Origin of the sequence: Enterocloster sp. HCN-30185, from assembly GCF_037890305.1 — a bacterium.
Classification (GTDB): Bacteria; Bacillota; Clostridia; order Lachnospirales; family Lachnospiraceae; genus Enterocloster.
Genome location: NZ_JBBKBT010000010.1, coordinates 1 through 57,671 on the forward strand (window position 1 = coordinate 1; position 57,671 = coordinate 57,671).

53 protein-coding genes, 6 tRNA genes and 1 pseudogene are annotated in these 57,671 nt (G+C 44.6%); 46 read left to right on the plus strand and 14 right to left on the minus strand.

The window, feature by feature from the left end; translation table 11 throughout:
• Positions 1–20: 20 nt before the first annotated feature.
• The 7 genes from WKT10_RS11005 (at position 21) to WKT10_RS11035 (ending at position 2,591) form a co-directional block, all read left to right on the plus strand.
• Positions 21–94 (plus strand) — tRNA-Asp (locus tag WKT10_RS11005).
• A 38-nt stretch (positions 95–132) separates the two neighbouring features.
• Positions 133–205, plus strand: a tRNA-Val gene (locus WKT10_RS11010).
• Positions 206–247: 42 nt separating this feature from the next.
• A tRNA-Tyr gene (locus WKT10_RS11015) sits at positions 248–329 on the plus strand.
• A gap of 52 nt (positions 330–381) precedes the next feature.
• Positions 382–455: transfer RNA gene (locus tag WKT10_RS11020), tRNA-Met, on the plus strand.
• Between the two features lie 26 nt (positions 456–481).
• Positions 482–554, plus strand: a tRNA-Phe gene (locus WKT10_RS11025).
• A gap of 15 nt (positions 555–569) precedes the next feature.
• A tRNA-Lys gene (locus tag WKT10_RS11030) sits at positions 570–642 on the plus strand.
• 101 nt (positions 643–743) lie between these two features.
• Positions 744–2,591, plus strand: a complete 1,848-nt coding sequence (locus WKT10_RS11035; RefSeq protein WP_340277213.1) for a DUF5050 domain-containing protein — start codon at positions 744–746, stop codon at positions 2,589–2,591.
• Here WKT10_RS11035 and WKT10_RS11040 read toward each other — a convergent pair.
• Positions 2,588–2,821: a hypothetical protein gene (locus WKT10_RS11040; RefSeq protein ID WP_066543164.1), complete on the minus strand. Its 234-nt coding sequence runs from the start codon at positions 2,819–2,821 to the stop codon at positions 2,588–2,590. The genes WKT10_RS11035 and WKT10_RS11040 overlap by 4 nt on opposite strands.
• Positions 2,808–3,230, minus strand: coding sequence for a DUF3842 family protein (locus WKT10_RS11045; RefSeq protein ID WP_066543162.1), 423 nt, complete (start codon positions 3,228–3,230; stop codon positions 2,808–2,810). The genes WKT10_RS11040 and WKT10_RS11045 overlap by 14 nt, the downstream gene beginning before the upstream one ends.
• A gap of 478 nt (positions 3,231–3,708) precedes the next feature.
• On the opposite strand from WKT10_RS11045, the gene thrS reads away from it, so the two are divergent.
• The 7 genes from thrS to WKT10_RS11080 all read left to right on the plus strand — a co-directional run bounded on the left by thrS (position 3,709) and on the right by WKT10_RS11080 (position 13,966).
• Positions 3,709–5,463, plus strand: coding sequence for a threonine--tRNA ligase (gene thrS / locus WKT10_RS11050; RefSeq protein ID WP_340277214.1), 1,755 nt, complete (start codon positions 3,709–3,711; stop codon positions 5,461–5,463).
• Between the two features lie 199 nt (positions 5,464–5,662).
• Complete coding sequence (locus tag WKT10_RS11055) at positions 5,663–7,213, plus strand: response regulator transcription factor (protein ID WP_340277215.1); 1,551 nt, start codon at positions 5,663–5,665, stop codon at positions 7,211–7,213.
• Between the two features lies 1 nt (position 7,214).
• Positions 7,215–8,993, plus strand: coding sequence for a cache domain-containing sensor histidine kinase (locus tag WKT10_RS11060; protein WP_340277216.1), 1,779 nt, complete (start codon positions 7,215–7,217; stop codon positions 8,991–8,993).
• Complete coding sequence (locus WKT10_RS11065) at positions 8,983–10,296, plus strand: ABC transporter substrate-binding protein (protein ID WP_340277217.1); 1,314 nt, start codon at positions 8,983–8,985, stop codon at positions 10,294–10,296. The genes WKT10_RS11060 and WKT10_RS11065 overlap by 11 nt, the downstream gene beginning before the upstream one ends.
• Positions 10,297–10,454: 158 nt before the next feature.
• Entirely contained in the window at positions 10,455–11,372 is a 918-nt protein-coding gene (locus WKT10_RS11070; RefSeq protein ID WP_177275066.1) for an NAD(P)-dependent oxidoreductase, read from the plus strand.
• On the plus strand, positions 11,369–12,616 hold the full coding sequence (gene pepT, locus WKT10_RS11075; RefSeq protein ID WP_340277218.1) for a peptidase T: 1,248 nt from the start codon (positions 11,369–11,371) through the stop codon (positions 12,614–12,616). Before WKT10_RS11070 ends, pepT begins: the two co-directional genes overlap by 4 nt.
• Before the next feature lie 15 nt (positions 12,617–12,631).
• On the plus strand, positions 12,632–13,966 hold the full coding sequence (locus WKT10_RS11080) for an APC family permease (RefSeq protein WP_177275071.1): 1,335 nt from the start codon (positions 12,632–12,634) through the stop codon (positions 13,964–13,966).
• A 299-nt stretch (positions 13,967–14,265) separates the two neighbouring features.
• Here the strand turns inward: WKT10_RS11080 and WKT10_RS11085 are convergent.
• The 4 genes and pseudogenes from WKT10_RS11085 to WKT10_RS11100 all read right to left on the minus strand — a co-directional run.
• Positions 14,266–14,771: pseudogene (locus WKT10_RS11085) on the minus strand (enolase C-terminal domain-like protein); the annotation flags it as partial.
• Positions 14,696–15,394: a nucleotidyl transferase AbiEii/AbiGii toxin family protein gene (locus tag WKT10_RS16055; RefSeq protein ID WP_445293014.1), complete on the minus strand. Its 699-nt coding sequence runs from the start codon at positions 15,392–15,394 to the stop codon at positions 14,696–14,698. The gene WKT10_RS16055 and the pseudogene WKT10_RS11085, both read right to left, overlap by 76 nt.
• Complete coding sequence (locus tag WKT10_RS11095) at positions 15,283–15,681, minus strand: nucleotidyl transferase AbiEii/AbiGii toxin family protein (RefSeq protein ID WP_340277219.1); 399 nt, start codon at positions 15,679–15,681, stop codon at positions 15,283–15,285. Before WKT10_RS11095 ends, WKT10_RS16055 begins: the two co-directional genes overlap by 112 nt.
• On the minus strand, positions 15,665–16,291 hold the full coding sequence (locus WKT10_RS11100; RefSeq protein WP_340277220.1) for a DUF6088 family protein: 627 nt from the start codon (positions 16,289–16,291) through the stop codon (positions 15,665–15,667). The genes WKT10_RS11095 and WKT10_RS11100 overlap by 17 nt, the downstream gene beginning before the upstream one ends.
• A 315-nt stretch (positions 16,292–16,606) precedes the next feature.
• On the opposite strand from WKT10_RS11100, the gene WKT10_RS11105 reads away from it, so the two are divergent.
• The 11 genes from WKT10_RS11105 (at position 16,607) to WKT10_RS11155 (ending at position 27,808) form a co-directional block, all read left to right on the plus strand.
• On the plus strand, positions 16,607–17,986 hold the full coding sequence (locus WKT10_RS11105; protein WP_340277221.1) for an ABC transporter substrate-binding protein: 1,380 nt from the start codon (positions 16,607–16,609) through the stop codon (positions 17,984–17,986).
• A gap of 19 nt (positions 17,987–18,005) precedes the next feature.
• Complete coding sequence (locus WKT10_RS11110) at positions 18,006–19,121, plus strand: glycoside hydrolase family 88/105 protein (RefSeq protein WP_340277222.1); 1,116 nt, start codon at positions 18,006–18,008, stop codon at positions 19,119–19,121.
• Between the two features lie 15 nt (positions 19,122–19,136).
• Positions 19,137–20,042: a carbohydrate ABC transporter permease gene (locus tag WKT10_RS11115; RefSeq protein WP_340277223.1), complete on the plus strand. Its 906-nt coding sequence runs from the start codon at positions 19,137–19,139 to the stop codon at positions 20,040–20,042.
• Positions 20,043–20,050: 8 nt separating this feature from the next.
• Positions 20,051–20,899, plus strand: a complete 849-nt coding sequence (locus tag WKT10_RS11120) for a carbohydrate ABC transporter permease (protein ID WP_340277224.1) — start codon at positions 20,051–20,053, stop codon at positions 20,897–20,899.
• A 28-nt stretch (positions 20,900–20,927) separates the two neighbouring features.
• Positions 20,928–22,493, plus strand: a complete 1,566-nt coding sequence (locus tag WKT10_RS11125; RefSeq protein ID WP_021870778.1) for a glycoside hydrolase family 28 protein — start codon at positions 20,928–20,930, stop codon at positions 22,491–22,493.
• Between the two features lie 3 nt (positions 22,494–22,496).
• The gene (locus tag WKT10_RS11130; RefSeq protein ID WP_340277226.1) at positions 22,497–23,318 is read left to right on the plus strand and encodes a TIM barrel protein; all 822 of its coding nucleotides are present in this window, start codon (positions 22,497–22,499) and stop codon (positions 23,316–23,318) included.
• Between the two features lie 127 nt (positions 23,319–23,445).
• Positions 23,446–24,138: a GntR family transcriptional regulator gene (locus WKT10_RS11135; RefSeq protein ID WP_340277227.1), complete on the plus strand. Its 693-nt coding sequence runs from the start codon at positions 23,446–23,448 to the stop codon at positions 24,136–24,138.
• A 115-nt stretch (positions 24,139–24,253) separates the two neighbouring features.
• Positions 24,254–24,811 (plus strand): DNA topology modulation protein FlaR, encoded by a 558-nt coding sequence (locus WKT10_RS11140; protein ID WP_178276368.1) that lies wholly within the window; start codon positions 24,254–24,256, stop codon positions 24,809–24,811.
• Positions 24,808–26,322, plus strand: coding sequence for an aminotransferase class I/II-fold pyridoxal phosphate-dependent enzyme (locus WKT10_RS11145; protein ID WP_178276367.1), 1,515 nt, complete (start codon positions 24,808–24,810; stop codon positions 26,320–26,322). The genes WKT10_RS11140 and WKT10_RS11145 overlap by 4 nt, the downstream gene beginning before the upstream one ends.
• Before the next feature lie 29 nt (positions 26,323–26,351).
• Positions 26,352–26,942: a guanylate kinase gene (locus WKT10_RS11150; RefSeq protein WP_066543108.1), complete on the plus strand. Its 591-nt coding sequence runs from the start codon at positions 26,352–26,354 to the stop codon at positions 26,940–26,942.
• 2 nt (positions 26,943–26,944) lie between these two features.
• Entirely contained in the window at positions 26,945–27,808 is an 864-nt protein-coding gene (locus WKT10_RS11155) for an NAD(P)-dependent oxidoreductase (protein ID WP_337434591.1), read from the plus strand.
• Positions 27,809–27,961: 153 nt separating this feature from the next.
• Here WKT10_RS11155 and WKT10_RS11160 read toward each other — a convergent pair whose 3' ends face one another.
• Positions 27,962–28,798: a MurR/RpiR family transcriptional regulator gene (locus WKT10_RS11160; RefSeq protein WP_178276365.1), complete on the minus strand. Its 837-nt coding sequence runs from the start codon at positions 28,796–28,798 to the stop codon at positions 27,962–27,964.
• A gap of 216 nt (positions 28,799–29,014) precedes the next feature.
• On the opposite strand from WKT10_RS11160, the gene WKT10_RS11165 reads away from it, so the two are divergent.
• The 5 genes from WKT10_RS11165 to WKT10_RS11185 are packed head-to-tail and all read left to right on the plus strand — an operon-like array spanning position 29,015 to position 34,294.
• Positions 29,015–29,761 carry a sugar phosphate isomerase/epimerase family protein gene (locus WKT10_RS11165; RefSeq protein WP_340277228.1) on the plus strand — a complete coding sequence of 249 codons (747 nt, stop codon included), beginning with the start codon at positions 29,015–29,017 and terminating at the stop codon, positions 29,759–29,761.
• Positions 29,758–30,837, plus strand: a complete 1,080-nt coding sequence (locus WKT10_RS11170; protein ID WP_066543100.1) for an ABC transporter substrate-binding protein — start codon at positions 29,758–29,760, stop codon at positions 30,835–30,837. The genes WKT10_RS11165 and WKT10_RS11170 overlap by 4 nt, the downstream gene beginning before the upstream one ends.
• Positions 30,838–30,853: 16 nt before the next feature.
• Positions 30,854–32,599, plus strand: coding sequence for an ABC transporter permease (locus WKT10_RS11175; RefSeq protein WP_207653707.1), 1,746 nt, complete (start codon positions 30,854–30,856; stop codon positions 32,597–32,599).
• Positions 32,535–33,563: an ABC transporter ATP-binding protein gene (locus WKT10_RS11180; protein WP_066543098.1), complete on the plus strand. Its 1,029-nt coding sequence runs from the start codon at positions 32,535–32,537 to the stop codon at positions 33,561–33,563. The genes WKT10_RS11175 and WKT10_RS11180 overlap by 65 nt, the downstream gene beginning before the upstream one ends.
• A gap of 14 nt (positions 33,564–33,577) precedes the next feature.
• Positions 33,578–34,294, plus strand: a complete 717-nt coding sequence (locus WKT10_RS11185) for a phosphatase (RefSeq protein ID WP_066543096.1) — start codon at positions 33,578–33,580, stop codon at positions 34,292–34,294.
• A 6-nt stretch (positions 34,295–34,300) separates the two neighbouring features.
• On the opposite strand, the gene WKT10_RS11190 is transcribed toward WKT10_RS11185, so the two are convergent.
• On the minus strand, positions 34,301–34,948 hold the full coding sequence (locus WKT10_RS11190; protein ID WP_066543094.1) for a GntR family transcriptional regulator: 648 nt from the start codon (positions 34,946–34,948) through the stop codon (positions 34,301–34,303).
• 287 nt (positions 34,949–35,235) lie between these two features.
• On the opposite strand from WKT10_RS11190, the gene WKT10_RS11195 reads away from it, so the two are divergent.
• Both WKT10_RS11195 and WKT10_RS11200 read left to right on the plus strand, forming a co-directional pair.
• Positions 35,236–35,919, plus strand: coding sequence for a cyclase family protein (locus WKT10_RS11195; RefSeq protein WP_066543092.1), 684 nt, complete (start codon positions 35,236–35,238; stop codon positions 35,917–35,919).
• Positions 35,920–35,974: 55 nt separating this feature from the next.
• Positions 35,975–36,886: a ketopantoate reductase family protein gene (locus tag WKT10_RS11200; protein ID WP_066543090.1), complete on the plus strand. Its 912-nt coding sequence runs from the start codon at positions 35,975–35,977 to the stop codon at positions 36,884–36,886.
• A 71-nt stretch (positions 36,887–36,957) separates the two neighbouring features.
• Here the strand turns inward: WKT10_RS11200 and WKT10_RS11205 are convergent, their stop codons facing one another.
• From WKT10_RS11205 to WKT10_RS11220, 4 genes are all read right to left on the minus strand, one after another.
• Entirely contained in the window at positions 36,958–37,785 is an 828-nt protein-coding gene (locus tag WKT10_RS11205; protein ID WP_340277233.1) for a M28 family peptidase, read from the minus strand.
• 18 nt (positions 37,786–37,803) lie between these two features.
• Complete coding sequence (locus WKT10_RS11210; RefSeq protein ID WP_066543086.1) at positions 37,804–38,304, minus strand: YhcH/YjgK/YiaL family protein; 501 nt, start codon at positions 38,302–38,304, stop codon at positions 37,804–37,806.
• Positions 38,305–38,368: 64 nt separating this feature from the next.
• A complete protein-coding gene (locus WKT10_RS11215) occupies positions 38,369–39,148 on the minus strand; it encodes an SDR family NAD(P)-dependent oxidoreductase (protein ID WP_340277236.1) in 780 nt (259 codons plus the stop codon).
• A gap of 19 nt (positions 39,149–39,167) precedes the next feature.
• Positions 39,168–39,932: a GntR family transcriptional regulator gene (locus tag WKT10_RS11220; protein WP_340277238.1), complete on the minus strand. Its 765-nt coding sequence runs from the start codon at positions 39,930–39,932 to the stop codon at positions 39,168–39,170.
• Between the two features lie 323 nt (positions 39,933–40,255).
• Between WKT10_RS11220 and WKT10_RS11225 the strand changes: the two genes are divergently transcribed.
• The 8 genes from WKT10_RS11225 to WKT10_RS11260 all read left to right on the plus strand — a co-directional run bounded on the left by WKT10_RS11225 (position 40,256) and on the right by WKT10_RS11260 (position 49,214).
• A complete protein-coding gene (locus WKT10_RS11225; RefSeq protein ID WP_066543082.1) occupies positions 40,256–40,966 on the plus strand; it encodes a GntR family transcriptional regulator in 711 nt (236 codons plus the stop codon).
• Between the two features lie 152 nt (positions 40,967–41,118).
• Entirely contained in the window at positions 41,119–42,504 is a 1,386-nt protein-coding gene (locus tag WKT10_RS11230) for a citrate transporter (RefSeq protein WP_066543080.1), read from the plus strand.
• A gap of 126 nt (positions 42,505–42,630) precedes the next feature.
• Positions 42,631–44,769 carry a hydantoinase/oxoprolinase family protein gene (locus tag WKT10_RS11235; RefSeq protein WP_066543078.1) on the plus strand — a complete coding sequence of 713 codons (2,139 nt, stop codon included), beginning with the start codon at positions 42,631–42,633 and terminating at the stop codon, positions 44,767–44,769.
• Between the two features lie 6 nt (positions 44,770–44,775).
• Positions 44,776–45,567 carry a hypothetical protein gene (locus WKT10_RS11240; RefSeq protein WP_066543076.1) on the plus strand — a complete coding sequence of 264 codons (792 nt, stop codon included), beginning with the start codon at positions 44,776–44,778 and terminating at the stop codon, positions 45,565–45,567.
• A gap of 19 nt (positions 45,568–45,586) precedes the next feature.
• A complete protein-coding gene (gene yiaK, locus WKT10_RS11245) occupies positions 45,587–46,636 on the plus strand; it encodes a 3-dehydro-L-gulonate 2-dehydrogenase (protein WP_066543074.1) in 1,050 nt (349 codons plus the stop codon).
• A gap of 14 nt (positions 46,637–46,650) precedes the next feature.
• A complete protein-coding gene (gene yiaK, locus WKT10_RS11250) occupies positions 46,651–47,700 on the plus strand; it encodes a 3-dehydro-L-gulonate 2-dehydrogenase (protein WP_066543072.1) in 1,050 nt (349 codons plus the stop codon).
• Between the two features lie 17 nt (positions 47,701–47,717).
• Positions 47,718–48,170: a YhcH/YjgK/YiaL family protein gene (locus WKT10_RS11255; protein ID WP_066543071.1), complete on the plus strand. Its 453-nt coding sequence runs from the start codon at positions 47,718–47,720 to the stop codon at positions 48,168–48,170.
• 15 nt (positions 48,171–48,185) lie between these two features.
• On the plus strand, positions 48,186–49,214 hold the full coding sequence (locus WKT10_RS11260; protein WP_066543070.1) for a zinc-binding alcohol dehydrogenase family protein: 1,029 nt from the start codon (positions 48,186–48,188) through the stop codon (positions 49,212–49,214).
• Positions 49,215–49,264: 50 nt separating this feature from the next.
• On the opposite strand, the gene WKT10_RS11265 is transcribed toward WKT10_RS11260, so the two are convergent.
• Both WKT10_RS11265 and WKT10_RS11270 read right to left on the minus strand, forming a co-directional pair.
• Complete coding sequence (locus tag WKT10_RS11265) at positions 49,265–49,945, minus strand: GntR family transcriptional regulator (RefSeq protein ID WP_066543067.1); 681 nt, start codon at positions 49,943–49,945, stop codon at positions 49,265–49,267.
• A gap of 27 nt (positions 49,946–49,972) precedes the next feature.
• Complete coding sequence (locus tag WKT10_RS11270; RefSeq protein WP_066543065.1) at positions 49,973–50,995, minus strand: zinc-binding alcohol dehydrogenase family protein; 1,023 nt, start codon at positions 50,993–50,995, stop codon at positions 49,973–49,975.
• 259 nt (positions 50,996–51,254) lie between these two features.
• Here WKT10_RS11270 and uxuA point away from each other — a divergent pair, with 259 nt between their 5' ends.
• From uxuA to rsmI, 6 genes are all read left to right on the plus strand, one after another.
• Positions 51,255–52,328, plus strand: a complete 1,074-nt coding sequence (gene uxuA / locus WKT10_RS11275; protein WP_340277247.1) for a mannonate dehydratase — start codon at positions 51,255–51,257, stop codon at positions 52,326–52,328.
• Between the two features lie 2 nt (positions 52,329–52,330).
• Complete coding sequence (locus tag WKT10_RS11280; protein ID WP_337433468.1) at positions 52,331–53,941, plus strand: mannitol dehydrogenase family protein; 1,611 nt, start codon at positions 52,331–52,333, stop codon at positions 53,939–53,941.
• Positions 53,942–54,092: 151 nt separating this feature from the next.
• A complete protein-coding gene (holB, locus tag WKT10_RS11285) occupies positions 54,093–55,082 on the plus strand; it encodes a DNA polymerase III subunit delta' (RefSeq protein ID WP_066543061.1) in 990 nt (329 codons plus the stop codon).
• 26 nt (positions 55,083–55,108) lie between these two features.
• The gene (locus tag WKT10_RS11290) at positions 55,109–56,044 is read left to right on the plus strand and encodes a PSP1 domain-containing protein (protein WP_066543060.1); all 936 of its coding nucleotides are present in this window, start codon (positions 55,109–55,111) and stop codon (positions 56,042–56,044) included.
• The gene (locus tag WKT10_RS11295) at positions 56,034–56,804 is read left to right on the plus strand and encodes a tRNA1(Val) (adenine(37)-N6)-methyltransferase (protein ID WP_066543054.1); all 771 of its coding nucleotides are present in this window, start codon (positions 56,034–56,036) and stop codon (positions 56,802–56,804) included. The genes WKT10_RS11290 and WKT10_RS11295 overlap by 11 nt, the downstream gene beginning before the upstream one ends.
• A 14-nt stretch (positions 56,805–56,818) precedes the next feature.
• Complete coding sequence (gene rsmI / locus WKT10_RS11300; protein ID WP_296037555.1) at positions 56,819–57,664, plus strand: 16S rRNA (cytidine(1402)-2'-O)-methyltransferase; 846 nt, start codon at positions 56,819–56,821, stop codon at positions 57,662–57,664.
• Positions 57,665–57,671 lie beyond the last annotated feature (7 nt).

Genomic DNA, 57,671 nt, shown 5'->3' on the forward strand with positions numbered 1-57,671 from the left:
GTGTATATGCCTTTAAAAATGGCCCGGTGGCTCAGCTGGTTAGAGCGCCGCCCTGTCACGGCGGAGGTCGACGGTTCGAACCCGTTCCGGGTCGTTTTTCTTCTTAATACATTTGCTGATAATTTTACAGTTGGGGTCTTAGCTCAGCTGGGAGAGCATCTGCCTTACAAGCAGAGGGTCACAGGTTCGAGCCCTGTAGGCCCCATTGAATGTATTATTTATCAAAAAATGTATATAATATTAATATGGGCGAATTCCCGAGTGGCCAAAGGGGACAGACTGTAAATCTGCTGGCACTGCCTTCGGTGGTTCGAATCCACCTTCGCCCATTAAAATGCAGGTTGACAAATTGTCATCAGGCATTTATACTAAATATGTTAGCGCGGGGTGGAGCAGTCTGGAAGCTCGTCGGGCTCATAACCCGAAGGTCGTAGGTTCAAATCCTGCCCCCGCAATTTTTTATGCTCAGGCATAAGAAAAAGCCCAGATAGCTCAGTTGGTAGAGCAGAGGACTGAAAATCCTCGTGTCGTTGGTTCGATTCCGACTTTGGGCATTTTAAATTTAATAAGGGCGTGTAGCTCAGTCGGTAGAGCACTTGACTTTTAATCAAGTTGTCCCGGGTTCGAATCCCGGCACGCTCAGTAGGTCGTTTTTCATTGTATTTGCAAAGAAAAACGGCTTTTTTTGTTTATGCTGAATTTTGTTTATGATGAAAAGTGAATTTCAGAGAAAGGATTAAGATATGGGCAGAAGAAGAAAGTCAGATTCCAGTGGCAAGACGATTCTTTTAGTGCTGCTGGCAGCATTCTTTTTGATTGCGGCAATTTATGTGGTTGTTCAGGTAATTGGTACAATTCATAAGGATTACAGTTTGATTGAGCAGAAAGAGGACAGCAGTACAGAAACAGCACAGACCATTGAAATTGAGCATGAGGAAGAAACACAGGGATGGAATGAGACCGAGAGGGGATGGACATATAAACTGGATGATGAAACCTGGGCAACAGATCAGTGGCTGGAGATTGAAGGTTTTTTATATCATTTTAATGAAGATGGAATCATGAATCAGGGAAAATGGCAGAAGGAAGGACAGATTTATACCTGTCATGATGTGAAGGGCTATCTAAAGAACATAGAAACTGATTTAGATTATATTCCTGATGATATGGGTGAAAATCTGGACAGTCTTGCCAGAACCAATGCTTTCTGGTGTTTTCTGGATGATGAGGACACGGGGATTTTTAAAACGATTCTGTATCGTAAAACGGTTGAAAATAAGGTTAAGCCCTTGGGGGATGAAAATGCTCCTGAGAGAACTACAAAATATTCTCTGAGAGCGGACGGAGATTATGTGTATTATCTTCCTTTGGTTAAGGAAAGTGAAAAAGGCAAGCTGACAGAATCTGAAAAGGCGCTTTGCGGGCGGCTGGTACGGATGATACCGGGACAGGCTGTAAAGGAGATTATTGCAGAGGATGTAGATGGGTATCTGGTTGTAGACGGAACGATTTACTATGCCCAGGGGGGAAAGATCCATTCGGCCACATCAGGAACGGAAACCGCAGTTGGTGAAGAAAGCTATAAGGTTCAGATCCGGGACGGAAGCTGTTATTTGACAGACAGTCTGGGAAATATTGTGACGCCTGAAAATGGAACTGTGGTGGAAATGGGTGACAGAAGCTACCGTCTGGAGGAGAACGGGGCAATTCGCTATGTAAAGCGCAGAGATGTATCTGTTAATGGTGTTACTTTCCGTTTAAAGAGAGAGGGAACCGGCATGATGGTGTTGATGGAATCAGATGGAGCTTCCAGAGCAGGCATTACGGGAGAATATGGTGTACAAAGCTTCTGTATTGTGGATAATTTTATTTTTTACTGTGCTTATGTGGATAAAGGAGCAAATGGAGAATGGTACAGCCGGATTTTCAGGGCAAATCTTAATGGAGAAGGAAAAACGCCGGTCAGCGGAATGTTTCCGGGAACCATAACGAATCTTTATTATTTTGAAAACGAAGGGCAGATGTACGGAGAATATTATCCAGAGATATGGAAGAATGCCTATGGTACGATTGTAAATGTGAGTCAGAGCGGAACCATTTACAGGATCAACGATGCGAATGTGCGTACGGGAATAAAGGTAAGCGGTAATGATATGCTGGAGCTTGTGATGGCTCAGGATGGCAAGCTGATTTGTCTGTGGCATGACTGCAGCTGGAGTCCGAAAGCAGGGATTACCAAGGTGCTTTGGAGCCGTCCGGTGGAATTTTTGGCATCTGAAAAGATTTTGGTGGAAACGGTTTCAAAACTGCCTGAGCAGACTGCAGCTCCTGCTGAGGAAGAGACAACAAAGGCAGCTGTTGAGACGGTTCCGGTGAATCCGCAGCAGGTGTCCGGTTCAAATCAAATATCTCCCGCAGAAACAACAGCTGCACCTGTGAAGAATCCGAACCAGCCGGCAGATACTCCCGGCACTTCGGTTCAGACTCCCAAGCAGGAAACAATTTTAGGAACAGAGGCTCCGGGAAAGAGTATACAGACGAATCCTTCAGAAACAAAGTCAGATGAGGTGAAGATTGTGCCTTTAGGCTAATCTTCATCAAAATCTACTACCACATAGAAGCCCCGGGCATTTTCGCGGACATCCTTTACAATACCGTATTCGGATTTAATGCGGTCCCGGGCTGCAAAACAGCCGGACATGGCGACGGCAGGATCAATAATATAGCTGTAGCTGCTGGTTCCCTCGCGTTCAATGATTTTTACTTTATCGCCGGGACTTACCAGACCGGGGCGTTCCATTTTAAATTCAACGGTTCTCACGTTTTTTGACCTCCTTTTCTGTTTCTTCGCATACCATTTTGATGTATTCTCCAAGGTTGTGATCTCCACAGCCGGGGATATAGTGATTACAGCGGTTGACTGGTATGAGAATTTTATAAGCGGGGCTTTGTCCGATGGCAGTAGCCATAGACGGAGTTATTTCGCCCATCAGGGCATCTGCGATTACAATTCCTATGGGGCCTATGATGATATCGGCTGTACGGGCGCCGACGATTACGGGATTTTCACCGGTTGCTCCGTAATCTGCTCCTGCCTTTAGCATGGCGGAAGTTGCAATACTGTTGGTGCCGATGGCGTAAATTTCAAGGTCAGGGAGATTTTTTTTCAGCTGTTCAATGACGGTTCGGCCCATTTTACCGCCCTGACCATCTATGATGACAAGTTTCATTTGTGAAAATACCTTCTTTCTGCTGTGATTTACTATAGAATATTACCAGAGATGAATGGGAAACTCAAGGAAAAGCAGGTCTTGACAAATAACCTTTAGATGCTATAATCAGAAATGAGCAGAAATGCAGAAAGCTTTGAAGGAACAAGTACTTTGCAGGGAACAGACAGAGAGCAGCCGGGTGGTGGAAAGGCTGTGTGGAGAATGCAGGGGAAAACCAGTCCTGAGCTGTGTCAGGGATACTGTTTTTACAGTCAGATGTTTGGCGCTGGAGTGAAAACAGAGGAAATGATGCCGTACCCCGCGTTAAGGGATCAATGAGTGAAAATCAAGGTGGAACCGTGTATATGCACCCTTGGACATGGAAATGTGTCCAGGGGTTTTTTATTTGGCCGCAGGCCGGAACGAACGGGACCATTTTCAAAGATCATAATAGGGCCCGGAAAATGGGCCTGACGATTAAGAAAGGAGTTTTACCATGAAAATCATTTTACCAGATGGAAATGTACAGGAGGCAAAGGATGAGTTAAGGGCGATCCGCCATACCGCTTCCCATGTGCTGGCACAGGCTGTAAAGAGACTGTATCCGGAGACAAAATTAGCCATCGGACCGGCTATTGATGATGGCTTTTACTATGACTTTGACAGAGAGGGCGGATTTACTCCTGAAGATCTGGAGAAGTTAGAGGCTGAGATGAAGAAGATCATCAAGGAAAATATTCCGTTAAAGCCATTTGTGCTTCCAAGAGATGAAGCAATTAAGTTAATGCAGGAAAAAGGCGAGCCTTATAAGGTAGAGCTGATTGAAGATCTTCCTGAGGAGGAGACGATCAGCTTTTATCAGCAGGGTGATTTTACAGATCTGTGCGCAGGCCCCCATATTATGTATACAAAGGGCGTAAAGGCATTTAAGCTCACAAGCATTGCAGGCGCTTACTGGAGAGGCAGCGAGAAGAACAAGATGCTTACCAGAATCTACGGAACTGCATTTGCAAACAAAGAGGATCTGGAAAATTACCTGACCATGCTGGAGGAGGCAAAGAAGCGCGACCACAGAAAGCTGGGCAAGGAGCTGGGTCTGTTTATGTTTACAGAGGAAGGCCCTGGTTTCCCATTCTTCCTTCCAAAGGGCATGACCTTAAAGAATACCCTGATCGACTACTGGAGAGAGATCCATTTAAGAGAGAATTATCAGGAGGTTTCCACTCCTGTGATCTTAAGCCGCAAGCTGTGGGAGACCTCCGGTCACTGGGATCACTATAAGGATAATATGTATACCACTGTGATCGATGAGGAAGACTACGCAATTAAGCCAATGAACTGCCCCGGCGGTATGCTGGTGTACAAGTCTCAGCCGCGTTCCTACAGAGATCTTCCTCTGAGAGTAGGCGAACTGGGTCTGGTTCACCGTCATGAGAAGAGCGGACAGCTTCATGGTCTGATGCGTGTGCGCTGCTTTACCCAGGACGACGCCCATATCTTTATGACTCAGGAGCAGATTACTGAGGAGATCAAGAACGTTACAAGACTGATCAATGAGGTTTATACCCTTTTTGGCTTTGAATATTTCGTAGAGCTGTCTACCAGACCTGAGGATTCCATGGGATCTGACGAGGATTGGGAGCTGGCTACCAACGGCCTGAGAAACGCTCTGGAGGAAATGGGGCTGGACTATATTGTTAATGAAGGCGACGGTGCATTCTATGGTCCTAAGATTGACTTCCATCTGAGAGATTCCATCGGACGTACATGGCAGTGCGGAACCATTCAGCTGGATTTCCAGCTGCCCCAGCGTTTTGAGGCTGAATATGTGGCTGAGGACGGCACAAAGAAGCGTCCGATTATGATTCACCGTGTATGCTTTGGTTCCATTGAACGCTTCATCGGTATTCTGATCGAGCATTTTGCAGGTAAGTTCCCTGTATGGCTGGCTCCGGTTCAGGTAAAGGTAATTCCTGTATCTGAAAAATCTATGGAGTATGCAACAGGTGTATATGAGAAGCTGAGAGCAGCCGGTATCCGTACAGAGCTGGATCACAAGGATGAGAAGGTGGGCTACAAGATCCGTCAGGCACAGCTTGAAAAGGTACCCTTCATGCTGGTACTGGGCGAGAAGGAGGCCGCTGAGGGCGCAATTACAGTGAGAAGCCGTGACAAGGGTGATCTGGGAAGCGCACAGCTGGATGAGTTTATCGCAGATGTGAAGAAAATGGTAGAAAGCAGAGAGAGATAATTGTATTTTCTGAAGATTATAAAATGATAAAACAGGCGCATTCGTTTACCGGGTGCGCCTGTTTTTTACAGGAGGGGAAGAATACCTGATAAAATCTCATAGATGACACAAAATTCCCCACATGGTAAAATATGTGTATATAAGAGTTATCAGTCTCAGTAACTGGGCGGCAAAGATTTGGCTGTATGGAGGAGGAAACGTGGCATTTAAGGTGGTTTTGGTGGATGATGACCTGCTGGTGCTTCAGGATTTGGAAACACTGGCAGACTGGGGAAAATACGGATTTACTATTGCTCAGACCTTTACGAACGGGGTGGCAGCATTGCGGGGAATCAGAGAAATAAGACCGGATTTTATTGTAACAGATATTCGTATGCCTATTATGGATGGGCTGCAGTTTGTTGAGAAGGTAAGAACATTGCTTCCGGAGACAAGGATTCTGCTTTTGACTGCATATTCTGATTTTGATTATGCCAAAAAGGCAATTGATCTGGGAGTATTTAATTATCTTTTGAAAAATGAACTGAATAAGGAAACTCTGGAGGAACAGCTGGAACGGGTGTTTCTGGATCTGATGCGGAATAAGGATATAAAGGCAGCTATGGTGCAGAAGGCATTTCGCAAATTTTTGTATGCACCGGAGCGCAGAGAGCTTCAGGAGGAGCTTTTTCATGAACTGGCAGAGCATTACGGACAGGCGGTTGGATTTTTTTATGTAATTCCAATGTCCGCTTCAGAGGGGGAACATTTTGCAGGAAGCGTCTGTACGGCTCTTTCAGACTGCCATGTTATGCCGGCAGAGAATGGAAATGAAATATATACGGTTTGCGAAGCATGGGAGCGGAGGTATGTAATTGTTTTGTTATGTATGAAGCGGATGCCTGCAAGCCGGCTGGAAACAGCAGGGATTATTCGGATGGCCGCTGAAAAACTGTCATTATGCCTTCAAAAACGGGTTTCTGCCAGAGTGCTGTACCGCCAGGAGGGAGGAATTGTTTCCGATATGGAGCAGGCAGCGGAGCTTTTAAAATCAATTCAGGCAGCAGTTCCCTATGGAATCTTTGCAGGAGATAAAAGGGAGGTGGAGATTTCAGAGCTTGTGGGAAGGGGGCAAAAGGATGTGTGGGAGAGCAAAACAGAAGAGCGCCTGTACCACTGGTTTGCTTCAAAAGAACCATATGAGATAAAAAACGGACTTTCCGATATTTATAAGGAGGCAGAAAAAAATGGTTCTGTCAAACAGGCATCCATAATTGCAGGCGCGATGGAAAATGCAGTAAAGGAGTATGTGAAGAGGGGAATCTGTTCTACAGAAGATTCAAAGGAAATACGGCAGCTGACGGAAAGCTTTTGTGATCTTCGGGAGCTTTTTGGCGGATATGAACGTTTTTTAGAAAGGATAGAATCAGAAGATAAGGAAAAGAGCTACAGCACACGTGTTATAAAGGTAATCCGGTTTATCCGTCAAAACTACGAAAAAGATATATCAGTTGGTGATGCGGCTCAGCTTTTGGGACTTAATGGAGAATACCTGAATAAGCTTTTTAAGAAAGAAACAGGTGAAAGCTTTTCCCGTTATCTGACTCAGGTCCGTATGGAAAAGGCAAAGGAGCTTTTGGAAAGCGGACAGTTTAATGTAAGTGAAGTTTCTGCCCGTACAGGCTATAAGAGCAGTCAGTATTTCAGCATTACCTTCCGCCGCTATATGGGATATTCTCCATCTGAGGCAGAGGCACACAAAGGAGATTAAATTGAGACAGTCCATATGGAAAAAAATAGTTGCGGCTGCCGCAGCAGCCATTGTGGCAATGACGCTGATTGGTATGGGGATTTCCTGTTCGTATGCTTATATCAATCAGTATCGTCAGCAGAGACACAGGGATGAGGCAGCTATGGCTTTGTGCGCGAATCAGTGTCAGACACTGTTAAATGATGTGCGTATGCTGGCTCACAGTGTTGCCGAAAATGAGCTGGTACAGCGGTTTTATAGTCAGGATACCCATGAATATTTTGAAACGATCGAGGCGATTCAGGAAATTAAGGAAACCATACACTTAAGAGTACATATTAAAAACGCAGTTCTGATCCAGGGGGATCAGGTGTACTGGTCCTACAGTCCCTTTGAGCCCTATTTTAAAGAGCGTCTTTCAGAAGAATGGTATCAGGAGATAAAGGATGAGAGAGAGGCCTTCAGCCGGGTGCATACCTGCGGATATCCGGAAAATTCCCGGTATCTGACCTATCTGTTGAGTATTCCGGATAAAGGTACACCAGATAAGGAGCTGGGAAAGCTTCTGTTAAATATAAATGTGCAGTATTTTTCAGATATTATAGGAGAGACAGCAGGCTTAAGCAGCGGATATTTTGTATCAGACTTAAGAGATGGAACGGTTATTTTAGGGCAGGGAAATCAGGAAACGAATATTCGTCTAGCAGAAAAAATGGCAGCATCTGTTCAAAGTGAAAAAAAGTACAGAGGAGAAATGGAAATCGGTTCAGGAGATAAGGGGTATTGTCTGTGGAGCGCTTTTCCGGATGCGGGTATTGGAGTGGGTATGTATACATCATCCGGGCTTCTGTTTCAGTATTCAGAACAGATGCGGTATTTTTTTGTTGTGTATTCCGTGTCCACTGCAGCGGCGATCCTTCTTTTGACATTTTTGCTTATACGGAAGTTTTTACAGCCTATTTCCCAGATATCGGCGGCAATGTTGGATTTTTCCGGAGGAAAACGTAAAATTCTGGTAATAAAAACAGGGGACGAGCTGGAGATGCTCAGCTGTCAGTTTAATGAGATGGCAGAGCGGATCGAAGAGTTTATCAAACGAAGGATACAGGACGAACGGATTAATAAAAAGCTGAAATTTGATATGCTTATGTCGAAAATCCATCCGCATTTTCTTTATAATACCTTAAATTCAGTTATTTACCTTGCCAGAAGAGACCATAATCAGGATATTGAGAAAATGGTACAGTCTCTGATTCTGATACTTCAGGATGGAATGGCTGCGTATTCGGGAAAAAGCTGCGCTATGCTGAAGGAGGAGCTGGAGGTGGTGTCGGCTTACTGCGTAATTCAGAATTACCGTTATAAGGATAAGGTTTCTGTAAGTATAGAGGTTCCGGATGAACTTACAACAGCTTATGTACCGAAAAATATCCTTCAGCCTCTGGTGGAAAATTCCATTTACCATGGAATTGCGCCCATGGAAGAAAATGGTTCTATTGAGATTCTGGCAGAGCAGAGGGAGGATATGCTGGATCTTTGGGTAATTGATACGGGTATTGGTATGGATGAAGAAGAGTTGAAAAGGCTGGAACAAAATGGAAAAGGTCACTCAGGAGTGCATTCCATTGGAATTAAAAGTATCAGGGAACGTCTGGAATACCTGTATCCGGAGCATTACAGCTTTGAAATTTACAGTGAAAAAGGGAAGGGGACAACGATTTTAATATCGGTTCCTTACCAGAAGGATCTGTCACTGCTGAGGGAAGCAGAGGAAGATGAAGGGGAGATTCATGAAGAATGATAACACAGGCGTAAAAAAGCAGGCGGCGGCAGTATTTATCATCACTGCTCTGTGCTATGCGGGAATTTTATTATATATGGTTCAGGCCCAGAAAACTCAGTTTGAGACAAAGGGGCAGGAGGTTATTACCATCTGGTACTGGGATGATTCCATAGAGGAGCTGTTTGAACAGTATAAGAAGGATACGGGGAGCACCTACCGGCTTAATTATGTAAATGTATCTATTTCCGATTATGCCAGACAGATTGAAAGCGCCATTGATTTGTCGGGAGAGCTTCCGGATATCTGTTTTCTTCAGGATTACTATGCGGGTAATTTCCTTCCCCTTCCAATCTGGGAAAATCTGGGGAATGAGCCTTATGGTGTAAAATATGAGGATTACCCGGAAGGGTGCAGAAGCTATATGACCTCGGCTGACGGAGCTATCGTGGCTCTTCCCTATAATCAGGACGCTGCGGGGCTGGCGTATCGGGCTGAAATGGCAAAACGGGTTTTTGGAATTGATTCGCCGGGGGAAGCCATGGAGCTGTTTGCAGACTGGGAGAGCCTTCTTAATAAGAGCCTGGAGCAAAAGGAAAAGGGGCATCAGTTTATGCTGTTCAATTGTCTGGGAGATGTGGGGTCTATGCTGTTTAATCAGACAGACGAACCCTATACGAAGGAGAATAAGATGATAAAGCCGGAGCGTTTCCTGGACTACTTCCGCTATTTGGACAGGCTCTATGATACAGGTCTGGTGGGAAATACGGCTCAGGTATCCATGGAATGGTCTCAGGATTATTGGGAAGAAACCTATATGATGGCTCCGTGGACATTCTGGGTTTCCCAGTATGATACATTTTCTGTTAATGAAAAGGAGGACTGGACGCTGATCAGCCCTCCAAATGGAAGTTTTAAGTGGGGAGGAATGGTGCTGTCAATTCCGTCCTCCAGCAGGGAAAAGGAGGCTGCATGGGATTTTGCCAGTTATCTGGCTGGAAGTATGGAGGGGGCAGAGGCGAATAAGCGGGTAAAATGCCGCCAGCTGACGTATTTTGGCTGTGAGCACGGAACAGAGGAATACAGAACTCTGGAGATTGAAGGCTTTGGAAATCAGGATATAGGAAATTATGTGAGCAGTGAGCTTATGAGTCACAGAAAGGAGCGCCCGCTTTCGTCCTATGATCTGGAGCTGGATGAGATATTTCATTTGACTATTGATGCGATTATCCATGAGCCGGAGCTGACGCCGGAGGAGCTGTACGCTTATTTTCTCCGTATGCTGAAAAAGGCAGTGCCAAAATTACAGGTGCCGCCGATATAAAAATATCCTGTTTTTGAACAAAAAATCCACTTTTTCATGTATATGGATCAGTGGATTTTTTTTATAATTATTTTATAAAAACAAAGAGGATAAACATTAAATAAAAAACAAATTGCATAAATAAATGCCAGAAATCAGACGGGAGGGAAGCAGAAGGGATGTTTCAAAAAACAGTGGTAGTAGACAACACGGGAATGAACGAATGGGCGAAGAAACGCCTTGGAGAGCTGTCAGAGGAAGTGGTATTTTACGATGATTTCCCCACGGATTCGGATGAAATTACAGAGAGGGTGAAGGATGCAGACTGTCTGATGGTATCCTATTGTACCCTGATTACAAGACAGATTCTGGAAAAATGCCCTAAGCTGAAATATATTGGGATGTGCTGTACCCTTTATAATGAGAAGAGCGCAAATGTAGATGTAGCCTATGCCAGAGAAAGGGGCATCGTTGTCCGGGGAATTACAGATTACGGCGACGGAGGCGTCATTGAGTTTGCAGTAAGTGCACTGGCAGACCTGCTCCATGGATTTAAGGGACATCAGTGGAAGGAGCGGCCCAATGAATTTTATAATCAGAAGATAGGAATTGTGGGAATGGGAAATACAGGCTTTAAGCTGGCAAGAGTTTTGAAGCTGATGGAAGCAGATGTGTCCTATTCTGATTTAAGGTGCTGTGAGGAGGCAGAAAAGCTGGGAATTTGCCGCCGGACCTTAGAAGAACTGTTAAAGGAAAATGACATTATCTGTACCCTCCTCCCTAAAAATACCTGTCTTTTAAGGGAAAAAGAGTTTGAATTATTTGGAAATGGAAAGATCATTGTCAATACGTCCATAGGACCTACATTTGATGTGGAAGCAATGAAGAAGTGGCTGTCCCGGGAAAATAATTATTATATTTGCGACGGCGTTGGAATCGGGGATACATGGGAACAGCTTCATGAATGTCCCAACATGATTTATACAGAACGCTGTGCAGGAAGCTCTGAGCAGTGTACCCTGCGTCTGTCTGAAAAGAGCATTGAAAATGTAGAACATTTTCTGGAAGAAATACTAAAAAAGGAGGAAACACGATGAAGGAGTTAGTAGAACGGCTGCTCAGGTATATAAGCATCGATACCCAGTCGCAGCATGGAAGCCAGACCATTCCCAGTACAGAAAAACAGAAGGATCTTGGAAGGCTTCTGGTAAAGGAGCTTCTGGAAATGGGTGTGGAAAATGCGGAAATGGATGAATTTGGAGCAGTTTATGCATGCATTCCCTCCAACAGCGGAGAGGGAATACCGGCCATTGGCTTTACGGCCCATATGGATACTGCGCCGGATCTTCCGGGCTGCAATATTCATCCAAGAATCATAGAAAACTATGACGGAGAGGATATTGTTCTGAATGAGAAAAAAAATATTATTTTTTCAACAGAAAAATTTCCAAGATTGAAGGTTTATAAGGGGAAGGATCTGATCGTCGGCGACGGAACCACCCTTTTAGGAGCAGATGATAAGAGCGGTGTAGCCGTAATCATGCAGATGGCAAAGACGCTGATGACACATCCGGAAATCGGCCATGGACAGGTAAATATCTGCTTTACCTGCGATGAAGAGATTGGAAAAAGCACGCTGAATTTTAACCTGGAAAAATTCAACTGCGATTTTGCCTATTCTATGGACGGAGGAGAGCTGGGAGAGTTCTACTATGATAACTTCAACTGCGGAATTGCCTATGTAGAGGTAAAAGGAGAGGTAGCCCATACGGGATATGCGAAAAACAGAATGGTAAATTCCATGCATATTGCCATGGAGCTGCACAGCCTGCTGAATCCATTGGAGATACCGGCCAATACAGAAGGAAGAGAAGGCTTTACTCATCTGGCAGAGATTCACGGAGATGTGGGAACTACCTCCATGCGGTATCTGGTCCGGGATCATGAGATGAGTAAATTTACGGAAAAGAAAAATGCCCTGCTGACAATTGCAGAGTTCCTTAATAAGAAATACGGTGAAAATACGGTCAGCATCCGCTTTGAGGACGTTATGTACAATATGAGGGATAAGATCCTGAATTTCCCGTTTATTATTGACAATGCGGTGAAGGCAATGGAGGAGCTGGGAATTGAGCCGGTAATCATCCCTGTGCGCGGCGGAGTTGACGGAGCAGAAATTACATTTAAAGGGCTTCCATGCCCCAACCTGTTTACAGGAGGAGATAACTGCCACACTATTTATGAATATACCTGTATTCAGTCCATGGAGAAATCCTATGAGCTGCTGGTGAAGCTGTGTGAGAGTTGTCTGGATGTAAGAAAAGATGCAGATTGTTCATAAGGAGGAAAAGGCAACATGAGTGAAGATGTAGGATATAAGCAGGTCTTAACCCGAAAAGACTTATTTGGAATTGCAGTAGGCATGATTATCGGAGCCGGCGTTATGACATTAACCGGTATCGGGATTGATAGAACGGGACGCTCCGTATTTATCTCTTATCTGATCGCTACCTTTTTTGCGCTGTTTTTCGCGGTTCCCAGTATTTTAAGTTCCAGTATCGCCCGTTTTAAAGGCGGAAATTATACGGTATGGTCCATGTTTGTAGGAGAAAAATGGGCTGGCGCATGGATTATCATCTACTTCCTGGGCGAGATGGGAATCTGTATGTATGCTCTGTCCTTTGCAGAGTATTTCCAGGCACTGTTCCCCTCATCTAATCCCAGAATCGTCGCCATGGCGATTGCGACACTGTTTTTTGTTGTAAACTTTTTTGGAATCAACATTATGGCAAAGGTGGAAAATTTCCTGACCGTTGCCCTGGTAGGAGCAATCCTTTTATTTATCGTCTGCGGTATGCCTCATGTGGATTTTGCAAATTACTTTAAAAATCCGGGCTTTACAACTCACGGAGTAGTAGGAATCTTTGCAGGCGGAGCATTTTTAAACTATGCAGTTCTTGGTGCTTCTGAATTAATTTCATTCTCCGGTGAATGTAAGAATCCCAAGAAGGATATTCCTACAACCATTATCATTTCTACCGCATTTGTAGCTATGATGTTTTCACTGCTTTCCATTGTAGCTTCCGGCGTACTTCCCATTGAGGAGGTAGCAGGTCAGCCTCTTACTCTGGTAGCAAAAGAGATCTTTAACAAACCACTGTTCCTGTTCTTTATTGTGGCAGGCGCGCTGGGAGCTACCGCTACTACGTTAAACGTTACGGTTGCATATATCACAAAGCCTCTGGTACAGGCTTCAAGAGACGGATGGTTCCCAAGGTCTATGGGCGAGCTGCATCCAAAGTACCGTACTCCCCATAAATGGCTGTTTGTATGGTATCTGCTGACAATCGTGCCGCTGGCTCTGGATCTGAGTGTAAACCAGATTGCTGACCTGGTAATGTTTATTACATATCTGCGTTCTATCGTATATGCTATTGGCTATCTGAGAATGCCGAAGATGCTTCCGGATCTGTGGGCAAAATCCATGTTCCATATGCCGGACTGGGCATACAGACTGTTAATGTATTCCTGTGCAGGCGTTGCAGCATTCCAGCTGATCTCCAATGCAATGGCAGCAGATATTAAGATGATTATTATCAATATTGTTGTGCTGGCAGGCGCAATCATCTTCTCACTGGTACGTTATCACAGCGGCAAGGTGAAGATGGAAATCTCTTATGAAGAGGCATAAGAGGGACGGAAGGAAATTATATATAATAGGATTAAAAAAGGATAACGGAAAAATCATTTAGTAAGGGAAGCAGCTTCGGCATCACGGCGCCGGGCTGCTTTTCTGTTAAGTCATAAGTCGGTAAAAAATGATGTGCATCCATTGAGTTTGAAAGGTGTATTTCACTATGAGTTTGTATTTATGTCAGAAAATTTTCCATTTTAAAATAAACCTTCAAACTGAGTGATTGATTTTATCTTATAACAGTTTGAAGGTTTATTTTATATTTATGATAGATCTTTTTGGGAGCTTTTAGGATCGTTAAGTCCAAAGGCCTCAGATAAATGGGCAATTTTTAACGCGCCTGTGATGCCGTCCTTCCAGCTTACGTCTGCCCGGATGATATCAGCGGCCCTCTGGGCGATTACCTGAGCGACTCCCCAGTGGCAGCCTCCGGTGGTCTCTGTGGCGGCAATAGGAATATCCAGAGCCCTACACAGCTCGGAATACTTATAAAGCTCAAAATCACGGAAGGGTTCTTCAAACCACTTATAGTTCAGTTTTCCAGCTGCCGTCCTACCCGGATTGCTTCATCCAGCGTGTAGTCGTCTACAGGGTCTGTCATCAGGATAAAATCATCTTCCACGGCCTCCCGGACTGCAGCGTGAACCTTCATATCAAATTCTACAGGTCTTGCGGGATGAGCCTTATAGCCTTTGATGCCTTTGCTCTTGTAATAAAGGGCTTCGTCTACATAATCCTGTACAGTAGGCAGGAAATTGCTGCTGGCATAGACAGGGGGCTTATCCCTGTAGGCTCCGATATATTAAAATAGCCCTGTTTAATTATTTTGTTTATTCCTTCAATAACGGTTTCATATGGAACATATGTAAAAAGTAATTTTCCTGTAATGATTTCATAATCTGTTCGATATACAGCACTTTCAAGAATTTCTGTTAAAATGTGATTGATACATATATCTTGCTTTGCTGAAGGACAGATAGATAGTGGCTCCCGAAGTTTTCGGACTTCCTGTATCAGTTTGGACAATGATGTATCTGGCGATATATACTCCAATATCTTATATATATCATACAGATGGCGCGAATGCCGTTCTGTTTTCCCTGTCATATAATAATCGCAAATGGCAAATACTTTATCAACCAGTGTCCGTTCGATTGCCTGCGTTGTTATTTCAAATGGCATAAGATTAAATTCTTCTGCCAGATTTATCTGGTCGGTAAGTTTTAGAAAACGATAAATATAGTTATCGGTCATCCTCTGAACCGTTGGAAAAGGAAGCAGTGCGATATATGTTTCAATGACCAGCTGTGTTTTCAGTTCCAGGGACGGTGAATAGAGGCTTGGATAGCTGACCCGATAACAGTTATAACTGCGTCGGCTCCGTGTCTCTTCAAGATTCTCGATTGGAAACTGCAACGCATCCATAGAGGAAACAATAGACCTTTTGAACTGTCTTTCCTGCTTTCCCCGGGGACTCCCTCAGAGGCGGCATAAGAAATATCAATATCTTCGGAAAAACGTTCTAAAATTTGGTAGCATTTGGTCAAAGATGTGCCGCCTTTAAATACCATTCCATTGATACGGGCAGATAATTCCCGCAATGCAAGTGTTACATAGTAATCTTTTTCTATAATGCCTGAAGGTATGTGTAATTCATGTGAGGCCGCAGTTACAAGTTCCGTAAAAGCCTCACGATCAAGATGTAAATTCATAAATAATTCCCCATTTAATCAAATTTTTTGCTGTTGTACCTGTAATGGCTGGCAGTGAGTTCATAAGACTTTCTCTGGTATAACGTTGATTTCTTACATAACGTTTCAATATTTCTCCCGTTTTCTGTTCTGGATATTCCGAATATAATTTAGCCTGAGAAACAATATCCAAAAGCTGTAGCAATCCTGCATTCTCAGAAGTAATTTCGATAGATGGACGTTTCAAGCGAACCTTCTGCGAACCTACTGTAACGATACGTCCCTTGGTGGATTCTCTGGATGTTACAATTTCCAGTACAGTGGGCATTTGCGTTGTCAGACCAATCTGGTTTGCAAAAGTGGCGCCAGAAAAATATCCATAGGTTTCTCCGGCATTTTTTATATATTTTCGTATAATAACTTTCATTGGATCTAAATAGCTTTTTTTCAGGATACGGGATGCCTTGGGAAGATAATAAACCCCGGTATCAAACCGAATAATATCCCCTGACTGAACCATTCTCTTGAAGTATTGCCGCAGAGCATTATCGCTGATACCTTCTAACTGAATTTCACTGATAAAAATAGGCTCATTATATCCATAGGCTTTTTCAAGGTATTCTTTCAGCATACAAATATCCACTCCTTTCACCTCCATGATACTATTTTTATACCATATAAGTTAATAAATATGTCAAAATATAGTTTGGATGATTTGAAAAGGATTTATTCATAGGCGGTGAAAAAGGTATGTCAAACCGGAGAATAGATATAGAAAATGTATGTATACATATATAAAATAATAGTGTATACATACAAAATAAACAATAATCTATTGACATTGCATAAACTATGTACTAATATAAAACTACAAATAAAAGGGAGTGGGCTGTTTTTGTGAGAAACAGCTGCATTCCGGAACAATGTGTGAAACAGGAGGAAGAAAATGAAAAAGGAATTGATGAAGCGTGTGGCAGCAGCAGGTCTGGCAGTATCTATGGTTGCAGGGCTTACAGCCTGCGGACCTACAGGAAAGCCTGAAGAGACCAAGAAGGAAGAGACAAAGGCTGAGGGCGGAGAGACTGCCGCAGCTGCCGATAAGGAAGAGGCCGCAGCTTCTGACGGAGAAGTTACTCTGCGTTTCAGCTGGTGGGGAGGCGATGCCAGACATAAGGCTACAGAGGCAGCATGTCAGGCATTTATGGAAAAATATCCTAATATCAAGGTAGAGTGCGAGTACGGAGCCTGGGACGGATGGGCTGAGAAGGTAGCTACCCAGCTCAGCGGCGGTACAGCACCTGATCTGATGCAGGTTAACTGGAACTGGCTGTATCAGTTCTCCAGCGACGGTTCTAAATTCGTAGATCTGACCCAGTTCGCAGATGTAATCAATATGGAAAACTATCCGGCAAATCTTCTGGAGCAGTGTGTAGTAGGCGGCAAGCAGCAGGCGATTCCGATCGGTACTACAGGAAAGTGCTTCTACTGGAATAAAACCACCTTTGACAAAGCCGGTATTGCCCTTCCTACAAGCTGGGATGAGCTGATTGCAGCAGGAACCACATTTAAGGAGAAATTAGGCGATGAGTACTATCCTCTGGCTATGTATGAATATGAGAGAATGCTTCTGATGATGTATTATCTGGAAGGAAAATACGGAAAAGAATGGGCAGAGAACAATACCTTAAATTATTCTCTTGAGGAAGTAAAGGAAGGTCTTGAATTTATTAATTCCTTAGAGGATGCACATGTTCTTCCAAGCATTGCTCAGTTAAAGGGCGACGGCGCTACAGTTCTGGAGAAGAATCCGGGTTGGATCAACGGACAGTATGCCGGCTTCTATGAGTGGGATTCTGCTCAGGAGAAATTTGCTAACTCCCTGGAAGGCGATCAGGAGTTTGTACTTGGTGAGTTCCTTAAGGGCGGAGAGTATGAGGCAGGACTTACAAAGATTTCTTCCTGCTTTGCAATTACAGAAACCTCTGAGCACAAAAAAGAGGCTGCTATGCTGTTAGATTTCCTTATCAATGATCCAAAGGGTATTGAGCTTATGGGCACAGAGCGCGGTATGCTGGCTAACACTTATGCAAATGAAGTTCTGTTAGGTCTTGGCAAGCTGGAAGGCCTTACCTATGAGGGCAATCAGGCAGTTATGAAGGTTGCAAACTTTGCACTTGATCCAAACTTTGAGAATTCCGCATTAAAGGATTCTACAGGTATCTACTATGAGGTATTTGAGGGACTCAGCAGCGGACAGGATGTAGAGATGCTGGCACAGTATCTGATTGACAGTATCAATGAAGTTTATGCAAGCAATCCATATTAAGCTTGGAAAGGCAGTAATCATGGAAAACAGAGAAATAATAAATGCTTATATAGATAAGTGGATTGAAGATTATAATTCCAGACAGCGTGCTGTCTGGAATTATGAAGATGGCTGTGTTATGTTAGGAGCCCAGTATCTGTATGAAGCCACCGGAGATGAAAAGTACATCAACTGCATCCGGACATTTATGGATCGGTATATACAGGAGGATGGAACCATCCGCTACTATGTCCCTGAGGATTACAATCTGGACAAGGTAAACAACGGGCGGGTGCTGTATTTCCTTTATGACAAAACAGGGGAAGAAAAGTATAAAACTGCGCTGGACCATATCAGAGGACAGCTGGAAACACATCCCCGTACAGACTGCGGAAGCTTCTGGCATAAGCAGATCTATCCGTATCAGATCTGGCTGGACGGATTATATATGGGGCAGCCTCTTTATCTGGAATACGAAAAGAGATTTAACGGCGGAGAGCGCTACAATGATATTACAGGCCAGTTTTTAAACGCCAGAAAATATCTGTTTGATGAAGAGAAAAAACTGTATTACCACGCATATGACGAGAAGCGCCAGATGATCTGGGCAGACAAAACAACAGGCTGCTCCCACAATTTCTGGCTGCGCTCCATTGGATGGTATCTGATGGCGCTGATTGACTGCTGCGGCCTGATTCCCGAGGAGAGCTTTGAACATCTGAGTACATATAAGCGGCTGTTTAAAGAAGCTCTGGCAGGAATTATGCAGTATCAGGATGAAAAAACAAAGCTGTTTTATCAGCTGGTAGATATGCCTGAGCTGGAAGGCAATTATCTGGAAACGTCTGGATCCGCTATGATTGCATATGCGATTTTAAAGGGTTGCCGTCTGGGTATTTTACAGGAAGAAAAATGGCGCAGGAGAGGCGAAGAGATCTTTGACGGCCTGGAAAGAGAAAAGTTACAGAAGGATGAAGATGGATGGCATCTGACGGGCATCTGTCTGGTGGCTGGATTAGGCCCCAAGGATGAGCGGGATGGAAGCGTAGAATACTATCTTTCCGAACCGGTGGTTTCAGATGAAGAGAAGGGCGTAGGAGTTTTCATGATGGCCTACGGCGAATATCTGAAGCTGGAAAAACAGGATGAAGCATAGAATGGAGAATGCCTTATGCAGAAAAAGACAAAAAAAATGACCCGTGCATCCAGACAGAACATAGGATATGCATATATTGCTATCTGGATCATCGGTTTTCTCGTTTTTAAATTTTATCCGTTTATGTCCTCTCTTTTCTATAGCTTTACGAACTATAATCTGTTCAAGGAATCTGTAGAAAATATAGGATTTGCAAATTATGAGAAGATTGTCGATACGGCAAAATACTTAAAGTCCTATATTGTAACCTTTAAGTATGCCTTTATGACAGTACCCTTAAAACTGCTGTTTGCGCTGTTTATCGCATATCTTCTCAACTTTAAGATCAAGGGAATTAACCTTTTCCGTACAGCGTATTATATCCCGTCTATTCTGGGAGGTTCAGTTGCGATTGCTGTTTTATGGCAGTTCCTTTTCCAGAATGAAGGTCTGGTTAACACTATCATCGGCCTGTTTGGAGTAAAGCCTGTTAACTGGCTGGGAAGCCCGGATTATGCACTGTTTGTAATCTGCCTTCTCCGTGTATGGCAGTTTGGATCAGCTATGGTTATTTTCCTGGCTGCATTAAAGGGCGTTCCGCAGGATCTGTATGAAGCGGCGTCCATTGACGGAGCAGGAAAATTTACACAGTTTTTAAAGATTACCATTCCGCTGATTACACCGGTTATTTTCTACAATCTGGTTACTCAGCTGTGTCAGGCATTCCAGGAGTTTAATGGACCGTTTATGATTACCAAGGGAGGCCCCTTAGGTTCTACAACCCTGATTTCCATCCTGATCTATCAGAATGCATTTAAGACATATGATATGGGACTTGCCAGTGCTATGGCATGGCTGCTGTTCTTTATTGTTGCAGTGCTGACGGCAGTTTCGTTTATCAGTCAGAAGCATTGGGTGTATTATGGTGATGAAGAAAGGTAGGAATTAAAATGACCAGACAACAAAAATACAAAATTCAGACCATAGCACGCTACATAATTCTGATTGCAGTGGGGCTTGTAATGATCTACCCCATGATATGGATGGTAGGAGCTTCCTTTAAAGCAACCAATGCGGAGATTTTTGGCTCCATCGGTTTTATTCCGAAGGAGTTTACGCTGGACGGCTATAAAAACGGCTGGTTCGCCAGTACCTATCAGTTTGGCAGATATATGGTCAATACCTATAAATTTGTTATACCAAAGGTAATAGGAACCGTTGTTTCCTCAGCCATTGCAGCATATGGTTTTTCACGGTTTCAGTTTAAGGCCCGGGGCTTTTGGTTTGCACTGATGCTTTCCACGCTGTTTCTGCCTCAGGTAGTGTTAAATGTGCCTCAGTTCTTATTGTTTACAAAATGGGGCTGGGTGGATTCCTACCTGCCTTTAGTTGTGCCGAGCTTTTTTGCCTGTGATACCTACTTTGTATTTATGCTGGTTCAGTTCATGAGAGGAATTTCAAGAGAGCTGGAGGAGGCTGCGGAGATTGACGGCTGCAATTCCTTTAAGCGTTTCATCTACGTAGTGCTTCCCATGGTTCAGCCTTCACTGGTATCCTGCGCGCTGTTCCAGTTTATGTGGTCCTCCAATGACTTCATGGGTCCGTTAATTTACTTAAATTCTACAAAGAAATTTACAGCTTCTCTGGGCCTGCGTATGATCATGGATACGGAAAGCGGATTTGACTGGAATAAGACGCTGGCATTATCTGTTATTACACTGATTCCATCCCTGGTTATATTCTTCCTGGCGCAGGATCAGTTTGTGGAAGGTATTGCAGCCGGAGGAGTAAAGGGTTAAAGACGCGAATTGTAAGAAAGGACGCAACATGAAATTTCAGATTATATTTCAGACATCCAGAAAGGTCACGATTGAATTTTTGGATTTTGGAATTTATTTTACAGAAAAGAAGTACCGTCTGTTGTTAAATGGAAAAGAAATTCTTACTTCCGATCGGGTAGTTCAGACCATTTCCGGTCTGACGCCTGATACGGAATATGAGCTTACTGCTGTGGCAGATGGGGAAGCAGAAGAGACGGTTCGTTTTAAGACAGATTATGAATTTGTAACCCTGAATGTACGCCGTTTCGGAGCGAGAGGCGATGGAAAGCATGATGATACAGTTGCTATTCAGGCGGCGGTGTCATCCTGTCCGGAGCACGGAAGAGTGTATATTCCCAAAGGAGTTTATAAAGTATCCAGTATCTTTCTGAAGAGCCATATGACACTGGATATTGGGGAAGGAGCAGTGATTTCTGCTTATACGGAACGGGAGAAATTTCCCATTTTACCGGGACTGATTGAGAGCTATGATGAGACGGATGAATATAATCTGGGAACATGGGAGGGAAATCCTCTGGATATGTTCGGATCTATTCTTACGGGTATTCATGTTTCAGATGTGGTAATTACCGGAGAAGGAACTCTGGATGGAAATGCCAGCTATGAAAACTGGTGGAAGGGGGAGGGCCGTGAAAAAATCGGAGGAGCCTTCCGCCCAAGAATGATTTTTTTGAATCACTGTGAAAATGTTACTGTTCAGGGACTGACTGTTCAGAACAGTCCAGCCTGGAACCTTCACCCATATTTTTCCAATCATACGAGGTGGATTGATTTGAAGGTACTCAATCCCAAGCAGTCCCCGAATACGGATGGAATGGACCCTGAATCAGTAGACGGTCTGGAAGTAGTAGGCGTATATTTCTCCTTAGGTGACGACTGTATTGCCATGAAGTCCGGTAAGTTCTATATGGGACATAAATATAAGGTTTCATCAAGAAATGTTGATATTCGACAGTGCTATATGAGACATGGACACGGAGCGGTAACTCTGGGCAGCGAAATTGCTGCCGGGGTGAGACATTTGTCCTGTAAGAAGTGTATTTTCGAAGATACGGACCGCGGATTGCGCGTAAAGACCAGAAGAGGCCGTGGAGAAGATTCTGTAGTTGAGGATATTCTGTTTGAAGATATTAAGATGGATGGAGTTTTAACACCCTTTGTAGTAAATTCCTACTACTGGTGCTGTGATCCTGACGGACATTCTACCTATGTAAGCACAAAGGAACCGCTTCCGGTTGATGAACGGACGCCCAGAATAAAAGAACTGGCCTTCCGCAACATTGAAGCTCATAATTGTCATGTGGCAGGAACCTTTATATATGGACTTCCGGAAGCCAAAATAGAAAAAGTGACAATGGAAAACATAGAGATTGATTTTGCGGAAAATCCAACGCCGGAGTATCCCGCAATGATGGCTGAGGTTGAACCCTGTACAAACCGAGGCGTGTTTATCAATAATGTAAAGGAACTCACCTTAAAGAATGTAAAGGTTCACGGCACAGCAGGAGAACCCTTTGAAATTGAAAATGTAGATTGTGTGGAAAAGGAGTAAACGATGGAGTTAGCGATAACAAGTACCAGCATGAAGCTGAGAGATCAGGCCCCGGTGGTTTTTCGGGGTGAAGATAACTGGTGCTTTGAACAGATCCGTAAAATAGGGTATGATGGCGTAGAGCTTCATATCCATGATTCCTCTCAGCTTGACAGGAAGCAGTTAAAGGAGGAATTGGATCAGTTTGGCCTGAGTTTGACTTCGATTGGAACAGGATCTGCCTATGGAAAAGACAGGGTGTTTTTATCCAGCGACGATGCGGCTGTAAGACAGGCTGCAATTGAACGTATTAAGGGACATATCCTTACGGCATCTGATTATCCTCATGCTGTGGTGATTATCGGGCTGATTAAGGGAAAGGTATCAGACTGCGAAAGCAGAGAAAGCTATTTTTCCAATTTAATTTCAGCCTTGCAGGAATGTGCAGAAGAAGCGGGAAAATATCAGGTATACCTTGGGCTTGAGGTTATCAACAGGTATGAAAGCGATGTGATTAATACCGTAGAGGAAGGGCTTGAGCTTCTGGAACTGGTTGGGTCTCCATGGCTGCAGCTGCATCTGGATACATACCATATGAATATTGAAGAGAGTGATATTAAAAAATCAATTCAATCAGCTAAGGGGAAAATCTGTCATGTACACGTTGCAGATAATGACCGTTGGTTTGTAGGACATGGGCACTATGATTTCGCCGAAACATTAGGTGCTTTGAAGGAAATAGGGTATACCGGAGCTGTCAGTGTAGAATCCTTCGGTTTTCCGGATATGATCAGTTCTGCCAGGGCATCTTATGAAAATATGAGACATATTATGGATCAGTTATAAAGAAAAGCTGCAGTGGGAACCATCAAATATGGAAACTCTTCAGCTTTTTCTATCCGATTTTCAGATTTTGTGATAGAATAGAAAAATGCAATGGATAGTTATTGAACGTGGGGGGGGGGTGAATCAAGTGGAGAAAACAGTGTTGTTAGTGGATCAGGCATATGAAGACATTAAAAATATGATTTGTAATTTTGAGTTGATACCGGGCCAGATCGTATCAGATTTTACATTAAGTAAAAAACTGGGAATGAGCAGAACGCCGATCCGTCAGGCGCTGCAGAAGCTTGAAGGCGATGATTTGATTGTAGATGCAGGTGCGGGGAAGAGCTATCAGGTCAGTCCTATTACAGAAGATGGAATTATTGATCTTTTTGATGCAAGAGAAGGAATTGAGGTTGCAGCTGTACGTATTGCTCTTGAAAAAGGGATTGATGAAACAAGGCTGATAGAACTGGAGCGTATTAACCGGAATATGGAGGATGCCAATATTGCCGGAAGGATTAAAGAAAATTTTGAAGCAGACCAGCAATTCCATGATTATCTTGTAAATCTTTCGCGGAATAAAAAGCTGATACGTTTTCATGAAAGCCTGCTCCTTCAGTGCCGTCGGGTAAGGATGATTTCCTATCTGGAACGAAAATATCAGGATAAGGCATACAGGGACCATCAAATGATTTTAGAGGGTCTTAAGTCAGGAGACAGCAGACTGGCTCAGCAGGCGCTGGCTGAGCATATAGAAACAGCAAGGCTGGATTATCTGAGAGTTATGAAGGAGAAGAATATAACAGAAGATTTTGGGATGCTTCGCTTTTTCCGCTGAAAAATACCTCAAGCAGCAGATGCTTGGGGTATTTTTAATTTCCACAAGACAAACCCCCGGTAAAGGTGGTATGATAATACCAAAAGAACTAATCAGAAGAAAGCAGGTGAAAGGTGTGAAGATTGCGGTAATCGGCTATAGCGGCGCGGGAAAATCCACATTAGCCAAAAAGCTGGGAAAATTATTCCGGTGTCCGGTTCTGCATCTGGACCGGATTCAGTTTGAACCGGGATGGAAGGAACGGGACCGGGAGACAGCCAGGAGGATGGCAGAAGATTTTCTGGATGAAAACGAAAATAGAGGCTGGATCATTGACGGAAATTATACGGGGTTCAGTCAGGAGCGCCGGTTAAGGGAAGCGGATCTGATTATTTTTATGAATTATCCCAGATGGATCTGTCTGTGGCAGGCGCTGATACGCTCCCATGTTTATAAAGGAAAAACCAGAGAAGATATGGGAGACGGCTGCGTTGAAAAAATGGACTGGGAATTCGTATGGTGGATTCTTCACAAGGGGCGCAGCAGAAAGAAGAAGCGCCAGTACCGCAGTATCGCGGAACGCTATCAGGAAAAGACTCTGGTGGTAAAAAACCGGCGTCAGCTCCGCAGTGTGATGATTCAGGTGGTGGAACGGAGAAAGGATCGGCTCAGTACGGGAGGAAGGACCATATGAGAGAAGAAGACCTTCTGATTAACCGTTTAAAGCACTATGGAAAAACAGGGATATATCCCTTTCACATGCCGGGCCATAAGAGACTGAAATGGGGAGAGGAAGCGGATGGAAGGGCCTTTTATCAGGGAATGGAATTTCCAAACCCCTTTGAGGTAGATATTACAGAAATTGACGGCTTTGACAATCTTCACCATCCGGAGGGAATTTTAAAGGAATCTATGGAGTGGGCTGCCGGGCTGTATGGAGCAGACCGTACCCGGTATCTGGTAAATGGAAGTACATCGGGGCTTTTGGCGGCTGTATGCGGCTGTGTGCATTGGGGAGAACGGATTCTGATCGGGCGTAATTGCCATAAGGCAGTATATAATGGGATTTACCTTCACCATTTACAGGTTTCATACGTTTATCCACAGTCCACAAAGGAATGGGGGATACAGGGAGGAATTTTGCCGGAGGATGTGGAAAAGTCCCTGAAGGAGCAGCCTGATATACGGGCGGTTCTCATCGTGTCGCCTACTTATGATGGAATTGTGTCAGATGTGGGTGAAATTGCAAAAATAGTCCATCGGGCCGGACTTCCTCTGATTGTGGATGAAGCTCACGGGGCTCATTTCAGATACAGTGAAATATTTCCGCAGTCTGCTCTGGAGCTTGGGGCAGATGTAGTGATACAGAGCGTACATAAGACCCTTCCCAGCCTGACCCAGACGGCTGTGCTTCATATGAAATGCAATGGACCGGATGGAAGCGCCTATATGGATATGGAAGCTGTGGAACGGTACCTGCATATAGTTCAGAGCAGCAGTCCGTCTTATGTGTTAATGGCATCTATTGAAAATGGTATATTTCAGATGGAGCAGCTGCGCAGGAAGGATGGTATGAGGAAGTTTGCAGACAGCCTTTTGGAGATGAGAGAAAGCCTGTCTGCTATGAAGAACCTGCGTCTGGTGGGAAGGGAATTAAAAGGCCGGTATGGAATTTTTGATCTGGACCCTTCTAAAGTTGTGATATCTACCCGGTATGCGTCCTTTGACGGGGAGGGGCTGTCGGAGCTTCTGCGGAAACAGTACCATCTGGAAATGGAAATGTGCGGGGCAGATTATGTGACAGCTATAACGGCTGTTGGAGACAGTAAAGCAGGACTTGAACGGCTGAGAGCTGCCCTTCTTGCTATTGATAAGGAAGGCTTCCCTTCCGGGAAAATGGAATTACAGGGCCGGGAAGGGGCCGGCTCTGACTGCGTCTATGCCATAGAGGCAAAGACCCGGTGCTCCATCCGGGAGGCCATTGATGGAAAAACTGCGAGAATACCTCTCAGGGAAAGCGCAGGGAAAATATCCGGGGAATTTGTCTATATCTATCCGCCGGGTATCCCTCTGATTGCTCCGGGGGAATGTATAACGGAGCAGCTTCTGGAGGTGATTCTGGATTATATCAGGAAGGGGCTTCCGGTACAGGGGCTGTCGGATCAGACGCTGGAGACAATACTTGTATCAGAACAGGCCATTTAGACAGAATATTTAACAGGAAGAACAGGAAAATGGGATATATTTTTTATGTCATGGGAAAAAGTGCTGCCGGTAAAGACACGATTTACAAGGAGCTGGTGCGCCGGTTTCCTGAATACGGCACAGTGCGTATGTACACCACCCGGCCCATCAGGGACGGGGAACAGGAGGGTGTGGAGTATTATTTTACAGATGAAGCACGTTTAAAGAAGCTGGAGAGTCAGGGCAAGGTGATTGAGTGCAGAACCTATGATACAGTGTTTGGACCATGGAGTTACTTTACCGCTGACGATGGCCAGATCGATCTGAAACAGGGAAATTATCTTATGATAGGAACACTGGATTCTTATGAAAAGATGGTAAATTATTACGGAAATGAAGTTATGATTCCTCTTTATATCTATGTGGATGATGGGACGCGCCTTCAGAGGGCACTGGATCGGGAAAAAACGCAGAATACGCCTAAATATGCGGAGATGTGCCGGAGATTTCTGGCAGATGAGAAGGACTTTTCAAAAGAACGCCTGGCAGCGTGCGGGATTGACAGAGGGTATGAAAACAATGATTTCAATACCTGTATTCAGCTTATTTTAAAAGATATAGAAGCGAAAGGAGATAAATAAAAATGAAAAAAATTGGTTTTATCGGTGTGGGAATTATGGGAAAATCCATGGTGCGGAATCTGAGAAAGGCAGGATATGAGGTTGCCATTTATACCCGTACAAAGGCTAAGGCTGAGGATGTGATTGCAGAGGGTGCAGTATGGTGTGATACAGCAGCTGAGTGTGCAAAGGGACGTGACGTAGTGATTACCATTGTGGGCTATCCAAAGGATGTGGAAGAGGTTTATTTTGGTGACAATGGAATCATTGCAAATGCTGATCCGGGAACCTATGTGATTGATATGACAACCACGAGCCCCAGACTGGCTGTGCGTATCTGGGAAGAGGCAGAAAAAGCAGGGCTTCATGCAGTAGATGCCCCTGTAACAGGAGGAGATACCGGTGCCAAAGCAGGTACATTGACGATCCTGGCTGGTGGTAAGAAAGAGGATTTTGACGCCTGTGTGCCTGTTTTTGAGGCTATGGGAAAGAATATTAATTACGAGGGAAAGGCAGGAAACGGACAGCATACCAAGATGTGCAATCAGATTGCAATTGCAGGTGCTCTGGCAGGAGCCTGTGAGGCAATGGTTTATGCAAAGAATACGGGGCTGGATGTAGATACCATGCTGAAATCTATTTCTACCGGTGCAGCAGGCAGTGCCCAGATGAATAATGTGGCTTCTAAGGCAGCAAAAGATGACTATGCCCCCGGCTTTTTCCTGAAACATTTTATCAAAGATATGGGAATTGCAGATGAAGAGGCATTAGCTGTAGATACCCGTCTGGGAGTTTTGGAGGATGTGCTGGGAATGGCGAAAAAGCTGGAATCAGAGGGTATGGGAGATCTTGGAACTCAGGCGTTGATTAAGTATTATAAGTGGTGAGTTATGAGATTAGATGAAACTGTTATTGTTTTAAATCGCCTGTTGCCAAGTAGGCGGATAAAAAGTAAAATTTTGTTCATCTCCAGTCGTAGTTATGCGGCTGGAGATATTTTTGTGTTTTAAGAGAATTATTGATGTTATGTTCTTCGTATTTTATCGTCGAATTAATCCTGCGTATTGTTCTCTCAAATTCTGAAGTTTCTTCGCTTTTTCCAATCCGCCCCCAAGGGATTGGCTGGCTTTCATAATCAACAAATCGATCAATAGTAAGGGGGTTGCTACTGAGTGATAGTCATTTGGTTCCCCACGGAAGCTGTACAATGTTAAATTGGCGTTAGATAAATGTTCTTCGGCCAGTAAATCTGTAAACAGAATGGTTTGGTATCCGGCTTTTTCGCTATAGGATAAAAGAATCTGTACTTCTGTCAGAAGGCGTGAGTATCCAAACAGTAAAACCAGATCGCCCTGTTTCAAATTTACCATAGCATCATAAAGCTGAGAGCCTCCTGGAAGAGGAATCAAGAGAATACCCAGACGCAGCAGACGGTACTGTAAAATGTTTCCTAAACCTTTTGATACATCGGGTGCAAAAATATAGACCTGCCGTGATGAGATTAAAAGCTTTACAGCTTCATCCACCTGTTCCGGTTTCACTACTTGAAATGTCTTTTCAAGCTGAAAGGACAAACGCTCCAGAAGTAAATCAGGTGAAATTCCACATTCTTTCCACTGGCTTAGAGCTGCATTCATCCGGCTGTAAGGGGTAGACTCCTGTTTTTCATATAAATTGTGCTTTAAGTCTTTTAGATTTCGAAATCCAATTTTAGACCAGAATCTGGAAATAGTAGCTGTACTGATGTTCAGCCTTCGTGAGAGGTCTTCTGCAGTAATAGCCGGAAGTTCTTGCTCATGCTCCAGCAGATATCCAAAAATCTTATGATCCGATTTGGACAATCTTTCTTTATATTCTTCATAAATCTTTTCCAACATAGTCGATGAACCTCCTTTTTGTTTAATATATTAGAGTTTTGTCAAAAATGCAATATAAATTTCAATAAAATAAAAACGAAATTTATTTACTCAATTTTTACCTTTTCATGGTAGGAGTCTTTACATTTTACCTGTTATAATAGCCTCATCAAATGACAGGAAGTAATCGGAATGGCTAACATTTATCTTAGTTCCACTCTCCTGTGGAACGGCTCTATGGAAGAAATTTTTGATATGGTTTTTCAATCTGGTTTAGATGGGATTGAATTGTGGAGTCAACAATTTTTCTATCGGAAGTTTGACATCGATGAATTTGAAAAGCTGGCTGCTCTGTATCCTTTAAAGAACTGCATTCACAGCCAGAGCTGGGATTTAAATATTTCATCTGTGAATGATGGCATCAGGAAACAGTCCGTTACTGAGGTGAAAAAATCGGTTGAACTTGCTTATCAGCTGGGACTGGATGAAGTCACAGTTCATCCAGGACATTGTACTATTTCAGGAATAGGGGTATCTTACGGAGCTTATCTTAAGGAATCATTGAGGGAAATTCTGGAATATGCGCAGAAATGGAAGATAGACGTGTCGTTGGAGATTATGGAGAAAATACCCAGAGAATTTGTTACCACTATGGATGCAATGAAGGAGGTATGCGGCGATATGTTTGACCAGTTTGTTTATACCCTGGATGTAGCTCACTGTGACAGTGAAGAAGAGATTTTAAGTATTCTTCAGAATTATCGTCCTCAGATTTCCAAAATTCATATCAGTAATCGCAAAGGTTCCAGATTTCATACACCTCTTAATGAGGGGGATTATGATATGAAAAAGCTTCTTCCTAAGCTGGCGCATTATAACCTTCCTATGGTTATAGAAGGTTTGGACAGCAGTGGGGACTTTTCTATAGCAAAACAGAATATTCAGTTTATACAACACATCTTTAATGGAGGTAAGTTAGAATGAAAAAGAGATTTGCAGCAGTATTAACAGCAGGACTGGCAGTATCTTCACTGGTGGGATGCCAGAATAATTATTCGGAAACTACCGCGTCAGCTTCGGAGCAGATTGCGGATAACTCATCGGAAGCTGTTTTAGAAGAAACTTCAAAAAAAGTATCAGAAGACTTATCCGGTTCTATTACTCTTTATACTTCACAGCCGGAGGAAGACATTCAGGTCATGATTGACGGATTCAATAAAAAATGGCCTGATATTCAGGTGGATGTGTTCCGTTCTGGTACTGAGGAAGTAGTCAGCAAGGTGTTGGCGGAGAAGGAGGCAGGGGATGTTTTGGCAGATGTTCTTTTGGTGGCGGACAATGTTACTTTTGAGACACTAAAGGAGCAGGATCTTCTGAGCGCTTACGAGTCTCCTGAACTGGAGGGTATTCCGGAAATTTATATTGACAAGGATCACATGTATGTGGGAACAAAGGTAATTACTACTGGAATTGTCTACAATACTGAGTTAACCGAAAATATTCCTGCAGGCTTTAAAGATCTGACAAATGAGGCTTACAAGGATGACCTGATCATGCCAAGCCCCCTCTATTCCGGAGCTGCTGCCTACAACCTGGGGGTTCTTACCAGAACCGAAGGACTGGGATGGGATTATTATCAGACATTAAAGGATAATGGAGTCGTTGTGGGAAAAGGAAATGGATCCGTTCAGAACGCAGTGGTTGCAGGAGAACAGGCCTGTGGACTTTTAGCAGACTATATGGCCATCCGTTCAAAGAATGACGGGGCTCCTGTAGAATTCGTATACCCGGCTGAAGGCTCTCCTGCCGTTACCGAACCGATTGGAATTGTAAAGGGAACGGATAGTGAGGATCTGGCCAAAGCATTTGTGGATTTTGTACTCTCCGAGGAGGGTCAGGCTCTGACCGCTGAGATTGGCTATACTCCCATAAAGAGCGGAGTTGAAGTTCCTGAAGGATTTAAGCGTATCGATGAGATCACACCTCTTACCTGGGATACGAAGGAACTGTATCAGAACCGTGAAGCAGATAAAGAACAGTTCAGCCAGATGTTTCAGTAAATAACAGGAGATCTATATGGAAACGATACGTAAAACAGGGGCGTCCATTGCCAGGATAGCCGTCTATCTGCTGGCAGCCCTGGTGTTTCTTCTTCCTTTGATCCGTCTCCTGCTCATGGGAGTTACCGTGGAGAATGGATATGGACTGGATAATTTTGCCGGACTTTTATCTCAGGAGCGTACCAGAAAAGCTATTGTTAATACAATTATTATTGCTGTGAGTTCCACCGCTCTGGCCGCTGGCTGTGGCAGCGGACTGGCATTTCTCACCGCCTATTGTAATATAAAACGTAAGGGCGTTATTGAATTCCTGGTTTTGCTTCCTTTTATTATTCCATCGTACATCATTACCCTTTCCTGGAGCAGCTTTTTCAGCTCCAGAGGGGCGTTCAATGGATTTTTGACTTCTATCGGACTTCCGGGTGTGGATATTTACACCATGGGAGGAATCATTCTGGTACTGGGATTCTGTAATATTCCTATTGTGTATGTTAATGTTGTTCATATGCTGAGAAAAATTCCCAGAGATATGGAATGGGCAGCCAGAGCCTGCGGTTATTCCCAGAGACAGGCTATACTGAAAATTAATCTGGTATCCGCTGCTCCGGCAATTGCGGCAGGAAGCGTACTGGCTTTTTTATCTGCCATTGATAATTTTTCTGTACCTGCTTTTCTGGGAATTTCTTCTGGAATTCCGGTTTTAAGTACCTATATTTACGAGAATGCCATTGGATTTGGTCCAAATGCGTTTCCGCTGGCAGCGGCTCTGTCCATGATCCTGTCGGTTATCGCTGCAGCAGGTACTATGCTGGAGGGATTTTTTGTAAAACGCGGTGCATCCATGGACAGCATTAAAGAAGACTATTCGGTGCGGATACATTTAAAAAATCCACTGCGTTTATGTTTAGAATGGGGAACGCTGGTGCTTCTTTTGATTTTGAACATTATTCCCATGGCTGCCATGACAGCATCTTCTTTTTTGAAAGCTTATGGACTGGATTTTGTTCCTGAAAATCTGACTTTAAAAAATTTTGCCTTTGTGTTTCATAACAGAGGAGTGATCTCCGCGATTCATACCAGTCTGACTTTGGCAGTGGTAACTACGCTTGTATGTATTGTGGCAGGTACGGCTATCGCTTATGGGAAACTCAGAAAAAAAAGCCGGGCGGCAGCTTTACTGGAAAAATGTGCTTCTCTGACGTATGCTATTCCCGGCATTGTTCTTGCTTTGTCTATGATTTTTCACTGGGTTGAACCTATTCCGGGGGTATATCCTGGAATTTATGGCACCATTAATATTCTGGTGGTTGCTTATATTACCCGCTATCTGGTTCTGCAGATCAAGGGAAGTACCATCGCCCTTCTTTCTGTAGAACCTGCCATAGAGGAGGCCTGCGCTGCTTCAGGAAGAGGATTTTGGATCAAATGGATAAAGATTCTTATTCCGCTTGTTGCCGGTCCGATCCTGTCCGGTGCGTTTATGATTTTTGTTCCGGCTTTCACAGAGCTGACTTTGTCATCCATGCTGGCTTCTGCAGGAACTAAAACGATCGGTCTGACTATTTTTAACTATCAGCAGGGCGGCGACTATAATCTTGCGGCAGCTATGTCCGTTCTGATTACAATTTTGGTGGTAGCAGGATACTGTCTGCTTAACCGCGATCATTTAACATCTGTTAAACAGGAGGAAAACGGTTATGAGCCTACATATACAGCAGGTTACAAAAACATTCAGCAAAACCCAGGCCCTCAAGGAAATTAATCTGGATATCAGAGATTCGGAATTTGTTGCTATTTTGGGTCCATCTGGCTGTGGAAAAACTACCCTTCTTCGTATTGTTGGAGGCTTTATAGAGCCTACAAGCGGTATTGTACGCCTTAACGATCAAATCTATTCTGGACAGGGACACATGGTTCCTGTAGAAAAAAGGGATTTGGGAATGGTATTTCAATCGTTTGCTCTGTGGCCGCATATGACGGTACGTCAGCATATAGAATTTCCATTAAAAAGCCCGCGTCATTCAGGCATGAGTTCAGAGGAAAAGAAAGCCGCAATAGAACAGGCTGTCAGCTGTACTGGACTGAAACCCTACGAAAACCGTCTCCCTGGGGAACTTTCCGGAGGTCAGCGTCAAAGGGTTGCCCTGGCACGGGCCATTGTGGGGAAACCTTCAATCCTTCTGATGGATGAACCACTGAGCGCCTTAGATGCAGAACTTAAAATTGATATGCGTCGGGAAATTCAGAATATCCATAAGCTTACGGGAGCTACAATTCTGTATGTGACCCATGACCAGAGCGAGGCGTTGGCTATGGCAGACAGGATCATTATCATGAAGGATGGAGCGGTGGAGCAAATCGGCACGCCAAGGGAGATTTACAGGGATCCGCAAACAGTTTTTGCCGCTACTTTTGTCAGTCGCTGTAATCTGTTAAAAGGTTCATGGTGTGGAGATTCCTTCCATGTTAAAGATGAAAATATTTTGCTGCGAAATCCTATGATTCCGATGGAATTTCGTAATAAGGGACTTTATCCGATTCGCCCGGAACAGCTGACTATTCAGCCGGAAGGAAATGGAATTCAGGGAATCATTGTCAATAAGCAGTATAACGGAAGAGAAATTCATTATTCTGTTCAGCATCGGGATGAAGTCCTCACCATATATGCAGGCTGTCAGGCGGAATATAATCCCGGAGATCACATATCATTCACATTAAGCGCATAGACGAGGAACTTGAAATGAATATTTATTTTGATATGCACACGCATACTGTGGCCAGCGGGCACGCCTTCAGCACCTTTAAGGAAAATGTAGAGGAGGCGGCAGGTAAAGGGCTTTTCGCTCTTGGAATGTCCGATCATGCGCCCGCCATGCCTGGCTCGGCTCCTTCTATTTATTTTAGCAATTTTAAATGCTTTCGTCAGGAAGTAATGGGAGTACGGATTTTTACCGGTGTAGAAGCTAATATTATGGATTTTAATGGAAATCTGGATCTGGACGAGACGGTTCTCAGGAAGATGGACTATGTAATTGCCAGTCTCCACATACCCTGTATCAAGCCTGGAACTCCAAAAGAGAACACGGACGCTTTAATTGGAGCAATGAAGAATCCGTATGTTAAAATAATCGGTCATCCTGATGACGACAGATATCCACTGGAATATGACCGTCTGATTCCGGCAGCATTGGAACATAAGGTAGCTTTGGAAGTCAATAATTCCTCTTTCAATCCGCGGTCTGGACGGCAAAATGCGTATAAAAACGTAATGAAATGGCTTTCTATTGCCAAAGAATACCGTCTTCCTGTTATATTGGGAAGCGATGCCCACATTTACTATGATGTAGGGGATTTGACAGAAGCGGTTAAAATGCTGGAAGCGGCAGGATATCCTCAGGAACTGGTGTTGAATTCCAGTAAAGACGGGATTTACTATATATTAAATGAAGGGCGGTAGAGCCCTTCATTTTTCATGCATCTTAAGCGGCATCAGCAGATGCTCCATCATAAGCTGGTATGCTCTGGGACCGTCTCCGTTCCGAAGAGCGTGCAGATAATTTCGGTGTTCTTCCATCGTTCCCTGAATACGGCCTTCCACAGCCAGGGCATCCTGAGACGTGAGCCGGATCAGATAGAGAAGGCGCTGGAAAATCTGATTGAACTCATCGTTTTCCATATATCCCACCAGCAGAAGATGAAACTGGTGATCAGAATCAATAAAGTGTTCCAGCTGAACTCCGTTTTCCAGGGACTCTTCCATATCAGAAAGAGTCTGTTCCAGACTGTGCAGCAGCTGTCGTCCCTTTTCTGTATCAATTTGTGAAGCGACCATATTGGTGCAGAAGCCTTCAATGGCACAGCGAATCTCAATACTGTCCTTCATGTCCTTATCGTTGAGCTGTCGGATCATAAAACCTTTGCTGGGAATAACTGTAATATATCCATCCTGGCTCAGGCACTGGAGCGCTTCTCTGACAGGCGTACGGGATATGCCGATCTGTGCAGAGAGCTTGGTTTCGGAGTAAAGGCGGTTTGGTTCCATTTCGCCTGATAAAATGCTGCTTTTTATAGTATCATATGCCTGCTGCTGCAGGAAGCTTTTCTCTTTCATAATAAAAATTCACCTGACTCAAAATCATTTTATAGGCTAATCTTAAGTCAAAGACAGATTGATGTCAAGGAGATCCCATGTTACCGCAGGAGCAGGAAGATGAATAAGAAAATATGCATAAAACATCTGTATAAATGTTGTATATTTTGACATAATATCTAATCTTGACATCCTATTTATTTGCCGGTATACTGGTATACAGAAGGGTGGAAGAGCGGAAATGCCAGTCTGCCTGTAGAAACAGAGGTACTGTTTAACAGTGATCTAAATTAAAGGAGGAAAATAAAATGTGTGTTTATGAAATGGGAAATTTAAGAGTGATTGATCTGTCCAAGATTCTGGACCCGGCTACTGAGACAAGAAGATGCCATCTTTTCCGTTTTAATACAGGAGGCCCGATTCCGGATTTCCATACCCATATGGACCTGATGAGCCATCTGGGAACGCACTGCGAGTGTCCTTATCATCATGATGATAACTGGCCGTCTGCTGCTGATCTGCCGTTAACTACATTCCTGGGCAGAGCAGTATATGTTGATTTTAAGGATACTGTGGCAAAGAGAGGCCATATTACAGCAGCTGATTTAGATCGTGAAGCAGGTAAGGTAAAAGAAGGAGATATCGTGATCATCGATTCTTCTTATAAGCTGGCTCCATTTACTCCGGATACCAATACTGACAAGGATGAGCGTCTCTTAGTGGGTGCAGAAAGTGCACAGTGGTTTAAGGATCATAAGGTAAAGGCTGTAGGCTTCGGTGATGGCGTTTCTATTGAAAACTGTAACGAGGATGTAAAGCCGTTCCACGATATCCTTATGGCTGAGAATATCGTATTTTTGGAAGTATTAAAGAATCTGGAGCAGTTAAAGAAGGATGTATTCTTCATGAGCTATTCTCCACTTCCGATCAAGGGACTGGATTCCAGCCCTGTACGTGCATATGCAATTGAGGGACTGGCTGAGTTTTCATAAGTAAAGGAAGAAATACAGTGCTGTCTGTGAAAACAGACATAAGAATGGAGATATTATGAGAATTGCCGTAATTGGTGCGGGAGCTATGGGATCTATTTATGGAGGCCATCTTTCGCAGCATAATGAAGTTATTTTGGTAGATACCAATCAGCAGGTAGTAGAGCAGATTAATAAAAATGGTCTTCTGGTTGATGAAAACGGAACTTCTGTCTCCTATCAGCCCAAGGCTCTTTGTGATACATCAGAAGAAAAGCCTGTTGATCTGGTGATCCTCTTTGTAAAGGCATTATTTTCCAGAGCAGCTCTGGAAAACAATTCGGCTCTTATCGGTCCGGATACCCGCCTGATGACCCTTCAGAATGGAGCTGGTCACGAGGATCTGCTGAAAGAGTTTGTAAGTGAAGACCGGGTGATTATTGGAACGACAGAGGATAACGGTGCTGTTTTAGGTCTGGGTCATGTGCGCAGAGGCGGAACAGGTGTTACCAATGTGGGAATGCTGACAGAGGATCGGGATGGATTTTTGACCCGTCTGAAAGAAAATTTTGACAGCTGCGGCTTTGAGGTTCGGATTCATGAAAATATTCAGTATCTGATCTGGGATAAGCTGTTTACCAATGTGTCTTTGAGTGCTCTGACAGGTGTTCTTCAGGTAGATATGGGGTATATTGCGGCAGATGAATTTGCATGGAAGCTCTGCTGCCAGCTGATTCATGAAACAATTCTTACAGCTGCGGCAGCAGGTCTTGAATTTGATGAAGAAGCTGTAAGGGAAAAGGTAAGAAAAACTTCATTAAATAATCCCCAGGGATGTACGTCTATCCGGGCAGATTTAAGAGATGGAAGACGAACTGAGGTAGATACCATCAGTGGTTCTGTTGTACGGGCTGCTGCTAAATATGGAGTGGACGTGCCGGGACATACCTTTGTAGTAAATCTGGTTCATGCAATGGAAGGCAGAAAGTAATTTGGGGCTGTGTATACAGTCAGGGGGGCAGGCAGCTGCATTTGCAGCTGCCTGCCCCCCTGGATTCTGAATTAAAAGAAGATGAATCTTTTAGATGAAACAGGAGGGCTGTGCATGCCATCAAGAAGATAGTGGTATATCTGATTCATGGTATCAGAGCTTACCCATTCCGGTGTATCCCGATATCCGCCGTGCATGGTAGAGATTACCTCCATTTGTCCGAGGATCATCTCAAATTCCGGAGGACGGCCTAAAAGGCCCTCTCCATAAGAGGCCAGAGCTTTTAAATACTGTATATCCCACAGGGGAACAGCGGCCAGACTCAATACGGGAAGATGAAGTCCTCTGAAAGAGCTGTCATCGCTTTTGGGGAGGTATTTTAAAAGCTGTCCTCTGTAGGATTCAAGAAGCTTTTTCTGACAGAAGGGGCGCATAACCGGCTTTTTTTCATGTCCCTTTCCACAGATGGCAATGGTATCTCCATAGCCGCATACATCCAGATTGATGACACCTGTCAGGGAAGTACGGTCCAGGGAAGAAACGTAAAATTTGCTGCCCATATTACCTGCTTCTTCGCCATCAAAAAAGGCAAAACGGGCCGGAATATGCTCTTTTTTCAGAGTCTGTGACAGCTGGATCAGGATACAGACTGCTGCAGCATTGTCATTAGCTCCAAATGTTCCGGGTACAGCATCGTAGTGAGCACAGAAGAGGAGAGAGGGCTCAGGACTCCAGGGAGTTAAAAGGTAGTTACGTATTCCGCGAGGGTTCTGAATGGACGGTTCCTGTTCCTGAAGGCTAAACTCCAGCCCCTCCTGGATGAGAACATCAAGAAGGGCTTTTTGCCGGTTTTCAGGATCTTTCTGTGCCAGGTGTTTTAAGTGTCGGTCGATGGTCATGAAATAGTCTCCTTGCTGTTATACGCAGGCTTCCACAGGAACCTTTATAACGATTTTACGGATAGGAGCGCTGGCTGTTCCGGTCTGGATTGCAGGAATGTGTACATCCCATGGGAAGTATACAGCGTAGGTACCTATATCTAAAGAGATACGGCCTTCCGGTACAGCAGGGTTATTGTGATAGAAGAGGATATCACGAGGGGTATCTAGCAAATCTTCATCTATCTGGCTTGTACCGTTATCCCAGTAAAATCCGGCTTCTTCCGGTCCGCCGGAGGCAAGGAACTGTACGTCTATATTTTTGCGGTGAATTTCCGGACGAAGTGTTTCTCTTGGAGCGGTAGTCAGATCCAGAACCTGTAAAATAACAGGGACACCTTCAAAATCCAGATCAAATCTTCCTGGTTCGTGATTGGCCAGGTCGTTATCCTTTAAAAAGCGGATTGCGTTCTGCAGTGGTCTGGGAAGGATTGCCAGTTCCTGTTCAAAGTGTTTGCTGTTGATGTTTCCGTAGATCATAATGATACCTCCTAATGGTAAATGTTTTTGATGGATATTGAAAGGCAGTAAGTCGTGTGCAGAATTACTGCATAGCAGTCAGACCTCCGTCTACGCAGAGAATCTGTCCGGTTACAAAAGAGGCGGCGTCGCTGCACAGATAAAGGGCAGCAGAAGCAATATCCTGCTCTTTGCCGATTCTTCCAAGGGGAATACGTTCGGTTAATGTTTTGTAAAATACCGGATCATCCAGCTGGAATGCATTAATGGGAGTGTATACAAAAGTGGGAGCAATGGCGTTGCAGGTGATGCCGTATTTTCCCCATTCACAGGCCAGCTGGCGGGTATACATATTGACAGCGCCTTTACTTGTACAGTAGGCAATGTAGTCCTGCTTTGTTCCGATCAAGCTTTTTACAGAGGAAAGATTCAGAATCCGTCCCTGTTTTTGAGGGATCATAAACCGTTTTCCTACTTCACGGGTAATCCGGTGGAGAGAGGCGATGTTTATATCCATAACCGTCTGGAAGGTCTGGTCGTCATATTCCTCAGCAGGGATCAGACGGTTGATTCCGGCACTGTTTACAAGGATATCTACAGTGCCGAAGGTGTGTTCTATGGAGTTGAGCATCTGGTTTGTGCTTTCTGCATCAGTCAGATCGCAGGAGAGGGATAAAAATGGACGATCCAGGCTTTTAGCCAGTTCTTCTATGGGAGCCGCTTTTTCCGGACGGGTACCGCAGACAGCGACCTGAGCGCCCTGCTGAAGAAATGCTCTGGCAATCGCACTTCCCAAACCGCCGGTTCCTCCGGTGATCAGTGCTGTTTTTCCTTTGAGAGAAAATAATGCATGATAGTCAGTCATAATGTGATACCGCCTTTCTTTAAGAGGATAAATCAGAACTCTGTGGAGAAGCGCTGGCAGCACAGGGCAGCACAGGTTCTGTAAAGTACTGGGGGGTATGGGTTCTGAGAGGGGCTGTAAGCATCCGGATTCTGGAGAAATGGTGGTCATAGATCAGCCCCGCATTGTCATAATCACGGTTTATAAGGGCGTCTGTCAGATTCGTCAGCTCCTGCATCAAGCCTTCCAGTACATTGGGGCTGCTTACAGCCAGAGACAGCAGGCGTCTCAAATCCGTATCGGTTTTCTGAAGAGAAGACCATACCAGATCCAGATTTCCGGCCAGCATATAAAGCTGATGGTAGTATTCCGACAGAAGCTGAACGGTCTGAGCTGAATTTCCGTTAAGCATATAGCTGTTCATCTGCTGGATGGGACAGTACAGAAGCTCCAGCTCGGATTTGGGAACCTTTCTTATATAAATGGAATGGATCATGGCGCTTCCCAGCTTTTGATGAATCCATACAGAGTCATCAATGCGTTTCTGGTCGATTTTGGAGACAAATGCGCCCCGCTTTGGTATGACGTCTACCAGATTTTCTCTGGATAATTTGAAAAACGAATCGTGGATTGGAGTCCGGCTCATATTCAGAGATGAGGCAAGATCCGCTTCATTCATCTTCTGGCCGGGAAGAAGATGAAGCTCAAGGATGAATTTTCGTATAATACGGTAGGCATACTGCCGCGCATCCTCGGAAGGCCTGCGGGCAGGAAGCGTCTGGTTTTGAAATAAGGCCAGTGTCATGTGTGTCACCGTTCTTTCTTAAAAATATAGTTAACTGCAAACTTGTATGCAATTTCAAATCGAATAAAGCTCTAATCTTATTTTATCATTACTTGTGGAAAAAGCAATACGGATAACAAACAAAAACAAAATTTATTAACAAAAAATAAAAAAAGATATTGTATTTGTTAAAAAAATATGATATTTTATACATAGCGACAAACACACGCCTGATTTGATAGGCTGTTTTTTTTGAAACTGATATGCAATCAGGAGTAAAACTTGTATGCAATTTAAAGCTTGTATGCAAAATGATTAAACAGGACAAAGGAGGACGGGGTCGGATGATTAAGGCAGAAGAGCTTCTGGATAAGATCAGATCTCAGAACGAGGTTTACAATGCTCTGAAATATCAGATCCTTACCTTAAAGGCAGAGCCGGGAGAGATGCTCAGTGAGAACATCATATCTGCTCAGATGAATGCCGGGAGGTCGGCAGTGAGGGATGCTCTTGCCCAGTTGACAGAGGAAGGCTATGTTGTTGTTTATCCCCAGAAGGGAACGGCTGTTTCTATGATTGATCCGGAACGGATCAAACAGTCTGTGTATACTCACAGAGTACTCGAACAGTCCATGATTGAGGAGATATGCAGAAGCGATATCTCAGAAGAACAGCTGAAGCTTCTTGAGGATGTACTGGATGAACAAAGTATAAAAAAGGAAGAGATCGCTGATCTTTTGATTCTGGAACAGCAGTTAAGCTATGCGCTTTCGGTTCTCTGCGATAAGAAGCACATTTGGGAAATGTTCCGGATTATGGATTGTGACATGCTGAGAGCGAATTATCTGTATTACAGTACATATGGTTTTCAGGCGGAGCGGTATTATGGTCCCTCTGGCTGGGAGCATATGCAGATAGAAGGAAGGATGCTTCTGGACCATCTGAAAAGGAAGGATACGGAAGCGGCAGCTTTGATCTGTTCCAGCCATTTTGACAGAATTCTTCTTAATACGAATTCCATTCAGGGATTTTATCCACAGTTCTTTTCCGGCTGACAAAAATGGCTGACAGCAAAAAAATGTCAGGACGTTTTGACGCCGGTTAGAAAATATACTAATTTATCATGAAGGGAGATGAAATGGGGATATCATTGTTGAGAGAGATGCAATGTGTATGACGTAGGGAAAAAAGAAATGGAGGAAATACCATGGAATATATCATCGGTATAATTTTATTGTTTACGTTTTTTGGCCTGGCATATTACTGTATTAAAGGCCACAACCTGATGATCGGATTCTTGATCATCACACTTATCTGGACAATCCTTCCTCTGGGAGGCACATTATTTGCAAGCCAGGCATTCCTGGAGTCCAATCCGGTTCTTCAGTTTGAAGGTGCAAAGGGACTGGTTGGTATCCTGAACAAGATTTACCAGAGCGCTCCGGAAGGCTGGGGAACTACACTGGTAAACGTATGCTGGGGTGCATGGTTTGGTCGTGTTCTGATGGAGACCGGAATTGCGTCTACCCTGATTCGTAAGACTGTTGAATTAGGCGGAGACAAGCCTCTGGTTACTATCACTCTGCTGAATATTGTTACAGCTGTTATCTTTACGGCTATGACAGGAGCTGGCCCTGTTATCGCAATCGGCGTTATCGTTCTTCCTATTCTTATGTCTTTAGGAGTTCCGAAAGCAATTGCCATGTTCAGCTTTATGGGTTCTGTTGCAGCAGGTATTTATTTAAATCCTGTTAACTTTGCACAGTACCGCGCTTTTTTTATCCAGCCGGATCAGATGCCTGACTTTACTCTGGGATGGTATGTAAGCCACTGGGGGCTTGCAGCTCTGCTGATCATGCTTGTTGCTACAACTGTTCTTTCCGCAGTTTACCTTAAATCCTCAAAGACCAGCCACGCATGGGCTGCCCAGACAAGAGGCACTGCAGATCAGAAGAACGCTCCGTTCTATACTCTGATCCTTCCGATTGTTCCTGTTATCTTAAAGATCTGGCTTGATTTTTCCGTTATCGGCGGCTTCGTAATTGCCGGTTTTGCAGCTCTGTTCCTGTGCGGAAAGATGAAGGGTACATTTAAGGAGAATTGCCAGCTGGTAAATAAGCTGTATTATGACGGCGTTGTAGACACCGCTCCATTGGTAGGCTTCCTTCTTACACTGCCGATGTTCAACACAGTAGCATCCTATGCATCTCCTTATTTTAAGGTCGTTCTTGGCGGAATCATGCCCAGAAGCGAGCTTGTTGTATGTATTGCATTTGCAGCCCTGCTGTTTATGGGACTGTTCCGTGGCCCTATGACTCTGGTAGGCTGCGGTGCCGCTACATTAGGCGTTCTTTCCAATGTGGCTTCCTTCTCAGTTCCATTCTTATATGCAGTATTTGCAATTCCTACAATCACGGTTAACATCGGATGCTGTATTACACAGTCCTGGGTTGCATGGGGATTGGCTTACACCAAGGTTGATTCTAAGGACTTCTTGAAATTATCAATTCCAAATGCATATTTGACAGGTGTCCTTCAGTATGCGGCAGCATTTATCATGCTTGCCGGACTTGGCGCTGAATGGTTCATCTAATCTTGCAATAAAATCTCTCAAACAATGTATATCTTTATTCTGCGGGCGCTCTGGATGCGCCCGCAGCCCCTTTAGTATGTTTCTGAAAATTTAATGGAATAATCAAATTGAAAGGATATGGGAAGTATGGCAGAACGTAAGCACAGAGCTGTCCGCATGGGTATTGACGTAGGTGGAACCTACACAAAATGCGTAGCAATGGACAATGAAACTCACGAAATTATTGGAAAAAATGAAGTAAAGACAACCCACGATGACAAGAACGGCGTTGCTGCCGGTGTTGTTCAGAGTTTTCAGAATTGTATGCGGGAAAATGACATTGCACCGGAGGATGTGGTGTTCGTAGCCCATTCTACTACTCAGGCTACCAATGCCTTTATTGAGGGCGACGTGGCAAATGTAGGTGTAGTTGGCGTAGCGGGAGGCGGTCTGGAAGGATTTCTTGCAAAGCGCCAGCTGGCTTTGAAGGATATTGTATTGGATGAAAAAGTTGGCAGAATGATCAAGGTATTTAATACCTTCATTAAGAAAAAGATGCTGACGGAGGAAGTGATCAATAAAAATATTGATGACTTGATCAGCCAGGGCGCACAGGTAATTGTTGCTTCTATGGCCTTTGGCGTAGACAGCATGGATGAGGAAATGATGATCCATGACTGTGCAGAAAAGAAAAATGTGCCGGTTAGTATGGCTTCTGATATTACAAAACTGTATGGACTTACAAGACGTACCCGTACAGCTGCAATTAACGCGTCCATCCTTCCTAAGATGATGGCAACTGCAAACGCAACAGAGTCTTCTGTAAGAGAAGCAGGCGTTCAGGTTCCACTGATGATCATGAGAGGCGACGGCGGTGTTATGGAGATTAACGAGATGCGTAAGCGTCCGATTTTAACTGCATTATCCGGCCCCGCCGCATCTGTTATGGGATCGCTGATGTACTTAAGAGCATCCAATGCCATTTACTTTGAGGTAGGTGGAACAACAACCAATATCGGTGTAATCAAGAATGGCCGTCCCGGTGTAGACTATGCCCAGATCGGAGGCCATGATACATATATCAGTTCTTTGGATGTCCGCATTCTTGGATGTGCCGGCGGTTCTATGGTTCGTATCAATGACAAGGAAGTAGTAGACGTAGGTCCTCGTTCTGCTCATATCGCAGGCTGCGAATACGCATGTTTTACTCCTGAAGAGGAGATTGTTGATCCGCAGATCGAGATGGTAAGACCGAAACCAAGCGATCCTGCTGATTACGTTACAATCCGTTTAAAGAACGGAAAGCGTATCTGCTTTACCAATACCTGTGCAGCCAATGTTCTGGGATTGATCGATAAGAAGTATTTTGCTTATGGAAATGCCAATGCAGCCCGCAAGGCAATGCAGCCTGTAGCAGATAAGCTTGGAATCACTGTAGAGCAGCTTGCAACACAGATTCTGGATAAGGATTATGAGAAGGTAAATGCCTGCATCAACGCTCTGGCTGAGAAGTATCAGCTGGATCATGACAGCATGAAGCTGGTAGGCTGCGGAGGCGGAGCAGCGTCTCTTGTACCTTACTGTGCAGGAAAGATGGGACTGCAGTACAGCATTCCAGAGAATGCTGAGGTTATTTCCTCTATCGGCGTTGCGCTTTCCATGGTCCGTGACGTAGTAGAGCGAGTGATCCCCAATCCGACTCAGGATGATATCCGCGAGATTAAGAAAGAGGCGGCTGACGCGGCGGTAAGCTCCGGCGCATCACCTGATACGGTAGAGGTGCATATTGAAATCGACAGTCAGACCGGTAAGGTAACAGCAATCGCAACAGGATCTACAGAAGTAAAGACAACGGATCTTCTGAAAGAGTGTGATGAGGCAGAGGCTCTGGAACTGGCTACACAGGATTTTGGATCAAAGGTAAGCCAGATTCACCTGGCAGAGAAGACGGACAAGTTCTATGTATACCAGGGAGAGAGAGAGGGAAAGAATCCTCTGCGTATTGTTGATAAGAAGGGCTTTATCAAGGTTCAGTGCTCCAACGGTATGGTTGTAAAATGTCCGGTTCGCGATTACAAAGAAGTAGTGGAAACAATCTGGAAAGAGGCTGCCGTATTTAAGACAGACTCCATTCTTCGTCCTGATTTCTTTGTATGCGTAGGTCCAAGAGTAGGCGATTACAGCGCAATTGATCTGGAGCAGATCTTCCTGCTGATGGATCTGGATCTGGGAGACAGAGAGCCTGATGAGGAGATTATTATCGTAGGTTCAGTTACGGAGATATAAGCAGTTATGGACAGAAATAAGGTTCAGGAAGCTTTAAAGCCCATTACAGACGGACTTTTTGGAAAGCAGAGACCGGTAAGATACGAACGTCCTCATTTTAAGGTACGTCCTCTGGTCCGTATGCTTCAGGATTTGACATCCATTCCGATAGAGGATATGTATGCATATGCTTTTTCCAGAGAGCCGCTGAATGGAAAGTTTGATGACGGGCAGCGAAAAAGCTGGATGAAGCAGGCTGTTTGCTGCGGCAGAGAGTATGCTGAGAAGATTTGCTGCCTTTACGGTGTCCGAAGTCCTGAGGAATTATCGGCAGCTATGGGGCTGAAGGTAGAGTATCCTACGTTTCCGGAAAATGCAGACAGGGTTCTGTTTGCAGAATTCCGGGAACCGGGCAATATAAAGATTTACATGGATGCTGTGAAGAAGGCGCACAAATTTACAGAGCGTCCTGAAGTGAAAGAGGTTTTAACTGAACAGCTGGATATCAAAGGCCTTTTGCTGGCTCATGAGCTGTTTCATTTTGTAGAAGAAAAATATAAGGATGAGATTTTTACAAAACAGGAAAAGATCCGGCTCTGGTCATTGGGACCTCTGCATAATGACTCCACGGTGATTGCCTTAAGTGAAATTGCCGCAATGGCCTTTGCCCAGGCTATCACGGGAATTCCATACTCCCCTTATGTGATGGATGTGTTTCTGGTATATGGCTATTCGCCGGAGGAAGCCAGCGGTTTATATGAAGAGATAATGGAATACGCAGGCAAAATTCCCTGCTGTGAAGAAGGGGAGCCTGTATAAAAAATAAAGGAGAAACGATATGAGTATTCGCGTTGCTTATGAGGAAGTAAAGAAAAACGTAAAACAGGCATTCTTAAATCTGGGCCTTACAGAAGAGCAGGCCGAGACCTGTGCTACAATTCATACCCAGTCCAGTGCAGACGGCGTTGAGAGCCATGGACTGAACCGTATTCCCAGATTTGTGGAATATGTTCAGAAGGGATGGATCAATCTGGAAGGAAAGCCTCAGCTTGTAGGAGCCAAAGGCGCTGTGGAGAATTATGACGGTCAGCTGGGCATCGGTATTACAAATGCTCTTTTCTGTGCAGAGCGGGCTGCAGAGCTGGCGAAAGAGCATGGAATTGGCTGTGTTGCTTTAAAAAATACGACGCACTGGATGAGAGGCGGCACCTATGCATGGAAGATGGCTGAGGCAGGCTTTATGGGTATGAGCTGGATCAACACAGAAAGCTGTATGCCTCTGTGGGGAAGCGACGAGCCAAGCGTTGGAAACAATCCATTCTGTATGGCAATTCCAAGAGAGGATGGCCCTATTGTGCTCGATATGGCGATGAGCCAGTATGCTTATGGAAAGCTGGGTGTATACCGTCTGGCAGGAAAGCAGCTTCCTTATCCGGGCGGCTTTGATAAGGACGGAAATCTGACCAGCGATCCGGGAGCAATTGAGGACAGTAAGAGAATTCTTCCTACCGGATACTGGAAGGGAAGCGGCATGGCTCTTGCATTGGATATGGCTGCTGCTCTTATGGCAAACGGCAAATGCGGAACAGATATGGACAATGAGAATCGTGGAAGCTGCACAGGCTGCTGCCAGATCTTTATTGCATATGATCCTTATCTGTTTGGTTCCAAAGAAGAAATTCAGGCTATGCTGAACAAGCGTGTTGATGCTGCAAACGCAGCTCATCCGGAGCATGAAGGCGGACATGTAAGCTGTCCTGGACAGAGAACGATTTCCACTCGCGAAAAGAGCATGAAGGACGGAGTTTCTGTGGACGAGGCAATCTGGGAGCAGATCTGTGCTCTGGCTGCAGGCAATATGGAAACAAAGGACATTGCAAGTAAGTAAATCCGGGAGGAAATATGGGGGTTCGTGTTCCTTATGACAAATTAAAGCAGGATGTAAAGCAGATTTTCCTGAATCTGGGACTTACAGAAGAAAAGGCTGAGATATGTACAGCTGTTCATATTCAGTCCAGTGCTGATGGGGTAGAAAGCCATGGACTGAATCGAATTCCCAGATTTGTGGAATATGTTCAAAAGGGATGGGTTAACATTAAAGGCGAGCCTCAGCTTGCAGGTGCAAAGGGCGCAGTGGAAAATTATGACGGACAACTGGGGATTGGCATTACCAATGCGCTCTTTTGTGCTGACAGAGCTGTAGAGCTGGCGAAAAAACATGGGATTGGCTGTGTTGCCCTGAAAAACACTACTCATTGGATGAGAGGCGCAACCTATGTATGGAAAATGGCTGAAGCAGGCTTTATGGGTATGAGCTGGATTAATGCGGAAAGCTGTATGCCATTGTGGGGAAGCGATAAGCGCAGTGTGGGAAACAACCCGTTCTGTATGGCGATTCCAAGGGAGGATGGCCCGCTTATCCTTGATATGGCTATGAGTCTGTACGCTTATGGAAAGTTGGGAGTTTATCGTCTGGCGGGAAAGCAGCTTCCCTATCCGGGAGGATTTGATAAGGATGGAAATCTGACCTGCGATCCGGGCGCCATAGAGGAAACCATGCGGGGGCTTCCTATGGGATACTGGAAAGGAAGCGGTATGGCTCTTGCTTTGGATATGGCTGCAGCGCTTATGGCCAATGGAATGAGCGGAACGGATATGGATATACAGGCAAAAGGCAGCTGTACGAACTGCTGCCAGATCTTTATTGCATATGATCCCTATCTGTTTGGCTCCAAAGATGAAATCCAGGATATGCTGAACCGGAGGATTGATGCGGTTAAAAAAGCTCATCCTGAGCGCGAAGGCGGAAGCGTAAGCTATCCGGGAGAGAGGACTTTGGCGGTACGGGAAGAAAGCATGAAGAAGGGGATTCATGTAGACGAGGCAATCTGGAAGCAGCTTTGTTCCCTGGCGTCAGGAGATATGTCTACGACTGATATAGCAAGCAAATAAAAACAGGAGGAAGCACTATGTTTTTTTCAAATATAAGTATTGCAGAGAAGTATAATTACCTGGAAGAGAAATTTACCTGTGCCTATAAGTGGCTGGCAGAAACAGATATCAATGCACTGCCTGCAGGAAGCTATCCTATTATGGGTGATACAGTAGTAGCCAACATTCAGGAATATACTACAATTCCGGCAGATACAGGTTTTTTTGAAACCCATGAAAAATACTTTGATATTCAGTATGTTGCAAAGGGAAAAGAGCAGTTCGGTATCTGCAAGAGAGATGGCCTTAAAGTAAAGGAACGCATTGAGGAAAATGATCTGATCTTCTATGAGGAGCCGGAGTTAAGCGGAACCGTTCTTTTGGAAGAGGGAGATATGATCATCGTTGCTCCTGAAGATGCTCATAAACCAAGGTGCCAGGCTGGCGGGCCATGCTTTGTTAAAAAGGTTGTCGTAAAAGTCGCACTTTAATAATGGAGGAGAAAAATGAAGGGAATTAAACTGGAAGAACCTAGAAATGTAGATTGTGTAGAGCTGGAAAAGCCTGTTCCGGGACCGGGCGAGGCGCTGATCCGTATTGTTACAGCTGGTATTTGCGGAAGTGATATAGGTGCTTTCCGTGGAACCAATACACTGGTATCCTACCCAAGGATCATTGGACATGAGCTGGCTGGTATCGTAGAGGAAATTCCGGCAGATAATCCTAAGGGATTAAAACCAGGCGATAAAGTTATTGTTGATCCATACATTTACTGCGGAGAGTGCTATCCATGCTCTATCGGACGTACAAACTGCTGTACAAGCCTTAAGGTTTTGGGTGTACATATTGACGGCGGCATGGCAGAGTATTTTTGCCATCCGGCAGATATGCTGGTAAAGATGCCGGAAGATATGGATTGGACAGATGCTGCAATGGCAGAACCTCTTACTATTTCTCTTCACGGAATCCACAGAGGCGGATTAAAGGCAGGGGAGTACTGCGCGATCATCGGAGCAGGACCTATTGGTCTGCTGGCAGGTATGATCGCACAGGCTTACGGTGCACATGCAATTCTTCTGGATCTTGTTCAGGAGCGTCTGGATTTTGCAAAGGAGCTGGGTATTGAGTATGTAATCAATTCCGGAGAAGAAGATGCGGCTGCAAGAGTCAGTGAAATTACAGGCGGAATGATGGCTCAGCAGGTTATGGAGTGCAGCGGATCCAATGCAGCAATTCGCTCCAGCCTTGATCTTGTCAGCAACGCAGGAAGAATTACTCTTACCGGCTGGCCTCCAAGAGAGACCTCAATTCCTACCGATATCATAACGCGTAAGGAAATTGATATTCGCGGAGCACGTACAAGTGCAGGAGAATTTGAAGAGGCGATCGAGCTGATTTACACAAAGAAGGTAGATGTGGCTAAGATTTTAACCAAGACTATTTCTCTGGATGAGGCACCGGAGACGATTCGGGATATTGAAAAGAATCCGGGTAACTACATGAAGGTAGTTGTAAAAGTAGATAAAACCGTATAAAACAGAAACGGGCGTGTGAGAAAACGTAAGTTTTTCACACGCCCGTTTTATTACAGCGTAAAGTAATCAGGATAACGTTTGGTCAGCTCTGCTTTTTCTACTTGAAACCGTGTCAAGTGGCGGGTGATAAGCATTTCCGCCAATTCAGAATCTTTTTGACGGATGGCATACAGAATATTCTGATGGTCTTTTACTACCCGCGCATCCTGCCAGGATTTTAAAGACAGAATACGGAGACGGTCAAAATGGATCATCTGGGAGTAGATAATGTCAAAGGTTCTGGATTTTCCTACAGATTCAAAAAGAAGCTGATGAAAATGATTGTCAAGCTCCAGCTGGACTGAGAAATCCTGTGTATTGGACAGAGAAGATTCCTGTCGGAGATTTTTCTCTAACAGCTCCATATAATAGGATGAGATTCCCTGTTCGCATGCAAGCTTCACAATTGCTGTCTCAAGTACGAGACGCATAAAACGAGATTCTTCAATCAATCCATAATCGATTTTGGAAATAAAACTGCCCCGTTTGGGAAGAATATCTACAAGATCCATGCGGGAAAGCTCGATAAGAGCTTCCCGCACAGGGGTTCGGGATATGTTCATGACAGAAGATACTTCGTTTTCGCTGACGGAACTTCCCGGAGGCAGTTCCAGGGCAGTGATGTTGTAAAGAAGTACGCGTATAGCGTAGGAACGAGCCTTTTCAGAAGGCTGCCGTTCTAAAATTTTCATGATGTATCCCTTCTTTAAATGTGATAATTAGAAATCAAAGGTAAGGGCAATCTTGCGGATGGAAGGATCATGGCTGTCATTAAAGTCAAAGGCTTCCTGAGCGCGGATCAGAGGGAAGGTATGTGACACAGTACCGTTCAGATCAAGCTTGCCTTCGTTGATCAGTTCAATTGCTTTGCCGAACATATGATTCTGAAGTCTGGAACCGCGGACATCCAGTTCCTTGGAGGTGATCAGGAACTGATTTACCTCGGTAGGAGCTACTGAAAAGCCCATGGTAATTACTCTTCCGGCATTTCCAGTTGCCTTTAAAAGAGTAATGAGGGAATCCTTGGTGCAGGCAGAGTCGATGGAAACGGTGCTTCCATGGCCTTCTGTATATTCTTTTATTTTTTCTGTAAGATCCTCTTTCAGCGGATTGATGGTGTATTTAGCACCGTTCTGTCTGGCAAGTTCCAGCTTGTCATCCATGATATCAGCTACGATGATATGGTCGCAGAGAAGACGGGCTACCTTTAAGATCGTGCTGCCCAGTGCTCCGGATCCATAGATCAGAAGCATATCATCTTTTTCCAGCTGAGCCCGTGTACAGGACTGGATCCCGATGGTAGTAGGCTCGATCATAATGGCGTCCGTATCAGAAAGGGAATCGGGTAAAACATAGCAGTCGCTTTCAGGAACAGCTATAAATTCGCGGTAGCCTCCGTCAATATGCACGCCACGGATAGCAAGATTATCGCATACATTTCCGCGTCCTTTGCGGCAGGGATAGCAGTGGCCGCAGCTGGTTACCTGATTGATGATTACACGGTCTCCTACTTTCAGATTTTTGACATTTGATCCAACCTGGTCAACACGGCCTACCATCTCGTGTCCGATGATACGTGGATAGGTTGCTGCAGCATTTGTACCATGGTAGATACCCATGTCAGAACCGCAGATGCCGGCAGCGGTCATTTTTACAAGAACATTGTTTTTTTCGTCAATAACAGGCTTTTCAATGTCGATTACTCTCAGGTCTTCAGGCTTTACGATTTGTACAGCTTTCATTAACACACACTCTCCTTTTGAAATATAGCAGGTTTTATTAAACAACTTACATACTACCTATACTAAAACCCTATGGGACAAAAGTCAATATAAGAGAGGTATAAAAAATAATATGTACAGAATTAATAAACTAAAAGGCTAATTTTTATAAAAAATTACATATTGAACAAATTGAAATTTTATACTACCATACAAGTAAGAGCGTTATCAGGCCCAAAATGATGAAGCAACAAAATTTAACATATGGAGGTAGAACATTATGAACATGACATTACGTTGGTATGGACCAGGCTATGACAGTGTAACTCTGGAGCAGATCCGCCAGATTCCGGGAGTAAAGGGAGTTATCACAACTCTTATGGGAAAGATGCCTGGAGAGGTATGGGAAGAGGCAGAGATCGCAGAGTTAAAGAAGACTGTTGAGGATGCAGGCCTGTCTATTATGGGTATCGAGTCCGTGAACGTTTCCGATGATATTAAGATCGGAACTGAAAAGCGTGACGAGCATATTAAGAACTATATTACAACCCTTGAGAACCTGGGAAAAGCAGGCATTCACATGGTATGCTACAACTTTATGCCTGTATTTGACTGGACCCGTTCTGATCTTGCAAGAAAGAGACCGGATGGCTCTACAGTTCTCGCATATAATCAGGACGTAATTGATCAGATCGATCCTGAGCATATGAGAGAGTCTATCGAAAAGATGTCCAATGGCTTTGTGATGCCAGGCTGGGAGCCAGAGCGTCTTGAAAAGCTGAAAGCATTATTTGATGCATATAAAGATGTAGATTCAGAGAAACTGTTCAACAATCTGGTATACTTCCTGGAGGCAATCGGCCCTGTATGTGAGAAATACGATATCCATATGGGTATTCATCAGGATGATCCCGCATGGCCTATTTTCGGACTTCCAAGAATCGTGAGAAATAAGGAAACCATTGAGCGTCTGTTAAAGGCAGTAGACAAGCCATACAACGGCTTAACTCTGTGTACAGGTTCCCTGGGTTCCAATCCTGAAAATGATATCTGTGAGATTATCCGTATGGCAAAGGGCAGAATCCCATTTGCCCATGTAAGAAATGTAAAGTATAACAGCGACAGAGATTTCGAGGAGGCTGCTCACCTGTCCTCTGACGGCTCTAAGGATATGTATGAGATCATGAGGACCTTATACGACACCGGATTTGACGGCTGCATCCGTCCTGACCACGGAAGAATGATCTGGGGCGAAGTTGCTATGCCGGGATATGGTCTGTATGACAGAGCGCTGGGAGCCTGCTATCTTCAGGGTCTTTGGGAAGCAATTGACAAGAACGCAAAGAGGGGTTAAGAATGAAATTAACATTAAACGGCTTAAAAGAAAAAGAACAGTGGGAGAAAGCGGGAGTCGCTCTTCCTGCATATGACATTGCAGCAGTTGCAGAAGAAACAAAGAAGTCTCCGGTCTGGGTTCATTTTGGAGCCGGAAATATCTTCCGTATCTTTATCGGTGGCATTGCAGATACTTTAATTGCAAATGGCGAAGCTTCAAAGGGAATTACCTGTGTTGAAACTTTCGATTTTGATGTTGTTGACAAGATTTATGCACCCTATGACAATCTGGTTCTGGCCGTTACCTTAAAGGCTGACGGTTCAACTGATAAGAGAGTGCTGGGCTCTCTGACAGAGGCAATCAAGGCACAGTCTAACGACGCATCCCAGTGGAACCGTCTGAAGGAAATTTTTGTAAATCCTGGCCTGCAGATGATTTCATTTACCATTACAGAGAAGGGATATGCTTTAAAGGGAGCAGATGGCTCTTATTTCCCGTTTATTCAGGCAGATATTGACAATGGACCAGACAAAGCCGGTTCTGCTATGGCAGTTGTATGTGCTCTGCTTTATGAGCGCTATAAGGCAGGAAAGTATCCTCTGGCAGTAGTTTCCATGGATAACTGCTCTCATAATGGCGAGAAGCTTCAGAGCTCCATCGTAACTATGGCAAAAGAGTGGAGCAAGAAGGGCTTTGTAGAAGAAGAGTTTGTGGCTTATATCACAGATGAGGCACAGGTTTCCTTCCCATGGTCTATGATTGATAAGATTACCCCAAGACCTGCTGATTCTGTATGCCAGGAGCTGGAAAAGGCCGGAATTGAGGATATGGCTCCGGTTATTACTTCCAAGAAGACCTATATTGCACCCTTTGTTAATGCAGAGGGACCTCAGTATCTGGTAATCGAGGACAAATTCCCCAACGGAAGACCTGCACTTGAAAAGGCCGGCGTATATATGACAGACCGCGATACAGTAAATAAGGTAGAGCGCATGAAGGTAACAACCTGTCTGAATCCGCTCCATACTGCTCTTGCCGTTTACGGCTGTGTACTGGGATATGATCTGATTGCAGATGAGATGAAGGATGAGCAGCTGAATAAGCTTGTACATCAGATTGGTCCTGTAGAGGGTATGCCGGTTGTTACGGATCCAGGCATCCTTTCTCCTGTAGATTTTGTAAATGAAGTAATTCAGGTAAGAATCCCTAATCCATTTATGCCTGACACACCTCAGCGTATCGCAACTGATACATCCCAGAAGGTTGGTATCCGTTATGGTGAGACCATCAAGTCTTATGTAGCACAGTATGGCGATGCGAAGAAACTGACTGCAATTCCGCTGGCAATCGCAGGCTGGTGCCGTTACCTTCTGGCAGTCGATGATGAAGGCAAGGCATTTGAGCTGTCTGCAGATCCTATGGTTCCTGAGCTGACAAAGCAGCTGGAGGGAATTGTGGTAGGAAAGCCGGAGACCTATACCGGCCAGTTAAAGAGCATTTTATCAAATGCAAATATTTTCGGAATTGATCTTTATGAAGCAGGTATCGGAGAGCGGATCGAAGAGATGTTCTTAGAAGAAATTGCAGGCCCGGGAGCTGTCAGAAACGTTCTGAAGAAGTATCTGGCATAGTTTAAGGTTAATAAAAACAGTCGGAAAGCCGGTACAGGCCGCCAATAAGCGCGGCCTATACCGGCTTTTGCCATATGAAAAGGCTATACATCAAAATTAACTTATGTTATACTGGTTAAAGCATAAAAAGCAACCAAAGGGGGTATGGCAGATGCTGGTTTTTAAGGATATTCTGGGACATGAGCAGATCAAGGAGCATTTTAAAAATGCAGTGGAAACAGGCAAGGTCTCTCATGCGTATATACTCAGCGGCGAAGCGGGAATGGGGCGAAAATCCCTTGCAAATGCCTTTGCACTGAGCCTTTTGTGTGAAAAGGGAAAGCCGGAGCCCTGTATGCAGTGTCATGCCTGCAGACAGGTGCTTTCGGGTAATCACCCGGATCTGATTTATGTGACTCATGAAAAGCCAGCCAGTATTGGCGTGGATGAGATCCGGGAGCAGATTAATAATACCATTATGATCCGGCCCTACAGCAGCTATTATAAGATCTACATCGTAGATGAAGCGGAAAAAATGACGGTTCAGGCTCAGAATGCCCTTCTTAAGACTATTGAAGAGCCGCCCTCTTATGCGGTAATTCTGCTTCTTACCACGAATCAGGACGCCTTTCTTCCCACTATTCTTTCCAGATGTGTGCAGTTGAAGTTAAAGCCCCTGCGTGATTCGGTGGTAAAAGAATATCTGATCCAGTCGCTGAAGGTGGAAGAAGCACAGGCTGAGATCTATGCTGCATTTGCCAGGGGAAATCTGGGAAAGGCGATTCATCTGGCAGATTCGGAGGATTTTAAGATTATGTATGAGGAAATTCTTCATCTCTTAAAGCATCTGAAGGATATGGATATCTCTGAGCTGTTAAATTATATCCGTAAATTAAAGGATGATAATCTGGATCTTCATGACTGCCTGGATTTTATGCAGATGTGGTACAGGGATATTCTGATGTATAAGACAACTAAGGACATTAACCTTTTGATCTTTAAGGATGAATTTTCTACTGTAAAGCAGGTTGCGGCTTTAAGCGGATATGAGGGTCTGGAACGGATACTGGCAGCCATTGACAAGGCCAGAGTACGTCTGGATGCCAATGTAAATATGGAGCTTGTGATGGAACTGATGCTCCTTACCATGAAAGAGAATTGAGAGTAAGCGTAAATACAGGAGGAATGATGTTGACAGTTATCGGCGTTCGTTTTCGGACTGCGGGCAAAATCTACTATTTTGACCCTGCGGGCCGTGATATAAAGACCGGCGATCATGTGATCGTTGAAACAGCCAGAGGGATTGAGTACGGCTATGTAGTGCTTGGAAACCGTGAGGTGGAGGAAGGAAAGGTTGTGCCTCCGTTAAAACCGGTGATCCGGATGGCTACCGATGAGGATCGGGCAGTGGAAACCCGGAACAAGGAAAAGGAAAAAGAGGCATTTAAGACCTGTCAGGAAAAGATCCGCAAGCACAAGCTGGATATGAAGCTGATTGATGCGGAATATACCTTTGATAATAATAAGGTGCTGTTTTACTTTACAGCAGACGGAAGGATTGATTTCAGAGAACTTGTAAAGGATCTTGCAAGCGTATTTAAGACAAGGATTGAGCTGCGCCAGGTAGGCGTGAGGGATGAAACAAAAATCATGGGCGGAATCGGAATCTGCGGAAGGCCCCTGTGCTGCCATTCTTATCTGTCCGAGTTTATTCCGGTGTCCATCAAGATGGCAAAGGAACAGAATCTTTCCTTAAATCCCACCAAGATTTCCGGCGTCTGCGGCCGCCTTATGTGCTGCCTGAAAAATGAGGAAGAGACATACGAGGTATTAAACAGCAGGCTCCCGGCCATTGGAGACTATGTGACAACGGCAGACGGCTTAAAGGGAGAGGTACACAGCGTCAATGTACTGCGTCAGCTTGTAAAGGTTGTGGTAGTGGTTGACCGGGACGAGAAGGAAATCCGCGAGTACAAGGTAGAGGAGCTGAAGTTTAAGCCCAGAAAGAAAAAGGGCAAAAACGGGGAGCGGCCGTCTAAAGACAGCGCAAATACGGATACAGAGCTGAAAAAACTGGAAGCACTGGAGAAAAAGGAAGGAAAGTCAAAGCTCAATGATAAATAAGGAGCATACCTGGACTGAAACAGGCGGGATCCGTCTGCGGGATGACGAGCGGATTGATGATCTGCAGAGGAATCATTATGGAATTATCCAGAGAAAAGGCGCATTCTGTTTTGGAATGGATGCGGTGCTTCTTTCTGGCTTTGCGGCGGTAAAGAAGGGGGAACGGGCTTTGGACCTGGGAACGGGAACAGGAATCATTCCTATTCTTTTAAGCGCCAAAACAGAGGGAGAACATTTCACAGGACTGGAAATCCAGGAGGAATCCGCTGATATGGCCCGCAGAAGCGTGTCATACAACCATCTGGAGGAACGGGTGGATATTGTAACAGGTGATATAAAGGAGGCCGGGACGCTCTTTGCCCGGGCTTCTTTTGATGTGGTGACCAGCAATCCGCCCTATATGAATGACGCTCACGGCATCAAGAACCCTGGAGATGCCAAGGCCATTGCCCGCCATGAGGTGCTGTGTACCCTGGAGGATGTGGTGCGGGAGGGAACCTGCCTGCTGCGTCCTGGGGGACGTTTTTACATGGTACACAGGCCAAGACGGCTGATTGAGATCATTCAAACCATGAAAAAACACGGTCTGGAGCCCAAACGGATGAAGTTTGTCCACCCGTACAGGGACAGAGAGGCCAATATGGTGCTGATTGAGGCAGTCCGCGGAGGCGGCGCTCTCTTAAAGGCAGAAGCGCCGGTGATCGTGTTTGACGAAAACGGAGAATATTCCGAAGAAATACGGACTACCTACGGATACTGAAAGGAGCTGTGATCATGGCAGGAATTTTATATTTGTGTGCAACGCCTATTGGAAATCTGGAGGATATCACCTACCGGGTTGTGCGGACGCTGGAAGAGGCGGATTTGATCGCGGCAGAGGATACCCGCCACAGCATTAAGCTGTTAAACCATCTGGGGATAAAGACACCTATGACCAGCTATCACGAATACAATAAGGTAGACAAGGCAAAATATCTGGTGGAAAAGCTGAAGGAAGGGGTAAATATTGCCCTGATTACCGATGCGGGAACACCGGGTATTTCCGATCCGGGAGAAGAGCTGGTACGCCAGTGCTATGAGGCCGGGATTGCAGTGACCTCCCTTCCGGGACCTGCTGCCTGTATTACGGCTCTTACCATGTCGGGGCTTCCCACCCGCCGTTTCTGCTTTGAGGCTTTTCTGCCTGCGGAAAAGAGCGACAAAAAGGAGCGCCAGAGGATTTTGGAAGAACTGAAAAATGAAACCAGGACCATTATCCTGTATGAAGCGCCCCACCATTTAAAGAGTACCCTTAAGGATTTGTACGAGGCAATGGGAGACAGGGATATCACCATCTGCCGAGAGCTGACAAAGCGGTTTGAAAGTGCCTGGAGAACGTCATTTACGGAGGCTTTGGCCGTATATGAGGAGGAAGAACCTAAGGGTGAGTGCGTAATCGTTATCCGGGGGCGTTCTGTTCAGGAAATTCAGGAAGAAGTAAGGCAGTCCTGGGAAGCCCTGACGCTGGAAGAGCATATGGAGCATTATCTGGCTCAGGGGATGGATAAAAAAGAGGCCATGAAGGCGGTTGCAAAGGACCGGGGGATATCGAAAAGGGACGTGTATCAGGGGCTGCTGTAACCGGAAG

What these genes read in the sequence shown, in the direction of transcription:
- WKT10_RS11255 (WP_066543071.1), top strand. Translation starts at nt 47,718, where the DNA reads ATGTTTTTTTCAAATATAAGTATTGCAGAGAAGTATAATTACCTGGAA.
- holB (WP_066543061.1), top strand. Translation starts at nt 54,093, where the DNA reads ATGCTGGTTTTTAAGGATATTCTGGGACATGAGCAGATCAAGGAGCAT.
- WKT10_RS16055 (WP_445293014.1), bottom strand. Translation starts at nt 15,394, where the DNA reads ATGGATGCGTTGCAGTTTCCAATCGAGAATCTTGAAGAGACACGGAGC.
- WKT10_RS11165 (WP_340277228.1), top strand. Translation starts at nt 29,015, where the DNA reads ATGGAAGAAATTTTTGATATGGTTTTTCAATCTGGTTTAGATGGGATT.
- WKT10_RS11200 (WP_066543090.1), top strand. Translation starts at nt 35,975, where the DNA reads ATGAGAATTGCCGTAATTGGTGCGGGAGCTATGGGATCTATTTATGGA.
- WKT10_RS11100 (WP_340277220.1), bottom strand. Translation starts at nt 16,291, where the DNA reads ATGCTGAAAGAATACCTTGAAAAAGCCTATGGATATAATGAGCCTATT.
- yiaK (WP_066543074.1), top strand. Translation starts at nt 45,587, where the DNA reads ATGAGTATTCGCGTTGCTTATGAGGAAGTAAAGAAAAACGTAAAACAG.
- WKT10_RS11240 (WP_066543076.1), top strand. Translation starts at nt 44,776, where the DNA reads ATGGACAGAAATAAGGTTCAGGAAGCTTTAAAGCCCATTACAGACGGA.
- yiaK (WP_066543072.1), top strand. Translation starts at nt 46,651, where the DNA reads ATGGGGGTTCGTGTTCCTTATGACAAATTAAAGCAGGATGTAAAGCAG.
- WKT10_RS11065 (WP_340277217.1), top strand. Translation starts at nt 8,983, where the DNA reads ATGAAGAATGATAACACAGGCGTAAAAAAGCAGGCGGCGGCAGTATTT.
- WKT10_RS11035 (WP_340277213.1), top strand. Translation starts at nt 744, where the DNA reads ATGGGCAGAAGAAGAAAGTCAGATTCCAGTGGCAAGACGATTCTTTTA.
- WKT10_RS11160 (WP_178276365.1), bottom strand. Translation starts at nt 28,798, where the DNA reads ATGTTGGAAAAGATTTATGAAGAATATAAAGAAAGATTGTCCAAATCG.
- thrS (WP_340277214.1), top strand. Translation starts at nt 3,709, where the DNA reads ATGAAAATCATTTTACCAGATGGAAATGTACAGGAGGCAAAGGATGAG.
- rsmI (WP_296037555.1), top strand. Translation starts at nt 56,819, where the DNA reads ATGGCAGGAATTTTATATTTGTGTGCAACGCCTATTGGAAATCTGGAG.
- WKT10_RS11170 (WP_066543100.1), top strand. Translation starts at nt 29,758, where the DNA reads ATGAAAAAGAGATTTGCAGCAGTATTAACAGCAGGACTGGCAGTATCT.
- WKT10_RS11045 (WP_066543162.1), bottom strand. Translation starts at nt 3,230, where the DNA reads ATGAAACTTGTCATCATAGATGGTCAGGGCGGTAAAATGGGCCGAACC.
- WKT10_RS11270 (WP_066543065.1), bottom strand. Translation starts at nt 50,995, where the DNA reads ATGAAAGCTGTACAAATCGTAAAGCCTGAAGACCTGAGAGTAATCGAC.
- WKT10_RS11155 (WP_337434591.1), top strand. Translation starts at nt 26,945, where the DNA reads ATGAAAAAAATTGGTTTTATCGGTGTGGGAATTATGGGAAAATCCATG.
- WKT10_RS11265 (WP_066543067.1), bottom strand. Translation starts at nt 49,945, where the DNA reads ATGAAAATTTTAGAACGGCAGCCTTCTGAAAAGGCTCGTTCCTACGCT.
- WKT10_RS11150 (WP_066543108.1), top strand. Translation starts at nt 26,352, where the DNA reads ATGGGATATATTTTTTATGTCATGGGAAAAAGTGCTGCCGGTAAAGAC.
- WKT10_RS11115 (WP_340277223.1), top strand. Translation starts at nt 19,137, where the DNA reads ATGCAGAAAAAGACAAAAAAAATGACCCGTGCATCCAGACAGAACATA.
- WKT10_RS11220 (WP_340277238.1), bottom strand. Translation starts at nt 39,932, where the DNA reads ATGACACTGGCCTTATTTCAAAACCAGACGCTTCCTGCCCGCAGGCCT.
- WKT10_RS11295 (WP_066543054.1), top strand. Translation starts at nt 56,034, where the DNA reads ATGATAAATAAGGAGCATACCTGGACTGAAACAGGCGGGATCCGTCTG.
- WKT10_RS11180 (WP_066543098.1), top strand. Translation starts at nt 32,535, where the DNA reads ATGAGCCTACATATACAGCAGGTTACAAAAACATTCAGCAAAACCCAG.
- WKT10_RS11210 (WP_066543086.1), bottom strand. Translation starts at nt 38,304, where the DNA reads ATGATCTACGGAAACATCAACAGCAAACACTTTGAACAGGAACTGGCA.
- WKT10_RS11105 (WP_340277221.1), top strand. Translation starts at nt 16,607, where the DNA reads ATGAAAAAGGAATTGATGAAGCGTGTGGCAGCAGCAGGTCTGGCAGTA.
- WKT10_RS11280 (WP_337433468.1), top strand. Translation starts at nt 52,331, where the DNA reads ATGAAATTAACATTAAACGGCTTAAAAGAAAAAGAACAGTGGGAGAAA.
- WKT10_RS11145 (WP_178276367.1), top strand. Translation starts at nt 24,808, where the DNA reads ATGAGAGAAGAAGACCTTCTGATTAACCGTTTAAAGCACTATGGAAAA.
- WKT10_RS11260 (WP_066543070.1), top strand. Translation starts at nt 48,186, where the DNA reads ATGAAGGGAATTAAACTGGAAGAACCTAGAAATGTAGATTGTGTAGAG.
- WKT10_RS11225 (WP_066543082.1), top strand. Translation starts at nt 40,256, where the DNA reads ATGATTAAGGCAGAAGAGCTTCTGGATAAGATCAGATCTCAGAACGAG.
- WKT10_RS11290 (WP_066543060.1), top strand. Translation starts at nt 55,109, where the DNA reads ATGTTGACAGTTATCGGCGTTCGTTTTCGGACTGCGGGCAAAATCTAC.
- WKT10_RS11120 (WP_340277224.1), top strand. Translation starts at nt 20,051, where the DNA reads ATGACCAGACAACAAAAATACAAAATTCAGACCATAGCACGCTACATA.
- WKT10_RS11195 (WP_066543092.1), top strand. Translation starts at nt 35,236, where the DNA reads ATGTGTGTTTATGAAATGGGAAATTTAAGAGTGATTGATCTGTCCAAG.
- uxuA (WP_340277247.1), top strand. Translation starts at nt 51,255, where the DNA reads ATGAACATGACATTACGTTGGTATGGACCAGGCTATGACAGTGTAACT.
- WKT10_RS11110 (WP_340277222.1), top strand. Translation starts at nt 18,006, where the DNA reads ATGGAAAACAGAGAAATAATAAATGCTTATATAGATAAGTGGATTGAA.
- WKT10_RS11080 (WP_177275071.1), top strand. Translation starts at nt 12,632, where the DNA reads ATGAGTGAAGATGTAGGATATAAGCAGGTCTTAACCCGAAAAGACTTA.
- WKT10_RS11215 (WP_340277236.1), bottom strand. Translation starts at nt 39,148, where the DNA reads ATGACTGACTATCATGCATTATTTTCTCTCAAAGGAAAAACAGCACTG.
- WKT10_RS11070 (WP_177275066.1), top strand. Translation starts at nt 10,455, where the DNA reads ATGTTTCAAAAAACAGTGGTAGTAGACAACACGGGAATGAACGAATGG.
- WKT10_RS11130 (WP_340277226.1), top strand. Translation starts at nt 22,497, where the DNA reads ATGGAGTTAGCGATAACAAGTACCAGCATGAAGCTGAGAGATCAGGCC.
- pepT (WP_340277218.1), top strand. Translation starts at nt 11,369, where the DNA reads ATGAAGGAGTTAGTAGAACGGCTGCTCAGGTATATAAGCATCGATACC.
- WKT10_RS11175 (WP_207653707.1), top strand. Translation starts at nt 30,854, where the DNA reads ATGGAAACGATACGTAAAACAGGGGCGTCCATTGCCAGGATAGCCGTC.
- WKT10_RS11190 (WP_066543094.1), bottom strand. Translation starts at nt 34,948, where the DNA reads ATGAAAGAGAAAAGCTTCCTGCAGCAGCAGGCATATGATACTATAAAA.
- WKT10_RS11205 (WP_340277233.1), bottom strand. Translation starts at nt 37,785, where the DNA reads ATGACCATCGACCGACACTTAAAACACCTGGCACAGAAAGATCCTGAA.
- WKT10_RS11095 (WP_340277219.1), bottom strand. Translation starts at nt 15,681, where the DNA reads ATGAATTTACATCTTGATCGTGAGGCTTTTACGGAACTTGTAACTGCG.
- WKT10_RS11230 (WP_066543080.1), top strand. Translation starts at nt 41,119, where the DNA reads ATGGAATATATCATCGGTATAATTTTATTGTTTACGTTTTTTGGCCTG.
- WKT10_RS11235 (WP_066543078.1), top strand. Translation starts at nt 42,631, where the DNA reads ATGGCAGAACGTAAGCACAGAGCTGTCCGCATGGGTATTGACGTAGGT.
- WKT10_RS11125 (WP_021870778.1), top strand. Translation starts at nt 20,928, where the DNA reads ATGAAATTTCAGATTATATTTCAGACATCCAGAAAGGTCACGATTGAA.
- WKT10_RS11185 (WP_066543096.1), top strand. Translation starts at nt 33,578, where the DNA reads ATGAATATTTATTTTGATATGCACACGCATACTGTGGCCAGCGGGCAC.